Below are 56688 nucleotides of genomic sequence, written 5' to 3'. Positions count from 1 at the left end.
TAGGGGCCGATCTTCAGGCAGACGCTACTGTCAGGAATGCTCTCCAGCGCTTCGGTGATCAGGCCGTTGAGGGTCTTGGGGCCGTCGCTGGGCAGGTGCCAGCCGAGGGTCTTGTTCACTTCGCGAATGTAGGCGGCGCCGTCGATGACCAGAGTGCCATCTTCCTGCGGGTGGATATCCGGGCTGCGCAGGCTGTCCTGATTGCTGAAGTCGCCGACGATCTCTTCGAGGATGTCTTCCAGGGTGACGATGCCGATCACGTCGCCATATTCGTCGACGACGATGCCGATGCGCCGCTTCTGCTTCTGGAAGTTGATCAGCTGGGTCGCCAGGGGCGTGTTTTCAGGGATGAAGTAAGGCTCGTTGCAGGCGGCCAGCAACGTGTCCTTGGTCAGTTGGTTGTGGCTCAGCAGGCGGGCGATCTGGCGCATGTGCACCACGCCTTCGATCTGATTGATGTCGCCACGAAACACCGGCAGGCGCGTGTGCGAAGTGCTGCGCAACTGGCCGATGATGATTTCCAGGTCGTCGTCGAGATCGATGCCGGTCACTTCGTTGCGCGGAATCATGATGTCGTCGACCGTGACCCGTTCGAGGTCGAGGATGCTCAGCAGCATGCTCTGGCGATTCAGTGGCAGTTCCGAACCCGATTCGCGCACCACGCTGCGCAGCTCTTCGGTGGACAGGCTGTCGCTGGCGCGCTTCGCCGGGTCGACGCCGAGCAGGCGCAGCAGGCCATTGCTGATCGCGCTGGTCAGCCAGACCACGGGGTAGAGTACGCGCAGCAGCAGGCTCAGCACGCGGCTGGCGGGGAAGGCCACCAGTTCCGGGCGCAGCGCAGCCAGGGTCTTGGGTGTGATTTCGCCGAAGATCAGCACGATGATGGTCAGTCCTGCCGTGGCGATGGCGATGCCGGCTTCACCCCATATGTCCACCGCCAGCACCGTGGCGATGGAGGCGGCGAGAATGTTGACCACATTGTTGCCAACCAGGATGGTGCCGAGCAGGCGGTCCGGGCGGTCGAGCAGGCGGATGACGCGCTTGGCGCCGCTGTGCCCTTCCTTGGCCAGGTGCTTGAGCCGGTAGCGGTTGAGGCTGAGCATGCCGGTCTCGGAGCTGGAAAAGAACGCCGAGCAGAGAATCAGGAAAATCAGCAGGCCGAGTAGGTAGCTCGAATGAATGTCGTCCACGACGTCTGTCTCAGATGTGCAGGATGAATTCGCGTACCAGCTTGCTGCCGAAGTACGCCAGCATCAGCAGGCAGAACCCGGCGAGGGTCCAGCGAATGGCCTTGTGGCCGCGCCAGCCGAGTTGGTGGCGACCCCACAGCAGAACGGCGAAAACCACCCAGGCGAAGCAGGAAAGAATGGTCTTGTGTGCCAGGTGCTGGGCAAACAGATCATCGATGTAAAGCGCGCCGGACAGCAGCGACAGCGACAGCAGCAGCCAGCCGGCGAAGAGAAAGCCGAACAGCAGGCTTTCCATGGTCTGCAGCGGTGGAAAGTTACGGATCAGCCCCGACGGGTGCTTGTGCTTGAGCTGATGGTCCTGCAGCAGCAACAGGATCGACTGGAACACGGCGATGGTGAGCATGCCGTAGGCCATTATCGAGAACAGGATGTGGGCGAGGATGCCGGGGTGTTCGTTGATCGGGTTGATGGTACCGCTGGGCATGAATTCCGCAGCCAGGACCGTCAGCGTGCCGAGCGGGAACAGGAGCAGCAGCAGGTTTTCCACCGGGATGCGCAGGCAGGCCAGCAGAATCAGGCCGATGACCGCGCAGGCGATCAGGCTGGCGGCATTGAAGAAGTCCAGGTTGAGACCGTGCGCGTCATACAGCTGGTAGAACAGGCTGATGCCGTGCAGGCACAGGGCGAACACGCCAAGTGACGCCAGCAGACGTTTGTCGGGGATGCTGCGCTGGGTGAGGCGCAGACCTTGGTAAGCGGCAGCGCCGGCGTAGAGGAGGGCGGCGGCGAGGCTGGGCAACAGAGGGTGCATAAATCCGTGTAAGGCGGGCCCGAAAGGCGCTGAGTGTGGCACAGAAGGGCGTCAGCACGAAAGACTGCCGGCGGTGTCGGCAGCTCGGTGACTTCGCTATAATCCGCCGCCTGTCGCACACCCGGCGCGCCGGACGCACCTATCAAAGGAACGCGCATGTTCGAAAATCTTACCGATCGCCTATCCCAGACGCTGCGTAACGTCACGGGCAAGGCCAAGCTGACCGAAGACAATATCAAGGATACGCTGCGCGAAGTGCGCATGGCCTTGCTCGAGGCCGACGTGGCACTGCCGGTGGTCAAGGACTTCGTCGGCAAGGTCAAGGATCGCGCCGTTGGCACCGAGGTCTCCAAGAGCCTGACCCCTGGACAGGCTTTCGTGAAGATCGTCCGCGCCGAGCTGGAAGAGCTGATGGGCGCGGCCAACGAAGATCTGGCACTCAATGCAGCCCCGCCTGCCGTGGTGCTGATGGCGGGTCTGCAGGGCGCGGGCAAGACCACCACTGCCGGCAAGCTGGCCAAGTTCCTCAAGGAGCGCAAGAAGAAGTCGGTGTTGCTGGTGTCGGCCGACGTTTACCGTCCGGCGGCGATCAAGCAGCTGGAAACCCTGGCAAGTGACCTGGGTGTTACCTTCTTCCCCTCCGATGCCACTCAGAAGCCGGTGGATATCGCCAATGCGGCGATCCGCGAAGCCAAGCTGAAGTTCATCGATGTGGTCATCCTCGATACCGCCGGTCGCCTGGCCGTGGATGCCGAGATGATGGCCGAGATCCAGGCGCTGCATGCTGCGGTCAACCCGGTCGAAACGCTGTTCGTGGTCGATGCCATGACCGGTCAGGACGCCGCGAACACGGCCAAGGCGTTCGGCGAAGCGTTGCCGCTGACCGGCGTTGTGCTGACCAAGGTTGACGGTGATGCGCGTGGCGGTGCGGCCTTGTCCGTACGCCATATCACCGGCAAGCCGATCAAGTTCATTGGTATGGGCGAGAAGAGTGACGCGCTCGAGCCCTTCCACCCGGATCGTATCGCCTCGCGCATTCTCGGTATGGGCGATGTGCTCAGCCTGATCGAGCAGGCCGAGCAGACCCTTGATCGCGAAAAGGCCGAGAAGCTCACCAAGAAGCTGAAGAAGGGCAAGGGCTTCGACCTCGAAGACTTCCGTGATCAGCTGCAGCAGATGAAGAATATGGGCGGCCTTGGCGGCCTGATGGACAAGCTGCCGTCCATTGGTGGCGTCAACCTGTCGCAGATGGGTAGCGCTCAGGGCGCGGCCGAGAAGCAGTTCAAGCAGATGGAGGCGATCATCAACTCGATGACGCCGGCCGAGCGCCGCGACCCGGACATCATCAGTGGCTCGCGCAAGCGCCGCATCGCTCTGGGTTCCGGTACCCAGGTGCAGGACATTGGTCGGCTGATCAAGCAGCACAAGCAGATGCAGAAGATGATGAAGAAATTCACCGCCAAGGGCGGTATGGCCAAGATGATGCGCGGCATGGGCGGTATGCTGCCCGGCGGCGGTGGCATGCCGAAATTCTAGGCAAAGCAACCACAAGCCAGGAGCTTCAAGCCGCAAGAAAGAGCTGCAGTCTGGAAATCTGCTTTTACTTGTAGCTTGTGGCTTGAAGCTTGCCGCTTTTGCTCATAGAATATGCGGCCTTTCGGGCCCAGGCCCATTTTTAATGTGTGCCTCAAGTTAGCACCGACTATAGGAACGATGTTCACATGGTAACCATCCGTCTTGCTCGTGGCGGCTCCAAAAAGCGCCCCTTCTACCACCTGACCGTGACCAACAGCCGCAATGCGCGCGATGGTCGTTTCGTTGAGCGTATCGGTTTCTTCAACCCGATCGCTGCCGGTGGCGAAGTGCGTCTTTCCGTCGACCAAGAGCGTGCGACCTACTGGCTGGGCCAGGGCGCTCAGCCGTCTGAGCGTGTTGCTCAGCTGCTCAAGGAAGCTGCCAAGGCTGCTGCCTAAGCATCTCTATGAGTACGACGCCGGCCGTCGCCGAGGATTTGATCGTTCTCGGCAAGATTGTTTCGGTGCACGGCGTCAAGGGTGAAGTGAAGGTGTACTCCTTTACCGATCCCATCGATAACGTGCTCGATTACCGCAACTGGACGCTCAAGCGTGACGGTGAGGTAAAGAAAGTGGAACTGGCCAGCGGCCGCCTTCAGGGCAAGGTGCTGGTAGCCAAGTTGAAAGGTCTGGATGATCGAGAAATCGCGCGTACATACGCCGGCTTCGAGATCTGCGTGCCGCGTAGCGAGCTGCCGGATCTGGAAGATGGCGAGTTCTATTGGTACCAGTTACAGGGCTTGAAGGTCATTGATCAGGCGGGGCAGTTGCTCGGTGTGGTCGACCACTTGTTCGAAACCGGTGCCAACGATGTGATGGTGGTCAAGCCCTGCGCGGGCAGTCTGGATGATCGCGAGCGTCTGCTGCCCTATACGGATCAGTGCGTGCTTTCGATCGACCTGGCAGCCGGCGAGATGCGGGTCGACTGGGATGCGGATTTCTAAGGCCCATGCGCGTAGAAGTCATCACCCTGTTCCCGGAAATGTTTGCCGCCATCGGCGAGTACGGCATCACCAGTCGTGCGGTCAAGCAGGAGCTGCTCAAGCTCAATTGCTGGAATCCGCGAGACTACACGACTGATCGTCACCATACGGTGGACGACCGCCCTTTCGGCGGTGGTCCGGGGATGGTGATGAAGATCAAGCCTCTTGAGGATGCCTTGGCCAGTGCCAGGCAGGCCGCGGGAGAGGCGGCGAAGGTGATCTACCTGTCGCCGCAGGGGCGTAGTCTGAATCAGGCTGCGGTCCGCGAGCTGGCGCAGGAGGATGCACTGATCCTGATTGCCGGTCGTTATGAAGGCATCGACGAGCGTTTCATCGAAACGCATGTCGATGAGGAATGGTCGATTGGTGATTACGTCCTGTCCGGCGGTGAGCTGCCGGCCATGGTGCTGATCGATGCGGTGACGCGCCTTTTGCCTGGTGCATTGGGTCATGCCGATTCGGCCGAGGAGGACTCCTTCACGGATGGCCTGCTCGACTGCCCGCACTACACCCGCCCGGAGGTGTATGCGGATAAACGTGTTCCCGAAGTGTTGCTTAGTGGCAACCACGAACACATCCGGCGCTGGCGTTTACAGCAGTCCCTTGGTAGGACCTGGGAACGTCGCGCTGATCTTCTGGATAGCCGCTCGCTTTCTGGAGAAGAGAAAAAGCTGCTGGAGGAATACATCCGCCAGCGGGACGATAGTTAACGTATCGATGGCAGGCCGGGAGGCTTGTCTTAGGAGCGCAGCATGACCAACAAGATTATCCAGATGCTCGAAGCTGAGCAGATGAACAAAGAAATCCCGACTTTCGCCCCGGGCGACACCGTAGTCGTACAAGTGAAAGTGAAGGAAGGCGACCGTCAGCGTCTGCAGGCCTTCGAAGGCGTTGTTATCGCCAAGCGTAACCGCGGCCTGAACAGCGCATTCACCGTGCGCAAGATTTCCAGCGGTGTTGGCGTCGAGCGTACCTTCCAGACCTACTCGCCGCTGGTCGACAGCCTGAGCGTCAAGCGTCGCGGTGACGTGCGCAAAGCCAAGCTGTACTACCTGCGCGACCTGTCCGGCAAAGCCGCACGCATCAAGGAAAAGCTGTCCTAAGTTCGGACGCTTTTCTGACAAAAGCAGCCTTCGGGCTGCTTTTGTCGTTTCTGGCTTCCAGTAATCATGGGTGGGAGTGACATGACTTCAAGAGAGCAAGAGATTCAGCGGCGCATTGTGCTGTCGGAAACCCGCGTGACCAAGGCGGTGTTTCCGCCGACCACCAATCATCACAACACCCTCTTCGGCGGCACCGCGCTGGCCTGGATGGACGAAGTGTCGTTCATCGCCGCCACGCGTTTCTGCCGTTTGCCGTTGGTGACGGTGTCCAGTGATCGCATCGATTTCAAGCATGCGATACCGGCCGGCTCTATCGTCGAGTTGATCGGGCGGGTGATCAAGGTCGGCAACACCAGTCTCAAGGTCGAGGTCGAGGTGTTCGTCGAAGGGTTGTATCAGGAAGGACGCGAGCGCGCGATCAGCGGCAGCTTCAGCTTCGTTGCCGTCGACGATCAGCAAAAGCCCGTGCCGGTCTTGGCGGGCTTCGATCAGTAGTCAGCCTGCGTCTCGGGGGCGCAAGCTGACTGTCAGGCTGGGCGCTCGGGCACTCAGATAGCAGCGTGGGTTTCCTGCGCACTGGGCTCGCTGGCTGGTTCTTCTGATTCGATCAGTGCCATCAATGTCCAGCCGGTACCAGGCGTGAAACTCAGGGGTTGCGTGGCGATATGCAGCCAGCCATTCGGTGCGCGAGCCAGCAACAGTGTGGCTCGTCTGCCGTAGAGGGCGTTGTAGGCATTCCAGTCGAAGGCCTGGGTCAGAGTGGTGCTGCGTACTTCGTCGCCGCGCGCCAGGCGGCTGGCGAACTGTGGAAAGCTCAGTGGCTGTCCGCCCAGCGGCAACCCGCGCACCTCATCACTGCTGCGGTGCTTGTCGCTGCGCCTACCGTCGGCGCTGGTGGGTAGGGTAAAGCGCCGGTTACCGGGGAAGTCGTGACGAAAATGCATGCAGGCCAGAGCATTGAGTTCTGCCGAGGGCGTCAGTGCCAGCAGGTGGCCCAGGCCGACCAGATCCAGGTGCGCCTCGGCATGTTGCGAGGTCGGGTTGCCGAAGAAGGTGGGCAGGCCGGACATGCGTGCAGCGCGGATGTTTTCCCAGCTGGAATCGGTCAGCAGGACCTGGCTGCCCAGGCCCTGGATGGCTTTGCCCAGCGCTCGCGCGACCGGGTTCGCGCCAACGATCAGGAAACCGCTGGGTGAGGGTTCGGCGACTTTGAGCAGGCGCGCCAGAGGCCGTGCTGTCGCGCTCTGCAGGACCACGGTGCCGATGATGACCAGAAAGGTCAACGGCACCAGCAGGTGGGCCTGTTCATTGCCCTGTTGCTCCAGGCGCAGGGCGAAGATCGCCGAGACCGCGGCAGCGACGATGCCACGGGGTGCGATCCAGGCCAGGAGGGCACGTTCGCGCCAGTTGAGGCTGGAGCCCAGGGTACAGACGGCGATATTCAGTGGGCGAGCGATCAGCTGGATGACCGCGAGCAAGGCCAGCGTTGCCGGGCCCAGTGCCAGCAGCGCCTGCAGGTCGAGGCGCGCGGCGAGGATGATGAACAGGCCGGAGATCAGCAGCACGCTGAGGTTTTCCTTGAAGTGCAGGATCGGCCTGATGTCCACGCCGCGCATGTTGGCCAGCCACATGCCCATGACGGTGACGGCGAGCAAACCGGATTCATGCACCGTCAGGTTGGCGGCGATGAAGATGCCCAGCACCGCGGCCAGCGAGGCGAAGTTGTGCAGGTACTCCGGCAGCCAGCGCCGCCGCAGGACGATGCCGAAGCCCCAGCCCGCGCCGGCGCCGAGCAGGCTGCCGCAAGCGATCACTGCAGCGAAGGTGCTCAGGCTCTCACTCAAGGCGTTGCCTTCTGCGTAACTGACGATGAAGGCGAAGGTCACTACGGCCAGCAGGGCGCCGATGGGGTCGATGACGATGCCCTCCCAGCGCAGGATGTTGGCCACCGCCGAGGTGGGGCGGACCACGCGCAGCATTGGGGCGATCACGGTGGGGCCGGTAACCAGCGTGAGCGTACCGAACAGCAGTGCCAGGTCCCAGGAGAAACCCAGCAGGTAATGACTGGCGACGGTGATTACCGCCCAGGTGAGCAGTGCGCCGATGGTCACCAGGCGCTGCACCACCTTGCCGATCTCGCGCCATTCCGACAGGTGCAGCGTCAGGCTGCCTTCGAACAGGATCAGCGCTACGGCCAGGGAAATGAACGGAAACAGCAAGGGGCCGAACAGCTCCTGCGGGTCGAGCATACCCAGCAACGGGCCAGCGAGAATGCCACCGAACAGCAGGAACAGGATGGCCGGCAGGCGCAGACGCCAGGCCAGCCATTGACTGGCCAGCGCCAGCAGGCCGATGCCGCCCAGGCTCAGCAGGATGTAAGTCTCGCTCATTGGATCTCCCTATCGCGGTGGGGCTGTGGAAAACTAGCAATCCTATTTCGTCGTGGACCCTCGATGGCAACGTTAACTCATCCTCTGATCGAACGCTTCCTCGAAGCCTTGTGGTTGGAAAAGGGGCTCTCGGCCCACACTCAGGCCGCCTATCGCAGTGACCTGGAGCATTTCAATGCCTGGCTCGATGGGCGTGGCCTGGCGTTGCAGCATACCGGTCGTGACGCCATTCTCGATCACCTGGCCTGGCGCCTCGAGCAGGGCTATCAGGCGCGTTCCACCGCGCGCTTTCTCTCAGGGGTGCGTGGTTTCTACCGTTTTTTGCTGCGCGAAACACTGATCAGTGAAGATCCGACGCTGCAGATCGAGTTGCCGCAGATCGGTCGGCCACTGCCCAAGTCGTTGTCCGAAGCGGATGTCGAAGCGCTGCTGCAGGCGCCGGACCTGGATGACCCTATCGGCCTGCGTGATCGCGCCATGCTCGAGGTGCTTTATGCCTGCGGTTTGCGGGTCAGTGAGTTGGTTGGGCTGACATTGGAGCAGGTCAATCTGCGCCAGGGCGTGCTGAGGGTGTTTGGTAAAGGTAGCAAGGAGCGTCTGGTGCCATTGGGTGAAGAGGCTATTGCCTGGATCGAGCGATACACGCGTGAGGCGCGTCCGCTGTTACTGGGCGGTAAGCCCAGCGATGTGCTGTTTCCCAGCCTGCGTGGCGAGCAGATGACTCGGCAGACCTTCTGGCATCGCATCAAGCATCAGGCGCAGGTCGCAGGGGTCAGCAAGGCGTTGTCGCCGCATACGCTGCGTCACGCCTTTGCGACTCATCTGCTCAATCACGGCGCCGATTTACGGGTGGTGCAGATGTTGTTGGGCCACAGCGACCTGTCCACCACGCAGATCTACACCCACATCGCTCGCGCTCGCCTGCAGGAGTTGCATGCGCAGCACCATCCGCGCGGCTGACTGGCCATGAACGAAACCCCGCCACCGTTGCCGGTGGCGGGGTTCGCTCTTTTCAGTGGCTGCCCTTTGGCTTGCCGGGCGGACAGGTCTTGGTCATCAACTCTGGCTGGCGCAGGCGCTGGAGAGTTGTTCGTAGCTGAGAACTTCCACGTCACCCGCGCTGTTGCGGTAGGTCATCGTTGCCGTGACCACTTCGCACTGTGGGCTGTTGGGCACGTCGATGGAAATCACCTTGGCGATATCCAGGTTCTGGCCATAGCGGTAGGGCGTGGCCTCGGCACTGTGGGCGAGGCTGGTGAGCGACGCGCTGAGTGCGATGGCGGTCAGGACGGTGGCGAACAGGGTGCGGGCTTTCATGGGGGTTCTCCTTTTGGGGGGCCGCGCTCGGGTGATGGCCGCGAGCGCTGGCTGCTAGCTGTCAGACGATGGTCAAGGTGACGTCGATGTTGCCGCGGGTGGCGTTGGAGTACGGGCAGACGATGTGCGCGCGATCCACCAGGGTTTGTGCGGCTTCAGGGGCCAGGCCGGGCAGGCTGATGCGCAGTTCCACTTCGATGCCGAAGCCGGTGGGGATGGCGCCGATGCCGACGGTGCCTTCGATGAAGGTGTCAGCCGGGATGCTCAGCTTGTCACGGGCGGCGACGAATTTCAGGGCGCCGAGGAAGCAGGCGGAATAGCCGGCAGCGAACAGTTGCTCCGGGTTGGTGCCATTACCGCCGGCGCCGCCGAGTTCTTTCGGGGTGGACAGGGCGATGTCGAGGATGCCGTCGGAGGAGACAGCGCGGCCTTCACGGCCACCAAAGGCTTCAGCAGTTGCGCGGTACAGAACGTTTTCGATAGTCATGGCATTGATCCTTGTCGGTGGGGTAGGGATGGATTGGTTTGCTAATCTTTTGTGCGCCAACCGTTTCCATGGAGCGAACTATATTGCGCAAAACATTAGTGCGCAAGATAAATTGATGGAAGATTTGGTTATATGTTTTTCGTTTACTGGAATAAGTGTGAAGTGAGGGTGTGCACAAGGTTGGTGTGCCCGGGCGTAGATTGAGAGGTATGTCGTCCTGCTGATGCGCCGCCTGCTAGCTGGTCGGCTGTCTGGGGCGCCATCTGTGGTAGGCTGTAGCGATTTTCATCGGTCCGTCGTTCGACAGGAGTGTTCATGTCCCTGACCCGTATTTCCATTGCCCTGGCGCTCGCACTGGGCAGTAGTGTCACCCTGGCGGCTGATCCCGATCAGGTCATCCGTCAGGCGCTGAAGTCGCTCGATGGCAGCTTGCCGATCGAGGCCATTGCCGAGAGCCCGATGCCCGGTGTCTATCAGGTTCAACTGCAAGGCGGTCGTCAGCTTTACACCAGCGCCGATGGCCAGTTCCTGATCCAGGGCTATCTGTTCCAGGTCAAGGACGGCCAGGCCGTGAACCTGACCGAGATCGAAGAAAGCCGCGCCGTGGCCAAGCAGATCAACGCCATTCCGGCCCAGGAAATGGTGGTGTTCGCACCGAAGGCTCCTAAGACCCATATCACCGTGTTTACCGATACCGACTGTGGCTATTGCCAGAAACTGCACAGCGAAGTGCCGGAGCTCAATCGCCTGGGTGTCGAAGTGCGTTATGTCGCCTTCCCGCGTCAGGGCCTGAACAGCCCGGCGGCCAAGGAGCTGGTCAGCGTCTGGTGTGCCAAGGATCAGCAGGACGCGATGAATCGCGCCAAGACTCGCCAGAGCGTAGCCGACGCTTCCTGCGATAATCCGGTGGCCAAGCAGTACCAGCTCGGTCAGATGATCGGGGTCAATGGCACGCCGGCCATCGTTCTGGCCAACGGCAAGATGATTCCGGGTTACCAGCCGGCGCCGCAGTTGGCCAAGATTGCGCTGGAGTCCAACGACTGACGGTGGATTGACTAACAAACAGCCGCTTCGTAAGGTGCGGCTCTTTATTTGCGGCCGGGGCATGCTCCGGCCGTTTCGTGCAGTGCTGATGGGGAATTGAGTGTGAAGCCGGTCAAAGTGGGCATCTGTGGGTTGGGCACCGTTGGTGGCGGTACGTTGAATGTACTCAAGCGCAATGCCGAGGAGATTACTCGGCGCGCCGGTCGCGGCATCGAGATTGCCCAGATCGCCATTCGTTCGCCCAAGCCGCAGTACGACACCACCGGCATTGCCATGACCAGCGATGTGTTCGAACTGGTCAACAACCCCGAGATCGACATCGTCATCGAACTGATCGGCGGCTACACCCTGGCCAAGGAACTGGTGCTCAAGGCCATCGACAACGGCAAGCACGTGGTGACCGCCAACAAGGCGCTGATTGCCGTGCACGGTAACGAGATCTTCGCCAAGGCGCGCGAAAAGGGCGTGATCGTCGCTTTCGAGGCGGCTGTGGCTGGCGGCATCCCGGTGATCAAGGCGATCCGCGAAGGTCTGTCGGCCAACCGTATCAATTGGCTGGCCGGCATCATCAACGGCACCGGCAACTTCATTCTCACCGAGATGCGCGAGAAAGGCCGTGCCTTCGATGACGTGCTCAAGGAAGCCCAGGCGCTGGGTTATGCCGAGGCGGACCCGACCTTCGATGTCGAAGGCATCGATGCCGCGCACAAGCTGACCATCCTGGCGTCCATCGCCTTCGGCATCCCGCTGCAGTTCGACAAGGCCTACACCGAGGGCATCACCAAGCTGACCACGGCTGACGTGAACTACGCCGAGGCGTTGGGCTATCGCATCAAGCACCTGGGCGTGGCTCGTCGTACCGATGCTGGTATCGAGCTGCGCGTGCACCCGACATTGATCCCGGCCGATCGTCTGATCGCCAACGTCAATGGCGTGATGAACGCGGTGATGGTCAATGGCGATGCCGTGGGCAGCACGCTGTATTACGGCGCTGGCGCCGGCATGGAACCGACCGCTTCGGCGGTGGTGGCCGACCTGGTGGATGTGGTGCGTGCGCTGACCACTGATCCGACCAACCGGGTTCCGCACCTGGCCTTCCAGCCGGATTCGCTGTCCGATCACCCGATCCTGCCCATCGCCCAATGCGAAAGCGCCTATTACCTGCGCATCCAGGCCAAGGATCACCCGGGCGTGCTGGCACAAGTGGCGAGCATCCTCTCCGAGCGTGGCATCAATATCGAGTCGATCATGCAGAAGGAAGTCGAGGAGCAGGACGGCCTGGTGCCGATGATCCTCGTAACCCATCGTGTGGTCGAGGCGCGTATCATCGAGGCCATTGCCGCCATGGAGGCGCTGGATGGCGTGACCTCGCCGGTCGTGCGTCTGCGCGTCGAACAGCTCAACTAATCCCGTGTCCATCCGCAGGCCCCTGGTCTGCGGGTGCTGCAGAACGAAGGTTTATCCCATGCGCTATATCAGTACCCGCGGCCAGGCGCCGGCCCTGAATTTCGAAGATGTGCTGCTGGCTGGCCTGGCCAGCGATGGTGGCCTCTACGTACCGGAAAATCTGCCGCGTTTCACCGTCGAGGAAATCGCTTCCTGGGCGGGCCTGCCCTATCACGAGCTGGCTTTCCGGGTGATGCGCCCGTTCGTCGCCGGCTCCATTGCCGATGCCGACTTCAAGAAAATCCTCGAAGAAACCTACGGGGTGTTCGAGCACAATGCTGTCGCTCCGCTGCGCCAGTTGAACGGCAACGAGTGGGTGCTGGAGCTGTTCCACGGCCCAACCCTGGCGTTCAAGGATTTCGCCCTGCAGTTGCTCGGCCGCCTGCTCGATCACGTGCTGGCCAAGCGCGGCGAGCGCGTGGTGATCATGGGAGCTACCTCCGGCGACACCGGTTCGGCGGCCATCGAAGGCTGCAAGGCCTGCGACAACGTCGACATCTTCATCATGCACCCGCACAACCGCGTGTCCGAGGTGCAGCGCCGGCAGATGACCACCATTCTCGGCGACAACATCCACAACATCGCCATCGAAGGCAACTTCGATGACTGCCAGGAAATGGTCAAGGCCAGCTTCGCCGATCAGGGCTTCCTCAAGGGTACGCGCCTGGTGGCGGTCAACTCGATCAACTGGGCGCGGATCATGGCCCAGATCGTCTATTACTTCCATGCAGCGCTGCAGCTCGGCGCGCCGGCGCGTTCCATCGCCTTCTCGGTGCCGACCGGCAACTTCGGCGACATCTTCGCCGGCTACCTGGCGCGCAACATGGGCCTGCCGGTCAGCCAATTGATCGTCGCCACCAACCGTAACGACATCCTGCACCGCTTCATGAGCGGCAATCAGTACGTCAAGGAAACCCTGCACGCGACGCTGTCGCCGTCGATGGACATCATGGTCTCGTCCAACTTCGAGCGTCTGCTGTTCGACCTGCATGGTCGCAACGGTGCCGCCATTGCCAGTCTGATGGACAGCTTCAAGCAGGGCGGCGGTTTCAGTGTCGACGAGGATCGCTGGACCGAGGCGCGCAAGCTGTTCGACTCGTTGGCGGTGAACGACGAGCAGACGTGCGAGACCATCACCGAGGTGTACCAGGAGTGCGGCGAGCTGCTCGATCCGCATACCGCCATCGGTGTGCGTGCTGCGCGTGAATGCCGCCGTAGCCTGGCCACGCCAATGGTGGTGCTGGGTACCGCGCACCCGGTCAAGTTCCCCGAGGCGGTGGAGAAGGCCGGCATCGACGCCGTGCCGGCGTTGCCTGCGCACCTGACCGATCTGTTCCAGCGTGAAGAGCGCTGCACGGTGCTGGCCAACGACCTGAGGACCGTGCAGCAGTTCGTTGCGGCTCATGGTAATCGCGGCAAGTCGCTCTGAGGTATCCGCTCTGACAAAACCGGCGCCCCAGTGGCGCCGGTTTCGTTTGTGCGGGGCTCAAAGGGCGAAGATCAGAGCCAGAAGCGCCATCAGGATGATCAGGATCAGCCAGATCAGGGCGTTGAGGCGGCTGGCGCGAACGACGCCAGCGCCACGCAGGTGCACCGGGGGATCGTCTTCCAGGTACTGATCGATACGGCGTTCGGCTTCCTTCTGGTCGTTAGCCAGGTACTCGCTCAGCAGGTCGATGGCTGCCTGACGTTGATTGGCATGCACGAGCTGGCGTACTGCGGGTGGAAGTTCGTTCATGGCGCTGCCTGTCTCTCGGGTTGGCGGGGGCGGGGTCATAACTGCGACCCGGTTAGCGCTTTTTTTCGTGCGCAGTGTGAGCGTCTGCGGTTTAATTCGACACCTCGCGAATGGAAGCGTTTTGCTCGAGTCATGGATGAGCCCAAGTGCCTGCCTCTCTTCTTTACCTATTCTTGTCTGTTCTTCGGCTTTTTGCGCCGAGGATCGCGCCTGCGTGCTTATCTGACGAACGGCATCACATTTATCACATGTGATTACTTTACGGCTCACATGTAAGAGTCTAGGCTGCGTTCATGGACAACAAATCATCAGCCCATTACCAGCGTCTTTATCGTCAGCGTCTGCGTGAGCAGGGGTTGGTCAAGAAGGAGGTCTGGATCTTGCCCGAGCATGCGCCCTTGTTGGTCGCGTTCGAGCGCAAACTGCGCCAGCCACAGTCGCTGCTGGCTTCGATGGAGAAGGAGGAGGGTATGAGCATGCCTCAAGTTTGGACCGCCCAGGCGCTGCATGAAGCGTTGGCGGCAACGGAACTGTTCCAAAGCGGTCAGGCCGGCATCGAGCTGATTCAAGGCGCTGACGCCAGCCTGCACATCACCATGCGTGAGTACGGCGATCTACCGCTGTTCATCGCTGTGTTCGGCGAGCAGATCATCGTCGAGGCGCTGCTCTGGCCGGCAGCGGACGTCAAGGATGCGGCGACCTTCAACGAAGAAGTGCTGCGTACCCACAAGTTGTTCCCGCTGTCGTCCATCGGCCTGGAGAAAATGGTCGACGGGCGTGATTGCTACACCATGTTCGGCGCACTGAGCTCGTCCTCGACCCTGTCCGATGTGGTGTTCGAGATCGAATTGCTGGCGGACAACGTGATCAAGGCCACCGAAGCCTATGAAGGCTTCCTCAAGACCGGCGCCTGAGAGGAGATGAGACGATGAATGTCTGGAGCAAAATGCTGACGGCGCTGCGTGGTGGCGCCAATGAAGTGGGCGAGGCGGTGGTCGATGGTCAGGCCCTGCGTATCCTCGATCAGGAAATCCGCGACGCTGATGTCGAGCTGCGCAAGTCCAAGGAAGCGCTGGCCGAGATCATGGCCAAGCACAAGCTGGCCAGCGACAAGGTGACCAAGAGCGCGGCGAGCATTGCCGAGTACGAACAGTACGCGCTGAAGGCGCTGGACGCCGGTAACGAGACCCTGGCCAAGGAAGTCGCCGAGAAGATCGCCAACCTGGAAATCGAGCAGGCCGGCGAGCGCGAGCAGGCCGAAGGCTTCGCCGCCAGCGTGGCGCAGCTGCGCAAGGCCGTGACCCAGGCAGAGGGCAACATCAAGCGTCTCAAGCAGCAGGTGGATACGGTCAAGGCCACCGAAAGCGTGCAGAAGGCGCAAATGGCCGTGGCCCAGCGCTACGGCGGCTCGCAAGCCAAGCTGCAGACCGCAGTCGAGTCGCTCGAACGGATCAAGCAGAAGCAGGCCGAGCGCGCAGCGAAGATGGAGGCTTCAGCCGAGTTGGCTGCCACCAGCGCGCCGGACGATTCGCTGGAAGCCAAGCTGCGCGCGGCCGGCATCAAAGCCGACAACGCCAGCGCCGACAGCGTGCTGGCGCGTCTGAAGGACAAGGCCAAGTCCTGATCAGGGCGCATTGAGCGACAGGCGCGAGTGATCGCGCCTGTCGTATGGATTCGGGAAAAGGAAAGCTATGGAACTCTTCCTGCAGACAGCGCTGTCATTCCCCACCGCCATCTACAGCTTTCTGCTGTGCGTGGCGGTCATCTACTGGCTGGTGGTTGCCGCCGGCCTGCTCGAGGTCGACTTGCTCGACGTCGAAGCCGATTCGGTGATGGAAGGTAGCGGTCAGACCGAAGGCCTCGCCGGCCTGCTCTACAAACTCAAACTCGATGGCGTACCGGTCACCCTGGTGCTGACGCTGCTGTTCTTCTTTGCCTGGTTCGCCTGCTACTTCATCGAACTATGGCTGTTGCGTCACCTGCCGTTGGGCATTGTGCGTTACCCGCTGGGGCTGGTGGTCATCGCTGGCGCCTTCGTGCTGGCTGCACCGCTGTGCGCGGTGATCTGTCGGCCGCTGCGGCCGCTGTTTCACAAGGTCGAGGCGATCAGCAGCAAGTCGGTGCTGGGCCAGGTGGCCGTGGTGCGCAGTGGTCGTGTCACCGCCAGTCACGGTGAGGCGGTGCTGGAAGATGGCGGCGCTGGTTTGATCCTGCGGGTACGTGCCGATGAGGCGCTGGGCTTCAAGCGCGGCGACCGCGTCGTGTTGCTCGAATACCTGGCGGCCGAACATGCCTATCGCATCATCACCGAAGAAGAATTTCGAGGCGTCTAGCCTCTGCCGACCATTCGTACGTAACAGAGGGCAGGCAGGGTATGCCGAACCTGCCTGCACAACTAGCAAAGGAGTAAAGCTGTAATGGAAAACGTCATTCCCTTCATCGTTGGGGCTGGGCTGGTCGTCCTCTTCATCATTGCCCTGATTGCCCTGTTCAAGGCCTTCTACATCAAGGTTCCGCAAGGCACCGCGCTGATCGTCAATGACATGAGCTCGACGCCCAAGGTGCATTTCACCGGTTCCCTGGTGTACCCGGTGATCCACCTCAAGGAGTTCATGAAGATCTCCCTGATTACCCTGGAAGTCGACCGTCGCGCGAAGGATGGCCTGATCTGCCGCGACAACATGCGCGCCGATATCACCGTGGCCTTCTACCTGCGCGTCAACGAGACGCAGGAAGATGTACTCAAGGTGGCCAAGGCCATTGGCGTGGAGCGCGCTTCCGACCGTGGGGCAGTTAACGAACTGTTCAACGCCAAGTTCTCCGAAGCACTGAAGACCGTCGGCAAGCAGTTCGATTTCGTCCAGCTGTTCGAGAATCGCCAGGAGTTTCGTGATCGTATCGTCGAGGTGATCGGCAACGATCTCAACGGCTACGTGCTCGAAGATGTGGCCATCGACTACCTGGAGCAGACGGCCAAGCACTCGCTGGACCCGAGCAACATCCTCGACGCCGAAGGTATCCGCAAGATCACCGAGCTGACCGCCGCGCAGAACGTCATCACCAACGAACTGGAGCGCAACGAAGAGCTGGCGATCAAGAAAAAGAACGTCGAAACCCGCGAGGCGACCCTGTCGCTGGAACGCCAGCAGGCCGATGCCGAAGCGCGCCAGAAGCGCGAGATCGAAACCATCCAGGCTCGTGAGCAGGCCGAGACGCTCAAGGTCAAGGAAGAAGAGCGCCTCAAGGCCGAGCAGGCCCGTATCCAGACCCAGCAGGAGCTGGATATCCGCGCCGAGAACCACCAGCGCGAAGTGGAAGTGGCCCAGCAGAACCGCCAGCGTGCCGTGGTCATCGAGGTGGAAAAAGTCACCCGCGCCAAGGACCTGGAAGTGGTATCTCGCGAGCGCGAAGTCGAGCTGCAGCGCATCGAGAAGGAAAAGGCGCTGGAGGAAGAACGCAAGAATATCGCTGGCGTGATTCGCGAGCGCGTCGCGGTCGAGAAGACCGTGGCCCAGGAAGAAGAGCGCATCAAGGAAGTGCGTGAAGTGTCCGAAGCCGAGCGCATGAAGCAGGTCACCGTGCTCAATGCCCAGGCCGAAGCCGAGCAGGAGCTGGTGCGCCAGGTCAAGCAGGCCGAAGCCGATGAAACCCGCTCCAAGCACAAAGCGGTGGAAATCAACAACCTCGCTCAGGCCGAGCTGGAAGCAGCGGCCAAGAGCGCCGAAGCCAAGAAGAAACTGGCCGAAGGTATCGAGGCCGAGCGCGCCGCACCTGGCCTGGCCGATGCGCGTGTGCGTGAAGTCACCGCTGCCGCCAAGGAGAAGGAAGGCCTGGCCGAGGCTCGCGTGCAGGCCGAGCGTCTGATCGCCGAAGCCAAGGGCGAGCAGGAGAAAGGTCTGGCGCAGGCGCGTGTCATCGAAGCGCAAGCGGCTGCCAAGGAAAAAGACGGCCTGGCCGATGCCAAGGTGCTGGAAGAGAAACTCGGCGCCCAGGCGCGCGGCGAAGAACAGCTGGGCACCGCCAAGGCCAAGGCCACCCAGGATCTGGGCATGGCCGAGGCGCAGGTGCTGCTGGAGCGCCTGAACGCCGAAGCCGAAGGTCTGGGCAAGAAGTTCGGTGCCCTGGATTCGCTCAGCGACAACGCGCGTGCTCACGAAGAGTTCCGCATGCAGCTGGAGAAGAGCTTCGAGGAAGCCATGGCCGCCATTGCCGCCAACAAGGACATCGCCAAGGATCAGGCCGAGGTACTGGCCACCGCGCTGGCCAAGGCGAAGATCGAGATCGTCGGCGGCGAAGGCGACTTCTTCAACTCCTTTGCCAAGTCGCTGTCGGTGGGCAAGGCCATCGAAGGTGTGGTGGGCAAGAGCCCGGTGGTGCAGGACGTGCTGTCGCGCTTGCTGGCCGGCAAGGCGGCGCCCGCAGCGCCGGTGGCTGCACCGGGCGCCGGTTCTGAGCAGGCCTGAGATCTGTCCGTAGGGTGGACAACGCTCTTTCTGTCCACCATCGACGAGATCGGTGGACAAGCTTCGCGTTGTCCACCCTACCAACTCTCCCAGCGTGCAGCTTGTAGGGTGGGCTTCAGTCGGTAGGGTGGATAATGCTCTTTTTGTCCACCATTGATGGGCCTGGTGGACAAGCTTCGCGATGTCCACCCTACCCACTCTCCCACCCTGCGCGGATGCCGCCCGGCCTAACCTGCCAGCCCTTCTCCAGAGGGGCTTTTCAGACGCAGCAGATTCAGGATGACTACGATGTCGGATGCACAAACACAGGACGTATTGGACAAGGCCGTCGCCGAAGGCGGCGCCTACGAGGTGCTGCACAGGCGCCTGCAGGAGCAGGGCCAGCGCCTGCGTGGCTTGACCGAAGCGCTCAACGGCCAGCGCCTGGCCGAGTTCGGCAGCAGCGCGATGGAGGCCATCGGTCGGGTGCGTATTCGCACCGAGAATAACTGCATCGCCCGCGATATCGTCCAGGTCGGCGAGTGCCTGCTGTTCGGCTACAACGTGTTTCTGGGGCTGAAGAAGGAAACCGGCGTCGCCGATGTGTTCTCCCTCTACCGTCTGGTGGAAACCCCTGACGGCTTCGATGCCGAATCGGTGCCGCTGGACGGCAGCTTCCTGGCCCAGGCCAGCTTCGTCGCCGATTTCAACGAGCTGTACACCTACTACAAGAACACCCGCCTGCTGCAGTTGGCCATTCGTGACGGCAAGCTGCTGGCGAGTTTCCAGATCGGTGAGCGAATCACCGACATCCGCGTGTTCCGCTGGTCCATCTCCACCGACGGCAAGGATGTCCGCTACATCGATAACCGTGGCGAGCGCGATATCGCGCTGCCGGCGCCGTTCGATTTCGAATGGCAGAAGACCAACCGCGAGATGGTGGTCATGGGCCGCCATCCGCATGTGAACATCCTCGACACCCTGTTCGTCGAGACTGTCGGTGGCGACCTCACCATCAAAGTCGAGAACAACACCCAGGACGGCCAGGGGATCTACCGCGAGGCGGTGGTCGACAAGACCCAGTCGCTGGACGACGCGCAGATCGAATATGCGCGCCTGGGCAGCCTGATCCTGCTCAAGGTGCTGCCGTACCGCGAAGAGCAGTGGCGCTACCTGGTATTCAACAGCCTGACCCGCCAGGTCGAGCGTATCGATGCCATCGGCCTGGCCTGCGTGCAGCTGCCGGAAGACCACGGCATCATCTTCCCTGGCGGCTACTACCTGCAGAACGGCGAGTACAAGACCTTCGAACAGCCCATGGGCGGCATGCGCTTCAAGCGCTCTGTGCGTTCGCCCAACGGCGAGGACGTGCAGTACATCTTCTACCACCCGGAAGAAGGCCGTTCGGCGCTGTTCACCTACAACATGATCAATCGCCAGCTGCAAAACCCGATCTTCGGCCACGGTTACGCGCGCCTGGAAGATGGGCGCATGGTGATCTTCGCCGCCGAGGGCAGCGAACCGACCCGCATTCACCCGATGCAGATCTGGCAGACGCCGTTCGAGAGCGAGGACCATGCCGCACGCCAGCCGGCGCGCAGTGGTTTCTTCGGGCGCATCGGCAATGCCGAGCTGGTGCGTGGTGTGTCCGACCTGCTCAATCTGAGCCGCGAGATCGACAGCCGCGAAGTGTCGGTGGCGCGCTACACCCAGCTGTGCCAGAACACCCGTCGTCTGTTCGACGTTTACCACTGGCTGGGCGACGCCCAGTGCGCCGAGCTGGCGCCGCTGCTGCGCGAAGTGGCCGCCACGTCCGAGCTGGTCCTCGACGAGTTCGAGAAGGTCGAGAGCATTCGCCAGCAGTCCAGCCGGGCCATGGCCGAGGCCGAGTCGCGACACAAGAGCTTGCTCTCGGGCCTGCTGGTGGACAGCTGGGATGAGGTGCAGCACTTCGTCGAGGCGCTCAACGCCATCACCGCGCAGCGCGGCCAGTTGCTGACCATCCGCGACTACCGCTACATCGACGTGGCGCGTATCGACGCCATGGAAACCGAGCTGCTCGAAGCGCAGGAGCGCGTGGCCGGCGCCACCTCGGCCTTCCTCGCCAGTGATGCGGCGCTGCAGCCCTATGTGCAACGCCTGGGCGAGCTGGACGGTCTGGCGCAGAAGGCCGAGACCGTCACCCAGCTCAATGAACCGCTGGTCGAGATGCAGGAGATGGCCGGCAACCTCGACATGCTGTCGAGCCTGATGGCCTCGCTGAAGATCGATGACGCCACCCAGCGCACCCGCATCGTCGAGTCGATTTCCGAAGTTTACGCACGGCTCAACCAGGCCAAGGCGCGTGCCGAGCAACGGCGCAAGGGCCTGGGCTCGGCCGAGACCGTGGCGCAGTTCGGTGCCCAGTTCAAGCTGTTCAGCCAGGGCATCACCAACGCCCTGGCGCTGGCCCAGGACCCGGAGAAATGCGACGAACAGCTGTCGCGCCTGCTAGTGCAGCTGGAAGAACTGGAAAGCCAGTTCGGTGATCAGGAGCAGTTCCTCAGCGATATCCTCGGCAAGCGCGAAGAGCTGCTGGAAACCTTCGAGTCGCACAAGCAGAGCCTGCTCGACGAGCGTCAGCGCCGCGCCCAGGGCGTGCTCGACGCCGCCCAGCGCATCCTCGACAGCCTCGTCCGGCGCACCGCGCGCCTGACCCAGATGGAGGAGCTCAACGCCTTCTTCGCCGCCGACCCGCTGATTCTCAAGCTGCGCGAAATGGCCGAACGCCTGCGCGAGCTCAAGGACAGCGTCAAGGCCGACGACGTCGAGGCGCGCCTTAAGGCGGCCCGCGACCAGGCGGTGCGGGCACTGCGTGACAAGAGCGAGCTGTTCGAAGAGGGCGGCAACGTCATCAAGCTCGGCCCGCGCCACCGCTTCAGCGTCAACACCCAGGAACTCGATCTGACCCTGATGCCGCGCGGCGATGCACTGTACCTGCACCTGACCGGTACCGATTTTCTCGAGCCGCTGCGCGATGAAACCCTGGAGGGCCTGCGCGACTACTGGCAGGTGTCGCTGGAGTCCGAATCACCCTCGCTGTACCGCGCCGAATACCTGGCCGGGTTGGTGCTGGACGCCGCCCTGGGCGGGCGTGAAGGGCTGACCCTGGATCTGCTCAAGACCCATCTGGCGCAGCCGGATGACCTCACCCGACTGGTCCGCGACTTCGCCGCGCCGCGCTACAAGGATGCCTACGAGAAAGGTATTCACGACCACGATGCCGCGCTGATCCTCATCCAGCTCCTGCCGCTGCGCGAAAGCGCCGGGCTGCTGCGCTATGCGCCGGCTGCGCGAGGCTTTGCCGCACTGTTCTGGAACCGCTGGGGGCAGGATATCGAGGCCGAACTGTGGCCCGAGCGCGCGCGCAGCAGCCTGCACCTGCGGCAGATGTTCGGCAGTGAAGACGGCGTGCTGCGCCTGCAGGAAGAGATCGCTGCAGCCATGCAGCGCTTCCTCGCCCAGCACCCGCTGACGGTGACGGCAGCGCAGCGCCAGGCGGCTGCGGCCTATCTGGTCGAGGAGCTGGCGGCCAAGCCCGTCGAGTTCACCTTCAGCAAGTACGCCCGGCAACTGCTCGACACCCTGCAGCAGCGCATGCAGGCCAGCCATGTCTGGGACGACTACCGCGCCGCGCTGGACAACCTGCGCGGCCGGCCGGTGCAGCGCTGGTCGCTGGCACAGACCTGGCTCGATGGCCTCTGCGCGCAGGACGAAGCGCTGGCCGAGCTGGTCGACTACATTCCCGAAGCCGTGGCCATCAGCCTGCTGGACGACGAGTTCCCGCGTCGCTTCACCGAAGTCGACCTGCGTTTCACCGTCAGCGGCCTGCTCGGCGATCACCCGCGTGTGCAGGGTGGTGCCCTGGTATTGGCCATCGACGATTACTTCGCCCGTCTGCAGCAGCACCGCGGCGACTTCGTGCCGCAGTTGCAGCGCTACCAGGCGCTGCGCCAGGAGGTCATCAACCGCGAGCGCCAGGCTCTGCGTCTGTCCGAGTTCAAGCCAAGGCCGCTGTCGTCCTTCGTGCGTAACAAGCTGATCAACGATGTGTACCTGGGTTTCATCGGCGACAACCTGGCCAAGCAGATGGGCACCGCTGGCGAGAACAAACGCACCGACCTGATGGGCCTGCTGATGCTCATCTCGCCGCCCGGCTACGGCAAGACCACGCTGATGGAGTACGTGGCGCACCGCCTGGGCCTGATTTTCATGAAGATCAACGGCCCGGCCCTGGGCCACGAAGTGCGCTCCATCGATCCGGCGCAGGCGCCGGACGCCACTTCGCGCCAGGAGCTGGAAAAGCTCAACCTGGCGCTGGAGATGGGCAACAACGTGATGCTCTATGTCGACGACATCCAGCACACCCACCCGGAGTTTCTGCAGAAGTTCATCTCGCTCTGTGACGGCACGCGGCGCATCGAAGGCGTGTGGAAGGGCAAGACCAAGACCTACGACATGCGCGGCAAGAAATTCTGCGTGGTGATGAGCGGCAACCCGTACACCGAGTCTGGCGACGTGTTCAAGATCCCCGACATGCTCGCCAACCGGGCCGACATCTACAACCTGGGCGACACCCTGGGTGGCATGCAGGAAGCCTTCGCGCTGTCCTATATCGAGAACAGCCTGACGTCCAACCCGGTGCTGGCGCCGCTGGCCACCCGCGACATGGCCGACGTCTACCGCTTCGTCGCCAAGGCCGAGGGCAAGCCGTTCTCCGCCAACGAGCTGTCGCACACCTACAGCGCCGCCGAGATCAACGAGATCACCTCGACCCTGCAGCGCCTGATGCAGATTCGCGACGTGGTCGGCCGGGTCAACCAGCAATATATCGTCAGCGCCGCGCAGGCCGACAGCTACCGCACCGAGCCACCGTTCAAGCTGCAGGGCAGCTACCGCAACATGAACAAGATGGCCGAGAAGATCAGCGCGGTGATGAACGACGCCGAACTGCTGCAACTGATCGCCGACCACTACCAGGGCGAGTCTCAGCTGCTCACCACCGGCGCCGAGGAAAACCTGCTCAAGCTCGCCGAGCTGCGCGGCAACCAGACGCCCGAGCAGGTCGAACGCTGGGCGCAGATCAAGCGCGACTTCATGCGCAACAAGGCCATGGGCGGCAGCGATACGGACGTTGGTGGCCGTGTGGTGGCGCAGCTCAATGACCTGGTCGAGAGCGTGCGTGGCCTGAGCACGGGCAAGTCGGTCAGCGAGACGCCGGGCATACCCTGGGAGCAGCTGCTCGCCGGCCTGGACAACCTCGGCAAGCTGCGTCCGCAGGTTGAGGTGGTTGCGCCGCCACAGCAGGGCACGCAAAAATTGCTGGAAAGCCTGGCCGACAGCCTGGAAAACAGCTTCCTGCCGCTGGTCAAGGCGATGGACAAGAAAATCGACATCGATTTGCGCACCCACAACCGCATGCTGGAAATATCCACCCAACTGCGTGACCTTGGCACGCTGCTCGGGCACGAGCAGCGCAACGACGTCTCGGATGACGAGGCGCCGTGAGACGAGGCTGGCTGACCGAGCTGCGCCCGCTGCTGGTGATCAGCGGTGCGCTGCTGCTGGTGCAACTGGTCAATGGCGCCTTCGCGGGTGCCTTGAATGTCTGGGGGCTGGTGCCCCGGCATATCGAGGCGCTGCCAGGCATCCTTTTCGCGCCCTGGCTGCATGGCAGTTGGGCGCATCTGCTCAGCAACCTCAGCGGTCTGCTGGTGCTCGGCAGTCTGGTGCTGCTGCGCTCGCGTCGCGATTTCTATTTTTCCAGCGCCTTCATCATCCTCGGCAGCGGGGCGCTGGTCTGGCTGTTTGGCCGTACCGGCCTGCACGTCGGCGCCAGCGGCTGGCTGTTCGGCTTCTGGGGATTGCTGCTGGCGCGGGCCTGGTTCGAACGTAGCCTGCTCGACCTGCTGCTGGCCGTGCTGGTGTTCTTCCTTTACGGCGGCTGGTTCTTCGGCCTGCTGCCGCGTGCTGGCGTTTCCTTCGAATACCACCTGGCGGGTGCGTTTTGTGGGGTGCTTTACGCCGCCCTGAGCCGCCGCCGTCTCACTCGATGAAAAGGACTTTATATGGACTTCAACCGTCTCGATCAGCAACTGCGCGACAGCCTGGCCGACCTGCGCCTGAGCAATGAGGAGCGCGACGAGCTGCGCCAGCTGGGCACTGAACTGAGCAGCGATCAGGTGCGCTTCATGCGTAATCGCGCCTTCGCTCTGGCCCGAGAACTGATGCGTGAGCCGGAGAACGTCGAGCCGGCGCTGAAATGGCTCGAGCAGGTGATCAAGACCCTCGACAGCGCCGGCAGCGCGCCGCGCGTTGAGCATGCCAGCGCTCACTTCAGTCCGGGCGAGAGCTGCCGGCGCAAGATTCGTGAGCTGTGCCGCCAGGCGCGCAAGAGCGTGGATATCTGCGTCTACACCATCTCCGATGATCAGCTCAGCGAAGAGGTGTTCGCCTGTCACGAGCGCGGCATCGCCGTGCGGGTGATCACCGACAACGAAAAACAGTTCGATGTCGGCAGCGATATCCAGTGGCTGCGTGACAAGGGTGTGCCGCTGCGCATCGACGCCGGGCCCTATCACATGCACCACAAGTTCGCCCTGTTCGACGGCCGCTTGCTGCTCAACGGCAGCTTCAACTGGACGCGCAGCGCCACCACCAGCAACGAGGAAAACCTGCTGGTGATCGACCACCCGCAGCTGCTGGCAGCCTACAGTCGTGAATTCGAAGCGCTCTGGGCACGTTACGCGGGCAACTGATGAATCATCCTCACGTTCGCCAGCTTCTCGGCTTCTATCGCAGTTGCTACCTGGCCGACAGCCGCGACCTGGACCTGGACAACGTCGGCAAGCTGCCTGCCAACCGCTGGGCCTGGCTCGATGGGCGTGAGGAACTGGCCAGCGGCGGCATACCGCTGTTACCGCTGTCGGCCGAGCTGGGGCGTGCGTTGGCGGAGGCGCAGGCTTTGTACCAGCGTGAACTGCAACTGGTCTACGGCGTGCTGCCGATCTGTGGCCGCCTGCAATTGGAGGGCGGTGGTTCGCAGGCGATCTGCGGCCCGTTGTTCTATTACGAAGCGAGCCTGCAAGCGACGGCGGATGGGCAGAGCCACTTGCTCGCAATCGACCCGCAGCAGGTGCATGGCAACTGGCGTCTGCTGCGGCGTCTGTTCGATGAAAGCGGCAACGTCAGCCTCGATGCTTTGCCGTTGCCGAGTGGAATACTGGACGCTCCCTCGCTGGGTCAATTGCTCGCCTGGGTGGCGCGCAACACGCAGGTACGGGAAGTCAGTGAAGCTGCTGGCTTTCCGCAATTGCTGAACGGCGAGGCACTGGCCAAGGCCCTGCGGCGTCGCAGCTTGTCGCTGCAGGCAGGTGCCTTCGTCGCGCTGGTGCCGCGCGGCAGCGGTAGCCGTGGCATCGCCCATGAGTTGCAACTGCTGCAGGACGCCGAGCGACTGTCACCTGCCTTGTTGCAGCTGTTGGGTGAAACACCCCCTGTGCAGGCGGTGGGCTCGACCAGCAGGCCGCAGCGTCTGCCGGCGCAGCTCAGCACTGCCCAGTGCCAGGCGCTGGCCAATGCTGCGCGCCACCCGCTGAGCCAGATTTCCGGCCCGCCCGGTACCGGCAAGAGCTACAGCCTGGCGGCGCTGGCGCTGGATCGTTACCTGCAGGGTGAAAGTGTGCTGCTGGTCAGCCGCAGTGCGCAGGCGGTGCGCGTGATCGCGCACAAGTTACGCGAGGATTTCGGCCTGCGTGACGGTGTGCTCGAAGGCGACGGCCAGAGCCTGCGCCAGGCCTTGCGCGAGCGTCTGGAGCGGCTGCTGCAGGGCGAATTCGAATGGGTGTCGGAACAGGTCGAAGCGCGTCAGCGCAGCGAGCTGGAAGTGCTGACCGAGGCCGAGCGGCGCCTGTCGGCAGATTTTCGTAAGCGCTGCGAGCAGGCTGTGCGCTGGAGCCGCCTGTTGCTGCGCGCCGAACGTGGCAGCCTGGCTTTCTGGAGGCGCTGGTTGCAGGTGCCCTGGGTGCGCAGACGTATCGGCAGCAGTGTGCGCCCCTGGGCATTACTGGATGAGTTGCGTGATTGCCAGCAGCGCCGTCAGCTTCTGAGTCGTGAGCACCTCAATAGTCATCGCGCCCTGAACCTCAAGCGCCTGCTGGTCAGCGACCGCGCGCTGTTCGTGCGTTATAACCAGGCCATCCGTGCGCGCAGCTCACAGCGTCAACTGGCCTTGTTCGAGGATATCGACCCGGCGCGCCTGCTGGCTGCCTTTCCGATCTGGGTGGTGACCCTGGACGAGTTGCACCGCCTGCTGCCACTGCGTCCGGAATTGTTCGATGTGATGGTGATGGACGAGGCGACGCAGTGCGACATCGCCTCGGCGCTGCCGGCCTTCCAGCGCTGCAAGCGCGCGGTGGTCACCGGCGATGCGCGCCAGTTGCGGCACATCTCCTTTCTCTCCCGCGTGCGCGAAACGCAGCTGCTGCAGCGCGCCGGCCTGCAGGCGGAGGCGCGTGAGGCCTGGAGCTACCGCGACAACAGCGTGCTGGATCTGGTCGGCCTGCAACTGGCCAGCCAGGAGGCGGTGGTATTTCTCGATGAACATTTCCGCAGCCGCCCGGCGCTGATCCGCTTCAGCAACGAGCGGTTCTACGACCAGCGCCTGAGGGTGATGAAGGAGCGCCCCGGCGTTGATGCCTGCGACAGCCTGCAACTGCTGCGTATCGAGGGCCAGCGCGGGCGCAACGGTGCCAACGAGGCGGAGGTCGAGCGGGTGCTGGCGCTGATCACGGCGCATCTGGCCGAATACCAGAGCAGCCCGTTCAAACCCAGCATCGGCGTGCTGTCGCCGTTTCGCGATCAAGTCGAGCGCATCCGCACACGCATCGGCGAAACGCTGCCGTTGGAGCAGCTGCGCGAGTTTCGTCTGCTGGTGGATACGCCATACGGTTTTCAGGGCGAGGAGCGCGACCTGATGATCCTCAGTTTCGCCATCGACCGCGAATCGAGTCAGGCGGCCAGCTACCTGAACCGCGCCGATCTGTTCAACGTCGCCATCACGCGTGCCCGCGAGCGCCAGGTGCTGCTGTTCAGTGGTGACGAACGCCAGTTGCCGGCCACGCATCTGTTGCGCCGCTACCTGGAATTCCTGCACAAGCCTGGTGTCAGTTGGCAGGCGGGGGCTGTGGAAGTCGCCCGCCAGAACCTGTGTCAGGCGCTCGAAAGTCAGGGCGTCAGCGTGTGGAGTCACTATCCGCTGGCCGGACAGGTGCTGGACCTGTTCTGCCGCCGGGGCGACAGGTGTCTGGCCATCGACCTGATCGGTTTTCCAGGGGAGGGCGAAGGCTTTCTCGAGCTGGAGCGCTACCTGGTGCTGGCGCGCGCCGGCCTGGAGACCTTGCCGCTGAGCTACGGCCTATGGCGTGAGGCACCGGAGCAGGCGTTGCAGGCGGTACTGGCGCGACTCTGACACTGTCAGCCCTTGAGCCGACGTCGCGGGCTTTCTTGACGCGCGCGGCGATCATGCCTAGGCCTGTATCAGGCAGACCATCAATGTACCGGGGGGCTCATGGCGCTGCGCAACGCTGTTCAACTGATCACCTATCCCGACCGCCTGGGGCGTAACCTGGGGGAGCTTTACCAGCTGTTGGATCGGCACCTGGGGGACGCGCTTGGCGGGGTGCATATCCTGCCGCTGTATCCGTCCAATGCCGACGGTGGATTCTCACCGCTCACGCACATGGAGGTGGATCCACGGTACGGCGACTGGGCCGATGTCGAGCGCATCTCCGCGCGCTTCGACCTGTGCGTCGATCTGGTGATCAGTCACATCGCGGACGCGTCGCCGGAGTTTCTCGATTTCGTTGCACATGGCCAGGACTCGCCCTACGCGGATCTCTTCGTTCAGGTCGATCGCTTCGGCGAAATCAGCCATGACGACCTGGCCAAGATCCATATCCGCAAGGAAAAGGAGCCGTTTCGCGAGGTGCGACTGGCCAACGGTGAAACCTGTCGGGTCTGGTGCACGTTCACCGAACGGCAGATCGACCTCAATTACGACTCGCCGAAAACCTATCAGTTGATGGAACAGTACATGGCCTTCCTCGCGGCGCGCGGGGTCAGGCTGTTTCGCCTGGATGCCTTCGGCTACACCACCAAACGTATCGGCACCAGCTGCTTTCTGGTGGAGCCGAACGTGTACCGCATTCTTGAGTGGTTCCGCGAAACCGGGGCCAAGTACGAAGCCGAGATGCTGCCGGAGGTGCATGACCACATCAGCTACCAGTACGCCATCTCGCGGCGGCAGATGCGCCCGTACGGCTTCGCCCTGCCGCCGTTGGTGCTGCACGCATTGCTCAGTGGCAGCAGCCGCTATCTGAAGAACTGGTTGCGCATGTGCCCGCGCAACCAGATCACCGTTCTCGATACCCACGACGGCATCTGCATTCCGGATGTCGAAGGCATGTTGCCCGAGGCGCAGATCCAGTACCTGATCGATGAGGTCTCGACACGCAGTGCCGACCCGATCATGCGTCGCTCGGCGGTGAACGTGCACAGCGTCGGGGCCATCTACCAGCTGACCTGCACCTTCTACGAGGCGCTGATGCGCAATGACGAGGCTTATATCGCCGCACGCGCCATCCAGTTCTTCGTGCCGGGTATCCCTCAGGTTTACTACGTCGGCCTGTTGGCTGGCTGCAATGACTTCGACCTGCTCGAGCAGACCGGCGAGGCGCGCGACGTCAACCGCCATTACTACAGCCTCGAGGAGGCCGAGCAGGCCTTGCAGCAGCCGCTGGTGCAGCGCTTGCTGGCGCTGATGCGTTTGCGTTGTCAGCATCCGGCTTTCGAGGGGCGTTTCGAGCAGAACTATTCGGCTGACGATCAACTACTGCTGGCCTGGCGTCATGGCGAGCATTACTGCCGTTTGCACCTCGATCTGAGCAGCCTGCAGGCGATCATCGACTACACCGATGAACAACTGAGTATCTGCCGCATGACCTGTTGAAGGTCGGCGTGGGTCATGCTTTCGCGTTAGACTTGCGCTCTTTCGACCAGCCAAGAAGCCCGCCATGGCCCTGCCATCGACCACCTACAAGATCGAACTGAACCTCACCGACATGGATCGCAGCGTTTATGAAAACCTGCGTTTCACCGTCGCCCGGCATCCCTCCGAGACCGAAGAGCGCCTGGCCGCGCGGCTGATTGCCTATGCGCTGTTCTACCACGAGCAACTGGCGTTCGGTCGCGGCCTGTCGGATGTCGATGAGCCGGCACTGTGGGAAAAGAGCCTGGACGATCGTGTGCTGCACTGGATCGAAGTGGGCCAGCCCGACAGCGAGCGCATCACCTGGTGCTCGCGGCGCACCGAGAAGTTCAGCCTGGTGGCTTACGGCAACCTGCGTGTGTGGCAGGGCAAGTGCCTCGACCCTGTGCGCAGCCTGAAGAACATCAACGTGGTCGCGCTCGGCCAGGAGGCACTGGCCGACCTGGCGCTGGACATGCCGCGCTCGCTGAACTGGAGCGTGATGATCAGCGATGGCGAGCTGTTCGTCACCGACGAGCGTGGTCAGCACGAGATTCCCATTGAATGGCTCGCCGGCGAGCGTTGAAACCGTAGCCCGGATGCAATCCGGGAAAATGGTTTTGCACATTCCCCGGATTGCATCCGGGCTACGGTTCAGTTCCCTCTCCCCTCGGGGAGAGGGGAGACAAGCCACTCCCATGCGAACATAAAGAAGTCCCATGCGTATCGAAGCCCGTCCCTTACCCGCCCAACTGCCTGATCTGGGCAATCTGCCGCCTTTGCTGACCCGTCTCTACGCCGCCCGTGGCGTGCAGTCCGCCGAAGAGCTGGACAAGGGCCTGGCGCGGCTGATCCCGTACCAGCAGCTCAAAGGCATCGATGCCGCAGTCGAACTGCTGGTCGAGGCGCTGGCGCAGCGTCAGCGCATCCTGATTGTCGGCGACTTCGATGCAGACGGCGCCACTGCCAGTTCGGTCGGCGTGCTCGGCCTGCGCCTGCTCGGTGCGGCGCATGTGGATTACCTGGTGCCGAACCGCTTCGAGTACGGCTATGGCCTGACCCCGGAGATCGTCGCCGTGGCGCTGCAGCGCCAGCCCGACTTGCTGCTGACCGTGGACAACGGCATCTCCAGCGTCGACGGCGTGGCGGCGGCCAAGGCCGCCGGGCTGAGAGTGCTGGTCACCGATCACCACCTGCCGGGGCCGGAACTGCCGGCCGCCGATGCCATCGTCAACCCGAACCAGCCAGGCTGCGACTTCCCGAGCAAGGCCATGGCCGGTGTCGGCGTGATGTTCTACGTGCTGCTGGCGCTGCGCGCGCGGCTGCGTGAAAGCGGCTGGTTCGCCAGCCGCCAGGAGCCCAATCTGGGCGAGCTGCTCGACCTGGTGGCATTGGGTAGCGTCGCCGACGTGGTGCCGCTGGATGCCAACAACCGCATCCTGGTGCATCAGGGTCTGGCGCGCATTCGTGCCGGCCGGGCGCGGCCGGGTCTGCGCGCGATCCTTGAAGTCGCCGGGCGCGACCACCGCCGCATCACCTCCACCGATCTGGGATTCATCCTCGGCCCAAGGCTGAACGCGGCCGGGCGTCTGGATGACATGAGCCTGGGTATCGAATGCCTGCTTTGCGACGACGAGGCACTGGCCCGCGACATGGCGGTACAGCTCGACCAGCTCAACCAGGACCGCAAGACCATCGAGCAGGGCATGCAGCGCGAGGCGCTGGCCCAGCTCAAGGATCTGTCCCTGGACGACATGCCGTTCGGCCTGTGCCTGTTCGAGCCCGACTGGCACCAGGGCGTGATCGGCATCCTCGCCTCGCGCCTGAAGGAGCGTTATCACCGCCCGGCCATCGCCTTTGCCGATGCCGGCGAAGGCATGCTCAAGGGCTCGGCGCGTTCGGTGCCGGGGCTGCATATCCGTGATGCGCTGGACGCCGTGGCCGCTCGTCATCCCGGGCTGATCAGCAAGTTCGGCGGGCATGCCATGGCCGCCGGGATGTCGCTGCCGCAGGAAAATTTCGGCGCGTTCGCCGTCGCCTTCGACGCCGAGGTACGCCGCCAGCTGTGCGAGGACGACCTGACCGGCCGCCTGCTTTCGGATGGCCAGCTCGATGCTACCGAATTCCATCTGGAACTGGCTCGCGCCCTGCGCAACGCCGGGCCCTGGGGGCAGCACTTTCCCGAACCGCTGTTCCATGGCGTGTTCCAGATCGTCAGCCAGCGCATTGTCGGCGAGCGCCACTTGAAGCTGGTGCTCAAGACCGAATGCGGCAGCGTGCAACTCGATGGCATCGCCTTCAACATCGACCGCGAGGTCTGGCCCAACCCAACGTTGCGCTGGGCCGAAGTGGCGTACAAGCTCGACCTCAATGAATTTCGCGGTAACGAGACGGTGCAGTTGATGGTGGCGCATATCGCCCCGCGCTGATCGCGGTTGCGATGAAACTCCGCGTTACCAATATGACCGGCTGGTTTGGGCGAACTCTGCTAGAAACTCTCGTCAATTCAGCCGATGTCGGTTGAGGCGCATGCGGAATTTCCCCGCGCTATCCGGGGTCGGATGCACCGGAACCTACTTTTTCAGGAGCGTTCGCGATGAACACCAGTAATCTGCTCGACCAACTGCTCAAGGCCGGCCAGCAGGCCATGCAGAAACCTGCGGCGAAGGGCTCTCAGGGCCAGCAGGCCGGTGCTTTGGGTGGCCTGCTCTCGGGTGGAGGCCTGGGCAGCCTGCTCTCGGGCGCCGGGGGCGGCGCGCTGGCGGCCGGTGCGGTCGGTCTGCTGCTGGGCAGCAAGAAAGCGCGCAAGATGGGCGGCAAGGCGCTGACCTATGGCGGCCTGGCTGCTCTCGGTGTGATGGCGTACAAGGCCTACGGCAACTGGCAAGCGCAGCAAGCCCGGCAGGGTGGCGCGCAGCCGGTCGAGCCGCAAACCCTGGATCGTTTGCCGGCGCCGCAAGTCGAGCAGCACAGCCGCGCCATTCTCAAGGCGCTGGTGGCGGCGGCCAAGGCCGATGGCCATGTCGATGAGCGTGAGCGTCAGTTGATCGAAGAGGAGTTGGGCAAGCTGGCACAGGATGCCGAACTGCAGACCTGGCTGCACACCGAACTGAACAAGCCGCTGGACCCGGCCGATGTGGCGCGCGCCGCAGCGACCCCGGAAATGGCCGCCGAAATGTACCTGGCCAGCGTGCTGATGGTGGACGAAGAGCACTTCATGGAGCGCGCCTACCTCGAAGAGCTGGCGCGTCAACTGAAACTGCCGCTGGAGCTCAAGACTGAACTGGAAGCCCAGGTGCGCTCGCTGCCGGTCGGTGCCTGAGTCGTCTTTTCGTTTCAGTCCGCATGCCGGACCTGGCCCGGCATCGCGCCGTCACCATGATCGCTCAGGTAGGCTTCGACGGCCGCGCTGACCGTGGGTTGAAGATGCTCTACCTGATCGTCATGCAGCAGTCCGAAGCGCCGCAGCTTGTCCTTGAGCGGTCCCTTGACCTCCGCAAAGTGCAGTTCGATGCCGATATCCGCCAGCGTCCGTTCCAGGTCGCCGAGCATATCGGCAGAGGTCACGTCGATGCTGGTAATCGGCTCGGCTGCGATCACCACGCGACGCACCGGTGCGGGAGCGTGCTCCAGCGCCTGCAGCAGGCATTGCTGGAAGAGCTCGGCATTGGCGAAGAACAGCGGGGCGTCCCAGCGAAACAGCAGCAGGCCGGGTATCTGCCGTGCATCGGGGTGTCGCTTGATGTCATGGAAACCACGGATGCCCTCTACCTGGCCGAGAACGGTGTAGTAAGGGCGCCAGCCATCCCAGAGAAACTCGATCACCGCCAGCACCACGGCAATGCCGATGCCAGGGATGACACCGAAGGTCACCACGCCGGCAAAGCAGGCCATCGACAGCCAGAATTCCCATTGCTGCACGCGGAAGATGCGGCGCAGGTCGGTGACCACGAACAGGCCGATGACCGCGGCAATCACCACCGCAGCCAGCGCACTGGTGGGCAGGTGCTGCATCAGACCCGGAGCCAGCACCAGCAGCAGGGCGACACTCAGGGCGCCGACGATACCGGCGACCTGGGTCATGGCGCCTGCCGCTTCGGCGACGGGCGTGCGCGACGAGCTGCTGCTGATGGGAAAGCCCTGGAACAAACCGCCAGCCAGGTTGGCGGCGCCGAGACCGATGAGCTCCTGGTTGGGGTCGACGTGGCGTCCGGTGCGCGCGGCGTAGGTACGCGACAGCACGCTGGTGTCGGCGAACGCGACCAGGGCGACGGCGATCCCGCCCAGTGCCACACTGGCCAGATCGACACCACTCAGCCAGGGCAGGGTGAAGCTGGGCAGTCCCTGTGGCAGTTCGCCGAGCACCTGCACGCCCTGGGTATCGAGGTCGAACAGCGCGACCGCCGCCGTTGCCAGGGTCACGGCGATGAGGAGGCCGGGCAACTGCCTGAAGCGGCTCAGCAGCAGGATCAAGGCCAGTGTGCCGGCGCCGACGAGCAGGCTGTAGACGTGGGCCTGGCCCTCGATCAGTGCGCCGGCGATTGTCCGCAGGTCACTGAGCGGACCCTGGCTGTCGATGGAAAAACCGAACAACTTGGGTGTCTGGCTGATCAGCACGCTCAGCGCAATACCGTTCATGTAGCCATAGCGGATGGGCTTGGACAGCAATTCGGTGATGAACCCCAGGCGCAGCAGTCCGGCAATCAGGCAGGTGAGACCGGCCACCACGGCCATCATGCTGGCCAGGGTCACCGCACGCATCGGGTCGCCGCCTGAGAGCGGCAGCACCACGGCGAGAATCAGCGCCGCCAGGGCCGAGTCCGGGCCGAGCACGAGAATACGGCTGGGGCCGAACAGGGCGTAGGCCAGCAGCGGCACGATGGTCGCGTACAGACCATAGATGCCTGGCACGCCGGAGGCCTCGGCATAGGCGATGCCCACCGGCACCAGCATGGTGGTCAGCACCAGGCCGGCCGCAATGTCCTTCGGCAGCCAGGCCAGGTGATAGTCCCTGAGCGTTTGCAGGCCCGGAAGCCAGCGTAGCCAACTACGTCGTTGCGGCATGCCGACACGTGGTTTGCGGGTGTTGCTCGATGGGGCTGGCGGCATCGCGTAACGGCTCTGACAAGGTTGCCAGCAAGTAAAGCGCAGAGCACGGGTGCAGCACCACAGGTTATGGGCGCAGCCTGAACATTCATCCGCTGCATCAGACCAAAAGATCATTCATGCCCGCGCCCGGCTTGTTTTAGGCTGTTGGCCAACGACAAGAACGACACGCGAGGATGCTTATGTCGCAACTGCCACTGGATGCATACGACTACCTGATCGTCGGCGCCGGCCCAGCCGGTTGCCTGCTGGCCAATCGGCTTTCTGCAGACCCTGGCGTCAGCGTGCTGCTGATCGAGGCGGGCGGGCGTGACAACTATCCCTGGATTCATATCCCGGTCGGCTATCTCTACTGCATCGGCAACCCGCGTACCGACTGGTGCTACGACACCGAGGCCGATCCCGGCCTGCATGGGCGCTCGCTGAAATACCCGCGTGGCCGCGTGCTCGGTGGCAGCTCCTCGATCAACGGCATGATCTACATGCGTGGTCAGGCGGCGGACTACGATGATTGGGCAGCGGCGGGCAATCCCGGCTGGGCCTGGCGTGACGTGTTGCCGCTGTTCAAGCGTTCGGAGAATCATTTTGCCGGCACCAGCGAACTGCACGGCGGCGATGGCGAGTGGCGGGTCGAGCGCCAGCGTCTGTCCTGGGCGATTCTCGAGGCCTTCCGTGAGGCGGCTGCGCAGAGCGGTATCGCCAGCGTCGATGACTTCAACGGCGGTGACAACGAAGGCTGCAGCTACTTTCAGGTCAACCAGAAGCGCGGCGTGCGCTGGAATGCCTCCAAGGCCTTTCTGCGCGATATTCGCCAGCGCCCCAATCTGCAGGTGCTGACCGGCGCCGAAGCTGAACGGCTGGAGCTGGCTGACGGTCGCGCCCGTGCGCTGCATCTGCGTTGTCAGGGGCGGGCGCTGCGCATTGCGGCTCGCCGCGAGATCATTCTCTGTGCCGGCGCCATCGGCTCGCCGGCCTTGCTGCAGCGCTCCGGCATCGGCCCCAGGCCACTGCTCGAACGCCTGGGCATCGGCGTGCACCATGAGCTGCCAGGTGTCGGTGAGAACCTGCAGGATCACCTGCAACTGCGTTTGATCTATCGAGTCGAGGGCGTGAAAACGCTCAACCGCATCGTGGCTACTCCCTGGGGCAAGCTGGGCATGGGGCTGGAGTACCTGTTCAAGCGCAGCGGGCCACTGTCCATGGCGCCCAGCCAGCTAGGCGCCTTCGCCAAGTCCGACCCCGGCCAGGCGCGCGCCAACCTGCAGTATCACGTGCAGCCATTGTCGCTGGAACGTTTTGGCGAACCCTTGCATGACTTCCCGGCTTTTACCGCCTCGGTATGTAACCTGCGCCCGCATAGCCGTGGCAGCGTTCAGATCGCCTCGGCCGATGCCAGCGTCGCCCCGCATATCCGCCCCAATTACCTCAGTGACGAGCGGGATCTACAGGTGGCTGCCGACGCCATTCGCCTGACCCGGCGCATCGTCGCCGCGCCCGCCCTGGCCGGCTACCGGCCCGAGGAATACAAGCCTGGGCCTCAGTACCAGAGCGAGGAAGACCTGCAGCGCGCAGCGGGCGAGATCGGTACTACCATCTTCCACCCGGTCGGCACCTGCGCCATGGGACAGGGCCGTGAAGCGGTGGTCGATGCGCGTCTGCGCGTGCATGGTATCGCCGGTTTGCGCGTGGTCGACGCGTCGATCATGCCGAGCATCACCTCGGGCAATACCTGCTCGCCGGTGCTGATGATCGCGGAAAAGGCCGCGCAGATGATCGCCGCCGATGCGCGAGCGGCGATAGGCATGCTGCCGCAGCGCGAGCCTGGTTGCAGGGTGAGCGCGTGACCGGTCGATCCGAGCCTTGGCGGGCTAGGCTGACGGTGTGCTCTGGTAGCATTGGGCGTCGATGAATGGAGGCGAACATGGCTCTGCGTGTAGCGCTGATCGGGTTGGGCTTGCTTCAGGTCGCCATGAGCGTTGTAGCTGGCGACCTGGCGTTGGACCAGCGTGCCTTGCTCCTGGAGGACAGCCGGTTGCCGCGTGAGGCGGCCCTGGATCGTCTGCAGCAAGTGCGCTTCGCCTTTCGCGAGGCGGCGCCTGAGGCCGGCGAGTGGCCGCTGTGGTCGCGTACTTACGGCATCCAGGGGAGCTGGGACGACGCCGGCCTCGAGCGCCGCGGCGAGGGGCTGCTGATGGGGATGGATCGTGCGCTGGGCGGACAGTGGATCGGCGGTGTGCTGGGTGGCGTGACGCGTGCCCGGCTGGATCATGATCAGGGGCATGGCCGCACCGATAGTCGTTACCTTGGGGTATACGCCGCGACCCGGGTATACAACCAGTTGGGGTTTCGGCTCGGGTTGCTGCACGGCTGGCATGAGCTGGATCGGCGTGATAACGCGCGCAGTTGGCAGCTGTTTGGCGAAAGCAGTTACGCCATGGACTATCGCGATTTCACCCTGGAGCCATTTGCCGGCCTGGCGTTAGTGCATCTGGATGCCGACGCCCGACGTTTTGACGGACTGCGCCTGACGGCAGCGCACGAGCAGGGTGGTTACCTGACGCTTGGCTGGCGCCTGGCCGCGCCCTGGTACTGGCAACAGCGCAAGTGGGTAGGGCGTGCCAGTCTGGCGCTGCGGCAGAACCTGGGCAGCGACCGCTTGCGTGACGAGGCGGTCGACGGCCAGGGCGCACTCCAGCAGATGCACAGTCGTGAGTTCGCGCGCAGCAGCCTGCGTCTTGACCTGAGCCTGGATCATGAGCTCAGCCGCAGTCTCTACCTGGGCCTGACCTATGCGGGCCATTACGCCGAAGACGCGCGCGACAACGCCTTGGCAGCGCGTCTGAGCCTGAAGTTCTGAGCGCGCCCCGCCGGTCAGTCAGCGGGCTGCCAGGGGGCTTCGAGTCGGGTATACTCGCCGGCTTTTCAGAAACTTTGCGGTCACGGCTCTTGTCGTGCTCGGCCAGGGCAGCGCATTAGCCGCTTGGGCGAGCCGGATTGAGCCTTTTCGCGTCTTTTGCCCGAGAGCGCCGACTACCATGGAAATCAATCCGATCCTCAACGCCATCAAGGACCTGTCCGAGCGAACCCAGTCAATTCGGGGGTATCTTTGACTACGATCACAAGCATGATCGTCTTGTCGAAGTAAACCGCGAGCTGGAAGACGCCAGCGTCTGGAACAAACCCGAGTACGCGCAAGCCCTGGGCCGCGAGCGCGCCATGCTGGCTCAGATCGTCGAAACCATCGACGATCTCACCGGCAGTCTGGTCGATTCCAGGGATCTGCTGGAAATGGCCGCTGAAGAAAACGACGAAGCTGCGGTGAACGATATCGTCACCGAGGTCGAACGCCTGCGCGAAATCCTCGAGAAGCTTGAATTCCGCCGCATGTTCAGCGGCGAGATGGATCCGAACAACTGCTATCTGGACATCCAGGCCGGTTCCGGCGGCACCGAGGCTCAGGACTGGGCCAACATCCTGCTGCGCATGTACCTGCGCTGGGCCGACAAGCGTGGCTTCGACGCCACCATCATCGAGCTGTCCGAGGGTGAAGTCGCCGGTATCAAGGGCGCCACCGTGCACATCAAGGGCGAATATGCCTTCGGCTGGCTGCGCACCGAGATCGGCGTGCACCGCCTGGTGCGCAAGAGCCCGTTTGACTCCGGCGCGCGTCGCCACACCTCGTTCTCGGCAGTGTTCGTATCGCCCGAGATCGATGACAAGGTCGAGATCGACATCAACCCGTCCGATCTGCGCATCGACACCTACCGCTCCTCCGGTGCCGGTGGTCAGCACGTCAACACCACCGACTCGGCGGTGCGTATCACCCACGTGCCGACCAACACCGTGGTGGCTTGCCAGAACGAACGTTCCCAGCACGCCAACAAGGACACCGCCATGAAGATGCTGCGGGCCAAGTTGTACGAGCTGGAAATGCAAAAGCGCAACGCTGCTTCGCAGGCGCTGGAAGACAGCAAGTCCGATATCGGCTGGGGTCATCAGATCCGTTCCTACGTGCTCGATGACTCGCGCATCAAGGATCTGCGTACCGGCGTCGAGCGTAGTGACTGCCAGAAAGTCCTCGATGGCGACCTCGACGGCTACCTCGAGGCCAGCCTCAAGCAGGGCCTGTAAGCCCAGCAACCAATCCCGTGGGGGCCGGCTCGCCGGCACCTGCTCAACACTTTGTACGACACGCCAGGCAGATAAAGCGACCATGAGCGACCAACAACTCGACCAGAACGAACTGCAACAGGAAGAAAACAAGCTGATTGCCCAGCGCAAGGAAAAGCTTGCTGCCGTCCGTGAGCAGGGCATTGCCTTCCCCAACGATTTCCGCCGCGACCGCCTGTGCGCCGACCTGCAGAAACAGTACGAGGGTAAGAGCAAGGAAGAGCTGGAAGCCGCAGCCATCCCGGTCAAGGTGGCCGGGCGCATCATGCTCAACCGTGGCGCCTTCATGGTCATCCAGGACACGTCCGGGCGCCTGCAGGTCTACGTCAACCGCAAGACCCTGCCGGCCGAGCAACTGGAAGCGGTCAAGCACTTCGACCTGGGCGACATCATCGCTGCCGAGGGTACCCTGGCCCGCTCGGGCAAGGGCGACCTGTACGTCGACATGCAGAACGTGCGCCTGCTGACCAAGTCGCTGCGCCCGCTGCCGGACAAGCACCATGGCCTGACCGACACCGAGCAGCGCTACCGCCAGCGCTACGTCGACCTGATCGTCAATGAGGAAGTGCGCCACACCTTCCGTGTGCGCTCGCAGGTGATCGCGCACATCCGTCGCTTCCTCAACGAGCGCGGTTTCCTCGAAGTGGAAACCCCGATGCTGCAGACCATCCCCGGCGGCGCCGCGGCCAAGCCGTTCGAGACCCACCACAATGCGCTGGACATGGCCATGTTCCTGCGTATCGCCCCGGAGCTGTACCTCAAGCGTCTGGTGGTGGGTGGTTTTGAAAAGGTCTTCGAGATCAATCGCAACTTCCGTAACGAAGGCGTTTCGACCCGGCACAACCCCGAGTTCACCATGCTCGAGTTCTACCAGGCCTACGCCGATTACCGCGACAACATGGACCTCACCGAGGAGCTGTTCCGCGAGCTGGCCCTGGCTGTGCTGGGCAGCACCGACGTGCCGTATGGCGACAAGGTATTCCACTTCGGCGAGCCGTTCGTGCGCCTGTCGGTGTACGACTCCATCCTCAAGTACAACCCGGAGATCACCGAGGCTGACCTCAATGACGTCGAGAAGGCCCGCGCCATCGCCAAGAAGGCTGGCGCCAAGGTGCTTGGCCACGAAGGCCTGGGCAAGCTGCAGGTGATGATTTTCGAGGAGCTGGTGGAGAGCAAGCTGGAGCAGCCGCACTTCATCACCGAGTATCCGTTCGAAGTGTCGCCACTGGCGCGTCGCAACGACGACAATCCCAACGTCACCGACCGCTTCGAGCTGTTCATCGGTGGACGCGAGATCGCCAACGCCTATTCCGAGCTCAATGACGCCGAAGATCAGGCCGAGCGCTTCCTTGCCCAGGTGGCCGAGAAGGACGCCGGTGATGACGAAGCCATGCACTACGACGCCGACTTCGTCCGCGCCCTGGAGTACGGCATGCCGCCGACGGCCGGTGAAGGCATCGGCATCGACCGCCTGGTGATGCTGCTGACCAACTCACCGTCGATCCGCGACGTCATCCTGTTCCCGCACATGCGTCCGCAGGCTTGATGCCAGACAGAAAGCCGCCTTCGGGCGGCTTTTTGCTACTTGTCTTTGCACGTTTCACGGCGATTTCACCGGTCGCCCGGGCTGTAAGCGAAACGGAGCCTTTTGCTTGCCTGTCCAAGCCATTACTCTCCCTGTCATAACCAGAACCCAGAGGGTCGACCCACCTTGAGCCCCGTGCCCGCGTCCCCGAATGCCACCCAGGCAGCCAATGCCGTCGCCGAAAGCGTCCAGTATCAGGGCCGCAAGGCCAGTCGCCAGGGCAGTGAGCAGCGCCGCCAGGCGATTCTCGATGCCGCCATGCGCATCATCGTGCGCGATGGCGTGCGTGCTGTTCGCCATCGTGCGGTGGCGGCCGAGGCGCAGGTACCCTTGTCGGCCACGACCTACTATTTCAAGGACATCGATGACCTGATCACCGATACCTTCGCCCAGTTCGTCGAGCGCAGCGCTGCGCAGATGGCGGCCTTCTGGGCCAGCACTCAGGGTGCGTTGGAGGAGATGGTCGGGCGTCTGGATGGTAGCGAGCAGGCGCGTCGGCAACTGGCCGACGAGATCGCCGCTCTGGCGGTGCAGTACGTGCAGCGCCAGTTGCGTGAGCGTCGTGATCATCTGATCGCCGAGCAGGCGTTCCAGCAGGAGGCCTTGCTCAATCCACGCCTGCGCGAGCTGGTGCGCGCCCACCGGCAGATCCTGCAGCAGGGGGTCACCCACTTCTTCGAGGTACTGGGCTCGCGCCAGCCCGAACAGGATGCCGTGCTGTTGACGGCCGCCATCGTGCGGATGGAGTATCAGGGCCTGCTAGACGGTGTAGAGCACCTGGACAGCCAAGGAATGCTGGCCATCCTTAAACGCTACATGAACCTGGTTCTGGGGTTGTAAACCGTCGATCATCGGGTCGAACGGCCTTCACAAGGAGAGCGAAATGAAAGCCTGGCGCGCATGGGTCGCCCTGTCCTTCCTGCTGTTGAGTGGTTGCCTGGTCACCTTCAAGGACCCGATTCCGGCCAACGAGGCTGCGCCCATACCACTGCTGGGCGAATGGACCCGGCAGGACGAGTGGGGCGATCAGCTGTTTCTGGAGATCACCCGTGCCGGCTCCAACCTCTACCTGGCGCGTATCTATGAAGGCAGCGCGGACAACGAAAGCAGCTTCGAGGAGTTCGGTTTCACCGTCGCTCATCATGGCCGCCGCTGGTACCTCTCGGCGGGCCTGCCGAAGAGCCTGGGCGCCAACTTCGCCATTGCCGGTTTCGAATTGACCAGGGACAACGAACTGGTGCTGTACAACCTCGACACCGACCGCATTCTCCAGGATATGGAAAAGGGCCTGCTGGAAGGGCAGACCGTCTCCATGCCCGAAGCTGACGGTGCATTGATCACCAGCCCGCTGGACAAGGTGTTCGCCTACCTCGACGACCCGGCCAATGCCGACCTGTTCGTCGAGGTGGCGCGCTATCAGCGGGCCGCCGAGTAGGAACTGCAATGAACAGCCAGCAAAAACTGGACGACTACCAACTCTGTATTCGTGCCCTCAGTGACCGCATCGTCGATGCGCAAACGCCCATCCGCATACTCGACGCGGTGAAGTGGGACGACGGCATCCGTGACGGCTTTCTCAAGGCCAAGGGCAAGCAGCTGCCAGCCGTGGATCGCGACTACTACCTGAGTCGGCCGCTGGCCTTCGATGCCACCGCGAAGAAGCAGGAATTTCAGAATATCGAGCGCGATATCACCCGCCAGCTCGGCCAGTTCAACCCGGTCGGGCAGATCATGCGACGCATGTGCAAGGAATACCGCATGGTCATCCGCATGCTCGAGGCGCGTGGCACCGAGGACTTCGGCCTGATCAGCCAGGAACTGTATGGCGCTGCCTCGGACGCCTTTCATGCTGGCGATCCGACCTTGGCCGATCTGGGTCTGATGCTTTCGGACTACCTCAACAACATCGCCGCGCGTGGTGATCTGGAAGACGAGGCCAAGACCCTCGGGGCCAGTGATGCGGTGAATATTCTGCAGCAGCGCCTGGCCGGGGTGTTCGGCGACGACACCATTCGCGTGTTCGAGTCCGACGGTATCCTTGCCGATGCTGCCGCCGGCGCCGACTACATCAAGATCCGCAGCGATGCGCGCTTCAACGAGCGCGACGTCAAGGCGCTGGAGGTGCATGAAGGGCTGGTGCACGTTGGCACCACGCTCAACGGCCTCAACCAGCCGATCTGCACCTTCCTGGCCAAGGGCCCGCCTTCATCGACGGTGACCCAGGAGGGCCTGGCAATTCTCATGGAGGTGATCGCCTTCGCCTCCTACCCCACGCGTTTGCGCAAGCTGACCAACCGCACCCGCGCCATCCACATGGCCGAGGAGGGCGCAGATTTCCTCGAGGTGTTCGAGTTCTTCCGCGAGCAGGGTTATGGTCTGGAAGGCGGCTACAGCAATGCCAGCCGGGTGTTCCGCGGCTCGCTGCCGACGGGGCTGCCGTTCACCAAGGACCTGTCCTACCTGAAGGGCTTCATCCTCATCTACAACTACATTCAGCTGGCGGTGCGCAAAGGCAAGCTGGAGCAGATTCCACTGCTGTTCTGTGGCAAGACCACCCTGGAAGACATGCGCACGCTGCGCAAACTGGTGGACGAGGGCCTGGTGCTGCCGCCCAAGTATCTGCCGCCGCAGTTTCAGGACATGAACGCGCTATCGGCCTGGATGTGCTTCTCCAACTTCCTCAACCATTTGAGCCTGGATCGCATCGAAGCGGACTACGCCAACATCCTCTGAATCACACCGCACGTAGGGTGCGCCGCGCGCACCGCTGCCGCAACGTATCATCAGGTTTACAATGTCGTGGCCCACCCCGGAGACCCGCAAGTGCCCAGCCATCAACTCGAATACGAAATCCTCGGCGCTTCGGCGCAATCGGTGGAGATCATCCTCGACCCTGGCGAGACGGTAATTGCCGAGGCCGGTGCGATGAACTACATGACCGACGGCGTGCGCTTCGAAACACGCATGGGGGACGGTTCGTCCAGCGGTCTGCTGGGCAAGCTGTGGGGCGTCGGCAAGCGTATGCTCACCGGCGAGTCGCTGTTCATGACCCACTTCAGCAACGGCGGGAAAACCCAGGCGCGGGTCGCCTTCGCCGCGCCGTATCCGGGGACTGTGGTGCCCATCGACCTGGCGAAGGTCGGCGGCCGGCTGATCTGCCAGAAGGACGCTTTCCTCTGTGCCGCACTTGGCACCCGCATCGGTATCAGCTTCGCCAAGCGCCTGGGGGCCGGCTTCTTCGGTGGCGAGGGCTTCATCCTGCAGAAGCTCGAAGGCGATGGCCTGGCCTTCGTGCATGCCGGTGGCACGGTGATCCGCAAGGAGCTGAACAATGAAACCCTGCGCCTGGACACCGGCTGCCTGGTGGCTTTCAGTAGCGGTATCGACTACGACATCGCCCTGGCCGGAGGCCTCAAAAGCATGTTGTTCGGCGGCGAAGGCATCTTGCTGACCACGCTCAAAGGCACCGGTACGGTGTGGATCCAGAGTCTGCCGTTCTCGCGTCTGGCTGAACGTGTCTATGCCGCGACCGTTCAGGCGCGCGAAGAGGTGCGCGCGGGTGGCAAGTAGCCTGCGAGCACTGGCCTTGCTGCTGGCCAGCCTGTGGTTGGCCGGTTGCAGCGGCCTGTTGTTCTACCCGGAGCCTGGCCTGCCCATCACTCCGGCTCGCGCCGGCCTGGAATACCGCGATATCGAACTGCGCGCCGCCGATGGCACGCGCCTGCATGCCTGGTGGCTGCCGGCCAAGGCCGGAGTGAAGGTCAAGGGCACGGTGCTGCATCTGCATGGCAATGGCGGCAATCTGGCCTGGCACCTGGGCGGCGTTCATTGGCTGCCGGAACAGGGCTATCAGGTGCTGATGCTGGATTATCGCGGTTACGGTCTGTCCGAAGGCAAGCCGCGGCTGCCGGAGATCTATCAGGATATCGATGCGGCCTTCGCCTGGCTCGAACAGGCGCCGCAGGTGCAGGGCGCGCCGCTTTTCCTGCTCGGGCAGAGCCTCGGTGGCGCGTTGGCCGTGCACTATCTGGCTGAGCATCCCGAGCGTCGCTCAGGCGTGCAGGCCATGGCGCTCGATGGTGTGCCAGCCAGTTATCGCGACGTGGCCCGCCATGCCCTGAGCTCGTCCTGGCTGACCTGGCCGCTGCAGGTGCCGCTGTCCTGGTTGGTGCCGGATGGTGACAGCGCGATTCAACGCATCGATCGACTCGCAGGCTTGCCGCTGCTGATCTATCACAGTGTTGACGATACGATCGTGCCGCTTTCCAATGGCCAGCGTTTGTATCAAGCTGCGCGCCCGCCACGCGCCTTTCAGGCGACCCGTGGCCTGCACGTGCAAACCTTTGCCGAGCCCGCCTGGCGCCAGTCGCTGTTGGCGTTCTTCAGCGCGCCGCAGGCGTTTGTCGAACGCCAGGGGCCGGCTACCGAATCCGCAACAGAGAGTCCGCAATGACCGAACGTAATCCCATTCCCCTCATCTTCACGGGTGTCGCCAGCATCGTCGGCACCATCGGCGTGCTCTGGTACTACGGCTACGTGCATTTCGCCAAACCGGAAGATGCGCTGCTGCTGTCCGATTTCACCATGCTCAAGACCATACCCGGTGAGGACTACAAGGTCTCGCTGAAACCAGCCAACCAGGTGGCGCAGTGCATCGATGGCGTGCTGGTCTTGTTCGATCTTCAGCAGAAGGGGCTGACCGGCGTGCTGGTGGACAACAAGAAGCAGGCGGTGCGCTGCATGGGGCAGGAAACCCCGGCGCTGGAGCAGTAAGGTTCGGCGCTAAAAAGAAGGTTCTTCGCATAGTTTGGGGAAAGTGCGGATTGACACTGGACTGGCAATTAAGTGTTAGCTGTCGATGACTTGGCACTCTCCATTAACACGCCGCCTGGCCTGATGGGTTTCGCCCCTTACGGGCGACTCACTTTCTTTGCTTGTGCAAAGAAAGTAAGCAAAGAAACACACCCCTACATACGGCCCCGGCTGCGCCGGGGTTCCCTCGCTCCATCACCGTTACAGGGGCACGCCGTGAAGGGCCATCCCTGGCCCATCACGGCTCTCGCGACATCCATGTCGCTCAACCCCTTCCACGGCGATTCCACTCGGCCTCCTGAAGGGGACTTGGGAGTCGTCTGTAAGATCCGCGCTTCAAGAGCAAAAGCCAAACGCTACTGGCTTTGATCTTGCGGAGATGTCGCAAGCTCGCGGCCCGGTCCCCTTCAGGAGGCCGAGTGGAGGAGTTGCGCTGGGGGACGAGCCGCATGGATGCGGCGAGAGGCTTAATGGGCCAGGGATGGCCCATGTAAGCCGGCCCCCGGAGCGACACCGGAGCGAGGGAAGTTTCGCGTAGCGAAACCCGGATGTCGGGGTGCCCTTCTTTGGCACACCTTTCTTGGGCAAGCAAAGAAACGTAGCGAAGCGCAGTAACAGCCGCAGGCTGGCCCGCAGGGTGAGCGCAGCGAATCAAGGTGTGGCGCCCGTGAGGGGCGCAACCCAAACGTTCAGCGCATGCGGTAATGGACAGTGCTAAGTCAGCAAGCGATACGCACACAAACTTGCCAGTTCGGTGTCAAGCGTATGCTCCCCGCGAAAATGCGATGTACCAAAAAGAAACCCGCCATCAGGCGGGTTTCTTCGTTGCGGCGGCTATCTATCAGGCGCCGGTAGCCGAACGCGGAGCGACCGGCTGGTTGTCGTTGGAGATGGTTACCTCCACACGGCGGTTCTGTGCGCGGCCGGAGTCGCTGGAGTTGTCCGCGACCGGGTACTCCTTGCCATACCCCTGAGCGACGATGCGCGTCGGCGCCACGCCAGAGCGTACCAGGGCGCGGCGTACGGACTCGGCGCGGCGCTCGGACAGGCCCTGGTTGTAGCTGGCCGAGCCGACGCTGTCGGTATAGCCCTCGACGATCACCTGGCGCTCCGGATTCTCCTGAAGGAAACGCGCCAGTTCGGTGACATTGGGCAGCGCGCTGCTCTTGAGTTCGGCCTTGTTGAAGTCGAACAGGACGTCACCAAAGGTCACCAGCGTGCCGCGTTCGGTCTGCTTGGCGTTGAGGCTGTTCTGCAGCTTGCGGATCTGCGCATCGCGAGCGTCCAACAGTGCCTGGGCGCGTTGTGCCGATGCGTTTTTCAGCTCGTTTTCGGCATTACGCAAAACGATGGTCTGCTTCGCTACATCGACGCGCTGATTAGTGAGGTAGGCCAGTTGGTCGACTTTCTTCTCATCTGCATCGTTCATGTAGGCCTTGTCGGCCTTGTCCAGCCACTCCTTGGCTTCTTTGGTTTCCAGTGCTGCCAGCTTGGTGGCTTGCGGGTCGCTCTGCAGGGTGGAGAAGTTGCTGCGGGCCGACTCCAGGTTGGCGTTGGGCTGATGCGAGCAGGCAGCCAGGCCGACACTCAGAGCCAGTAGGGCGGGGATCATCACGTGTTTACGCATGGCGATTCATCCTTATATCTGTCAGCGAATTGGGGGGGAGGGCCGCTCACTGAGCGTTGCGCATACCTTCTTCACGCAGGTCCTGAACACCCTGACGGGCGTCCTGTAACGCGCGTTCGGCCTTGGCGGCCTCGGCCTTGCGCTCGGCGAGGCGGGCATCCCATTCGGCCTGTTCGGCGAGACGACGAGCTTTCTCGTATTCCTCCTCGTGCATGGCGAACTCCGCTTCTTTCAGCTTGTCCTGCGCGGCTTTCATTTCCACCGGAGCGAATTCGGTTCCGCCGGCGCTGATCGCCGAGTTCACGGCAGACTGCGTCACGGCATACTGTTCGCTGGGCGGGTTACCCGCACAGCCAGCGAGTACCAGACTGCTACCCAGCGCCAGGGCGGCCAGTTTGATCCCGTGCAGGCGGCTGCGCGGGGCTTTCTCGGTATGGGTCTTCATGGCGGCTAACTCCATTTGAAACACTCCTATGAACGACGATATCCGTGGCAATTGGCCCATCGTGCTGCCCGTCTACCAAGGGTTTTGGCGATATTGGCGTGCCACGATGGCCTGCACTTGGGACCCACACGTTTTTCGAATGGTTCAGAAAAAAAGACAGTTAGCTCATGATTTTTTGGATGACTGGTCAGTCAGGTAAAACTGCTCTGGCAGTCCTTGAAGCGGGCGGTGAGATTCGTCGATAAACCTCAAGTCCTTGTGGATACTGGGTTTTTAGTCCTTGTCAGGTTGCTGGGGGGGGCGCGACAAAGGCGCCTCTGAAGCGTCCAGGATCGCTGTCGCTGTTGCGTAAAACAACTCGGGCATTCGGCGTTCAGACTCTGAACAAGCGGCGTTGAACGATATATCGAACGAATGAGCGCCTTCCCAGCATCAGTGGCTCTTACCCTTGTCTGCTTCACTGAGCTCACGCAAGTATTTACGCGACAGCGCCAGAAAGCGCGGTGTGGGCCCTATGTCCTCGTACAGCGGGTCGCCTTGTTCGTCCAGTGCCACCACCTTGTTGCCGCGCACGTAGGGCAGGCTGGCCTCGAGTTCCTCGAGCGCTGCGCCGATCAGTTCGCCGAGCAGTTCCTCGCTGTGATGCTTGGGGTACATCTCGGTGAGCGCCGCCAGGCGAGCGGCCGACTCGACATCCAGATGAATGTGATAACGGGTCGGGGTCAGGTGCCCCTTGGCATTCTGTTCCCAGTGTTTTGCCAGTTCGCGAATTCTCATGTCGTCACTCCTCACGGGTGGCGCAGCTGATGCCGGCTAGCGCATCCACTACGCCTGTCAGTAAGCCTAGTCCCAGCACGCATGCCTGCCTGGGTACGCGTCGCACCCTTGTAAGAAGTTGGCGTGCTGTGCACTCTGTTGACACTGAACAGGATAAGGAGTGCGACATGGCGGAAATCGATGCGCGCCTGCGTGAAGAGGTGCACCTGCTCGGCGAGCTGCTCGGGCACACCATCAGCACTCAGCTAGGCGACGAGTTTCTCGACAAGATCGAACGCATACGCAAGTCGGCCAAAGCCGGTCGTCGTGGCTCTGCGGCGGGTGCCGAGCAGTTGACCAGCACCTTGGGCGATCTGGGTGACGACGAACTGCTGCCGGTGGCACGGGCCTTCAATCAGTTTCTCAACCTGGCCAACATCGCCGAGCAGCAGCATCGTGTGCGTCGCCGCCGTGCCGGTGAGCCCGAGCCGTTCGAGTTGCGCGTGTTCGACGAACTGCTCGAACGCCTGCTCGCCGCCGGACAGAGCGGCGATGAACTGGCGCGCCAGCTGGGGCGCCTGGACATCGAACTGGTGCTGACTGCGCACCCCACCGAAGTGGCGCGGCGTACGCTGATCCAGAAATACGATGCCATTGCGGCGCAACTGACCGCACTGGATCACTGCGACCTGTTGCCAGCCGAGCGTGAACGCATCGCCCAGCGCTTGCAGCGGCTGATCGCCGAGGCCTGGCACACCGAGGAAATCCGTCGTAGCCGGCCCAGCCCGGTGGACGAGGCCAAATGGGGCTTCGCGGTCATCGAACATTCGTTGTGGCAGGCGGTGCCGCAGTTCCTGCGCCGCGCCGATCAGAGCCTGCAGGCCGCTACCGGCCTGCGTCTGCCGCTGGAGGCTGCGCCGATTCGTTTCGCCTCGTGGATGGGCGGCGACCGTGACGGCAACCCCAATGTCACGGCGCGCGTGACCCGTGAGGTGTTGTTGCTGGCGCGCTGGATGGCCGTCGATCTCTACCTGCGTGACGTCGACAATCTGGCTGCGGAGCTGTCCATGCAGCAGGCCAGTGACGAACTGCGCGCGCAGGTAGGCGACAGTGCCGAACCCTACCGCGCATTGCTCAAGCAGCTTCGTGAGCGTCTGCGCGAAACGCGCAGTTGGGCGCAGCAGGCGCTCACTTCCGAGGTGGCGCCCAGTGCTGCAGTGTTACGTGACAATCATGATCTGCTGGCGCCGCTGCAGCTCTGCTACCAGTCGCTGCATGCCTGCGGTATGGGCGTCATCGCCGATGGTCCGCTGCTCGATTGCCTGCGTCGAGCAGCCACTTTCGGCCTGTTTCTGGTCCGCCTCGATGTTCGCCAGGATTCCGCCAGGCACGCTGCGGCGATGTCGGAAATCACCGATTACCTGGGCCTCGGTCGCTACGCCGAATGGGACGAGGAGACGCGCCTGAGCTTTCTCCAGCGCGAGCTGGAAAACCGCCGGCCACTGTTGCCAAGCGACTATCGCCCCTCGGCCGATACTGCCGAAGTGCTCGCCACCTGTCGTGAGGTAGCTGCTGCGCCTGCCGCATCGCTGGGCTCCTACGTGATCTCCATGGCCGGCGCCGCCTCCGACGTGCTGGCCGTGCAACTGCTGCTGAAAGAGGCCGGGTTGCGCCGACCGATGCGGGTGGTGCCACTTTTCGAAACCCTGGCCGATCTGGATCACGCCGGGCCGGTCATGGACCGCCTGCTGGGGTTGCCCGGCTATCGTGCGCGCCTGCATGGTCCGCAGGAAGTGATGATCGGTTATTCCGATTCGGCCAAGGACGCTGGTACAACCGCCGCTGCCTGGGCGCAGTACCGTGCCCAGGAGGAATTGGTGCGTCTGTGTCGCGAGCATCAGGTCGAACTGCTGCTGTTCCACGGTCGTGGTGGCACCGTCGGCCGTGGTGGTGGCCCTGCTCACGCGGCCATCCTGTCGCAACCGCCCGGCTCGGTGGCGGGGCGTTTCCGTACCACCGAGCAAGGGGAAATGATCCGCTTCAAGTTCGGCCTGCCGGATATCGCTGAGCAGAACCTCAACCTCTATCTCGCAGCAGTGCTGGAAGCCACGCTACTGCCACCACCAGCGCCGGAGCCGAGCTGGCGGACGATGATGGATCGCCTTGCCGATGTCGGCGTGAAGGCCTATCGCGGGGTGGTGCGCGAGCATCCACAGTTCGTCGAATATTTCCGCCAGGCCACGCCGGAGCAGGAACTCGGCCGCTTGCCGCTGGGCAGTCGCCCGGCCAAGCGGCGCGAAGGTGGTGTGGAGAGTCTGCGGGCGATCCCGTGGATCTTCGCCTGGACCCAGACGCGGCTGATGTTGCCGGCCTGGCTCGGCTGGGAGCAGGCCCTGGGACAAGCCCTGCAAGGCGGTGATGCTGAGCTGCTGAAAAGCATGCGCGAACAATGGCCGTTCTTCCGTACGCGCATCGACATGCTGGAAATGGTCCTGACCAAGGCAGACGCCAATATCGCTGCCCTGTATGACGAGCGCCTGGTCGAACCCTCGCTGCAGGCGCTGGGTGCGCAGTTACGCGACCTATTGTCGCAGGCGTGCGCTGCCGTGCTGGAACTGACCGGCCAGTCGCGTCTGCTTGCGCACAATCCGGAAACCTTGGAATCGATCAGCGTGCGCAACACTTACCTCGACCCGCTGCATCTGTTGCAGGCCGAGCTGCTGGCGCGCTGCCGGCAACGTGAACAGGCGCCGGAGAGCCCTCTCGAACAGGCCTTGCTGGTCAGCGTTGCCGGTATTGCAGCGGGCTTGCGCAACACGGGGTGAAGGGCAGCGGGCGCTGGTGGACAACTGCCTGACCTGCGCTGCGAAGCAGGTCCAGGCCGCCGGGAGGAGGGTTTTTATCCGACTTTTGGCGGCTTGTGCGCCTGGGGTGCGCTGTGTATCTTGAGCAGCCTTTTGGCCGCTACGGCTGCCGCACTACATTCAAGAGATTGGCCCCACGAGGCGAGTCCGACCGATTACTACATAACTCTTGAGGAGCACATCGATGCGCGTGATTCTGCTGGGGGCGCCCGGTGCCGGCAAAGGTACCCAGGCTCGCTACATCACCGAGAAATTCGGCATTCCGCAAATCTCCACTGGCGACATGCTGCGTGCTGCGGTCAAGGCTGGCACCGAGCTTGGTCTGAAGGCCAAGAGCGTGATGGACGCTGGTGGTCTGGTCTCCGACGACCTGATCATCAATCTGGTCAAGGAGCGCATCGCTCAGGCCGATTGTGCCAATGGCTTTTTGTTCGATGGTTTCCCGCGCACCATTCCGCAGGCCGAAGCGCTGCGTGATGCTGGCGTCGCTCTGGATCACGTGGTTGAAATCGCTGTGGAAGACGAGGAAATCGTCAAGCGTCTGTCCGGCCGCCGTGTTCACCCGGCTTCCGGCCGCGTCTACCACACCGAGTACAACCCGCCGAAGGTTGCCGGCAAGGACGACATCAGCGGTGAAGAGCTGGTTCAGCGCGAAGACGACAAGGAAGAAACCGTGCGTCATCGCCTGTCCGTCTACCACTCGCAGACCAAGCCGCTGGTGGACTTCTATCAGAAACTCTCCGCTGCATCCGGTACCCCGAAATACAGCCATATTCCGGGTGTCGGCAGCGTTGAAGAGATCACCGCGAAGACTCTGGCTGCTCTGGACTGAGTCCAGATCGCCAGCTGTCATCATGACAAGGCCCCGCAAGGGGCCTTGTTCGTTTATGGAACCTGATACGTTCAGGTCGCTCTCAAGCATGGCCGAGCAATGTGTGCCGGCTAGTATCGACGATGCAGCCTTCGGCCTGCGTCGGGGCGTGTCGATAACCTATAAGGAAGAGGGCATTCAATGACCGAGAAACGCATCTGGCTGGGCCTTGCGGTATCGCTGCTGGCGACTGAGCTGGCACTTGCCGACACCGCGACGGATTGCTCCGTCACCGAATTCACCATGGGCTTGCGCTTTCAGCAGCAGTCCGCGGAAATCCAGGCGTTGCAGTTGCAGGCTTACAATATTGCCACGGAGAAACTCGACAAGGCTGTGGCGGCGGCGAAGGATCCATCGAAGCTGGCCATTGTCACCGACCTCGATGAAACCGTGATCGACAACAGCGTGCTGCTAGCGCGCGATCTGGCCAACTGTCACCCGTACGACGCCTGGGACACCTGGCTGCCCTGGGAGCGTGACGGCACCCCCGAACTGATCCCCGGTGCGAAGAAATTTCTCGAGCATGCCGACAGGCTCGGCGTGACCATCCGCTACATCTCCGACCGCGCCGACGAGCAGAAGAAGTACACCTTGGCGACGCTGAGCAAGCTGGGTCTGCCGCAGGTGTCGGAGGAGAGCGTGCTGCTGCTCGGGCCGCCCAAGGTCGAGCGCCGCGCAATCGTCAGCGCCGATCATCAGATCATCCTGCTGCTGGGTGACACGCTGCATGATTTCGACGCACGTTTTCGCAAGACACCGCTCGACGCACAGCGCAGTACCGTTGCCGAAGAGTCGGACAAGTGGGGCGTCGAGTGGATCGTGTTCCCCAATGCCAGCTACGGCACCTGGTCCAAGGCGCCGCTCAAAGGCTGGGATGCCGAGCCGGTAGTCGAGCCCTGGTAAGGCGGCGCTGATCTCCGTCGGTCGCTCTGCGCAAGTCAGGCGCCGTCATGGCGCTGGAAAAAATGTTGTCGAGCCGGTCTAATGCCGGCTCTTTTTCTTCAGCTGGCCGAATGCAATGACCACTCTCCTGGCCCTCGATACCGCTACCGAAGCCTGCTCCGTCGCGCTGCTGCACGATGGTCGCGTGCTCAGCCACTACGAAGTCGCCCCGCGCATGCACGCGCAGCGCCTGTTGCCGATGATTCAGCAACTGCTGGGAGAGGCGGGTATCGCCGCATCGGCGCTGGATGCCATCGCCTTCGGCCGTGGCCCGGGTGCATTCACCGGTGTGCGCATCGCCATCGGCGTGGTGCAAGGGTTGGCCTTTGCCCTGGATCGACCGGTGCTGCCGGTCTCCAATCTGGCCGTGTTGGCTCAGCGTGCGCTGCGTGAGCAGGGCGCGACCCAGGTCGCAGCCGCCATCGATGCACGCATGGACGAAGTCTATTGGGGCTGCTACCGCGCCGAGGCTGGCGAGATGCGTCTGCTCGGTCAGGAGGCAGTGTTGCCGCCGGAGCAAGCCGAGGCGCCGCGTGGCAGCGAGGGCGAGTGGTTCGGCGCCGGCACCGGTTGGGGCACCTTCGCCGCGCGTATCGCCCTCACGCCAACGAGCATGGATGGCAGCATGCTGCCACATGCCGAAGACTTGCTGAGCCTGGCCCGCTTTGCCTGGGCGCGTGGTGAGGCGGTGCCCGCTGATCAGGCGCAGCCGGTGTACCTGCGTGACCAGGTCGCCACGCCGAAAGCGCCGCCGGCATGACAACTGGTCGGATGCCTGGCGTCAGAATCCCCTTGGCATTTGCCAAGGACGATGCCCGCCGCTACATTGCCAGCACTGTCCCTTGTTCAGCCGAGCCCACCGAGCAGTCCTAGATGCGGATCGACGGTTACCTACCTTCCTACTCGCCAGATCGCGGCCCCCGTTCGGGCACCGCGGTCACGCCCTATCGTGAGGCGCAGCGGGAGGTCGAGGCTCAGCGCGAACAGCCGGCTGCGCCGGCCAGCAGCCAGGGTCTGGAGCAGACGCCGCAGATTCGCCGTGTGCAGGCCAGCAGCAGTAACACCGATAGCCTGCCGATCCGTGCGCAGGACCTCGGTTATCAACAGCCTGCGCTGAGCAACCGTGCCGCTCAGGCGCTGGCCAGCTACAGCACCACCGCCGCTTACGCCAGCGAGTACGATGCGCAGGAAGTGCTCGGGCTCGATCTCTACGCGTAACCCCGTTTCACGCCCTCTCAGCCAGGTCCGCTAAACAGATCGATGAGCGCTGCGCTTCCCTATTACCTTGGTTGTCCGTCCTGGAGCGAAGCTGCCTGGCGAGCCACGCTGTATCCGCAGGATACCCGGCCAGCCGAGTTTCTCAGCCGCTACACCGAGGTGTTCAACGCGGTGGAAGGCAACACGACGTTCTACGCCAGGCCCAGCGAGCAAACGGTGGCGCGCTGGGTACAGGCGATGCCGACGCACTTTCGCTTCTGCGCCAAGTTGCCGCGAGACATCAGTCATAGCGAGGATCTCTGCCAGCAACTGGATGGGGTCATGCAGTTTCGCCAGTTGCTGGCGCCGCTCGGCGAACGGGTAGCGCCTTACTGGCTGCAGCTGCCGGCCAGCTTCGGACCGTCGCGGTTGGCGGAGCTGGCGGCGTTCATCGAGCATTGGGGTGACTGGTCTCTGGCGATAGAAGTGCGCCACCCGGAATTCTTCGCCAAGGGCGATGCCGAGCGCGTGCTCAATCGCCTGCTGCACGAGCGTGGTATCGAGCGTATCTGCCTGGATTCGCGTGCGCTGTTCAGCTGCGATTCGCAGGAGCCCGCCGTGCTGCATGCGCAGGGGAAGAAACCGCGCCTGCCGACTCGGCCCACTGCGTTCAGTCAGGGCCCGCAGTTGCGCTTCATCGGTCATCCCAGGTTACTGGCCAACGACCCCTTCATGTTGCCCTGGCTGGACAAGGTCGCCGGTTGGATCGAGCAGGGGCTGTCTCCCTACGTATTCGCGCACACCTCGGATAACCGCCTGGCGCCGGAGCTGGCGCGGCGGTTTCATGAACAACTGATGCTGCGGCTGCCAGGCTTGCCCGAACTGCCGGTATTGCACACGGAACCGGAACTGGAGCAGCTCGGCTTGCTCTGATGGAGGATGAATATGCTGATACGGATAATCGGCCGCTTGCTGTTGCTCTCCCTGCTGCTGGGCGCAGCGCTACTGGTGGCGTTGTGGCGTGGATGGCTGGATGTAGCGCCGCGTTTCAACCCCTGGGCGCCGCTGGATGTTCGAGAGACGCCGAATCTGCTGACCCCTTTCAAGCTCTGGCGTCTGGGTGACGATCGCGAGTTGTGCGACCTGGCGCTGGCGACGTCCGGGCTGCGTTTCATCCGTCTGGCCGACAGCACGCCACACCCAGGCTGCCCGGTGGAGAACGCCGTGCGCATCCAGGGTGCCAGCGTTGGCCTGAGCAGCAGCTTCATGGCCACCTGCCCGCTGGCGGTGAGTTTTGCCCTGTTCGAGCGACATGGGCTGCAGCCGGCTGCCCAAGCGGTGTTCGGTCAGCCGGTGACCCGCGTCGAGCATGTCGGCAGCTTCGCCTGTCGCAGCATTGCCGGTAGTCAGCGGCCCAGTCAGCATTCCTATGCCAACGCGCTGGATATGGTCGGCTTCCGTCTGCGCGACGGCCAGCACATCAGCGTGCTGCGTGACTGGCCGGGGCAGGGCGACAAGGCGCGCTTTCTGCGTCTGGTGCAGGAAGCGGCCTGCGACCATTTCAACCTGACGCTGGGGCCGGACTACAACACCGCCCACCGCGATCACTTTCATGTGGATATGGGTATGTGGCGGATGTGCCGCTAGCGCAGTACGCCACAGGTCAACTGGCGGTCGGGCGGCTGTGCGTAGGGTGTGCCGTGCGCACCGATCAGGCACTGCGGTATTTCCGGTACGCATGGCGCACCCCACCGGCATGCGGGCATGGCGCGACTAGCGTTTTGCCAACAGCAGATCGGCCGCCTGCCCGCTGCGTCCATCGGCGAATTCGAACTGTCCCAACTGTGCGATCCGGTCATAAGCGCCCAGGGCGATGCTGACGTCGCGGGCGCGCAGGTCAATGGCGCTGACGCCTGCTTCGCCGAGTGTCTGCAACTGCTGGCGGCCCTGGGCATCGAAACGCAGCAGGCGCAGCTGGTCGAACACTGCATCGGCCGCATCGATACGTCCGTCGCCGTTATCGTCGAAGCGCGCCAGTTCGGCGAAGCCATTGGCAGCGCCATGCTGATCGCCGAACAGCTCGCGACCGTCGTCGATACGTCCGTTGTCATTGCGATCCAGCGCCAGCAGCGCATCGTCATTGGTGGGTACGCTGATCGAGTCCATGCGTCCATCGGCGTCCAGATCGAAGCTCACCGGGCGGCTCAGACCGCTGGTGGAAAACCCGTTGCCGGCCAGATCCAGCACCAGCGGGTCGACCTGCTGGGGCGCTTGTCCGGCACTGACATTCAGCTCCATGCCGCGTTGGTCGCTCACTGCCTGACTGACGGCGGCTGCAGGGCTGGACACGGCAGGTGGCTCGGTTGCCTGCTGCAGCTCGCGGGCAATTTCTCCAGGTTTCTGTTCGTCGCCTATCCCAAGGGTGCGGCGCAGAATCTGATAGTTGATGGATTCGTGCGCCACACTTTCGAGTTCTTCATCGAGAGGGCGACGGCTGGCGGAGCTGCTGCTTGGGCGTGGTGCGGAGAGGGCGTCGAACATGTTCACTCTCGATGCGGCTGTTGGCGGCCGGGTCTGGCAGAATGCCGCTTCTTCGATATCGGCCGCGCGGTCGATGTTTTGAGTGATTTTTGAGCAGAACGAGCCAATGACCGACGAGCGGCATAACGCCAGCATCCGCATCCAAGCCTTGCATCCTCAGTACGCCGAAGCGGCTGCCCGAT

General features: G+C 63.0%; 51 protein-coding genes (2 of these 51 only partly in view). 40 read left to right on the top strand and 11 right to left on the bottom strand.

Annotated elements, in window-relative coordinates; translation table 11 throughout:
- Together H3221_RS17760 and H3221_RS17755 are read right to left on the bottom strand one after the other, a co-directional pair.
- Positions 1 to 1190, bottom strand: the 5' portion of a protein-coding gene (locus H3221_RS17760; RefSeq protein WP_196476756.1) for an HlyC/CorC family transporter. 97 nt of this gene lie to the left of the window's left edge; the window shows 1190 of its 1287 coding nt (coding positions 1–1190); the start codon lies at positions 1188 to 1190; its stop codon lies beyond the left edge, outside the window.
- A gap of 10 nt (positions 1191 to 1200) precedes the next feature.
- Positions 1201 to 2001 carry a cytochrome C assembly family protein gene (locus H3221_RS17755; RefSeq protein WP_196476755.1) on the bottom strand — a complete coding sequence of 267 codons (801 nt, stop codon included), beginning with the start codon at positions 1999 to 2001 and terminating at the stop codon, positions 1201 to 1203.
- A gap of 156 nt (positions 2002 to 2157) precedes the next feature.
- Here H3221_RS17755 and ffh point away from each other — a divergent pair, with 156 nt between their 5' ends.
- The 6 genes from ffh to H3221_RS17725 all read left to right on the top strand — a co-directional run bounded on the left by ffh (position 2158) and on the right by H3221_RS17725 (position 6156).
- On the top strand, positions 2158 to 3537 hold the full coding sequence (gene ffh, locus H3221_RS17750) for a signal recognition particle protein (RefSeq protein ID WP_196476754.1): 1380 nt from the start codon (positions 2158 to 2160) through the stop codon (positions 3535 to 3537).
- 185 nt (positions 3538 to 3722) lie between these two features.
- Positions 3723 to 3974, top strand: coding sequence for a 30S ribosomal protein S16 (gene rpsP, locus H3221_RS17745; protein ID WP_003246162.1), 252 nt, complete (start codon positions 3723 to 3725; stop codon positions 3972 to 3974).
- An 8-nt stretch (positions 3975 to 3982) separates the two neighbouring features.
- Complete coding sequence (gene rimM, locus H3221_RS17740) at positions 3983 to 4519, top strand: ribosome maturation factor RimM (protein WP_046492759.1); 537 nt, start codon at positions 3983 to 3985, stop codon at positions 4517 to 4519.
- Between the two features lie 5 nt (positions 4520 to 4524).
- The gene (gene trmD, locus H3221_RS17735; protein ID WP_196476753.1) at positions 4525 to 5268 is read left to right on the top strand and encodes a tRNA (guanosine(37)-N1)-methyltransferase TrmD; all 744 of its coding nucleotides are present in this window, start codon (positions 4525 to 4527) and stop codon (positions 5266 to 5268) included.
- A 42-nt stretch (positions 5269 to 5310) separates the two neighbouring features.
- A complete protein-coding gene (rplS, locus tag H3221_RS17730; protein WP_003246155.1) occupies positions 5311 to 5661 on the top strand; it encodes a 50S ribosomal protein L19 in 351 nt (116 codons plus the stop codon).
- An 81-nt stretch (positions 5662 to 5742) separates the two neighbouring features.
- Positions 5743 to 6156 (top strand): acyl-CoA thioesterase, encoded by a 414-nt coding sequence (locus H3221_RS17725; RefSeq protein WP_196476752.1) that lies wholly within the window; start codon positions 5743 to 5745, stop codon positions 6154 to 6156.
- A gap of 53 nt (positions 6157 to 6209) precedes the next feature.
- Here the strand turns inward: H3221_RS17725 and H3221_RS17720 are convergent, their stop codons facing one another.
- Positions 6210 to 8051, bottom strand: coding sequence for a cation:proton antiporter (locus tag H3221_RS17720; protein WP_196476751.1), 1842 nt, complete (start codon positions 8049 to 8051; stop codon positions 6210 to 6212).
- 63 nt (positions 8052 to 8114) lie between these two features.
- On the opposite strand from H3221_RS17720, the gene xerD reads away from it, so the two are divergent.
- Positions 8115 to 9011 (top strand): site-specific tyrosine recombinase XerD, encoded by an 897-nt coding sequence (gene xerD, locus H3221_RS17715; protein ID WP_196476750.1) that lies wholly within the window; start codon positions 8115 to 8117, stop codon positions 9009 to 9011.
- A gap of 96 nt (positions 9012 to 9107) precedes the next feature.
- On the opposite strand, the gene H3221_RS17710 is transcribed toward xerD, so the two are convergent.
- The gene (locus tag H3221_RS17710) at positions 9108 to 9368 is read right to left on the bottom strand and encodes a DUF2790 domain-containing protein (RefSeq protein WP_196476749.1); all 261 of its coding nucleotides are present in this window, start codon (positions 9366 to 9368) and stop codon (positions 9108 to 9110) included.
- A 61-nt stretch (positions 9369 to 9429) separates the two neighbouring features.
- Positions 9430 to 9855 carry an organic hydroperoxide resistance protein gene (locus H3221_RS17705; RefSeq protein WP_196476748.1) on the bottom strand — a complete coding sequence of 142 codons (426 nt, stop codon included), beginning with the start codon at positions 9853 to 9855 and terminating at the stop codon, positions 9430 to 9432.
- A 315-nt stretch (positions 9856 to 10170) separates the two neighbouring features.
- Here H3221_RS17705 and H3221_RS17700 point away from each other — a divergent pair, with 315 nt between their 5' ends.
- The 3 genes from H3221_RS17700 to thrC all read left to right on the top strand — a co-directional run bounded on the left by H3221_RS17700 (position 10171) and on the right by thrC (position 13774).
- The gene (locus tag H3221_RS17700; RefSeq protein ID WP_196476747.1) at positions 10171 to 10899 is read left to right on the top strand and encodes a thioredoxin fold domain-containing protein; all 729 of its coding nucleotides are present in this window, start codon (positions 10171 to 10173) and stop codon (positions 10897 to 10899) included.
- Positions 10900 to 11001: 102 nt separating this feature from the next.
- The gene (locus H3221_RS17695; RefSeq protein ID WP_196476746.1) at positions 11002 to 12306 is read left to right on the top strand and encodes a homoserine dehydrogenase; all 1305 of its coding nucleotides are present in this window, start codon (positions 11002 to 11004) and stop codon (positions 12304 to 12306) included.
- A gap of 58 nt (positions 12307 to 12364) precedes the next feature.
- Entirely contained in the window at positions 12365 to 13774 is a 1410-nt protein-coding gene (gene thrC, locus H3221_RS17690) for a threonine synthase (RefSeq protein ID WP_196476745.1), read from the top strand.
- Between the two features lie 57 nt (positions 13775 to 13831).
- Here the strand turns inward: thrC and H3221_RS17685 are convergent, their stop codons facing one another.
- The gene (locus H3221_RS17685; protein WP_046492792.1) at positions 13832 to 14083 is read right to left on the bottom strand and encodes a hypothetical protein; all 252 of its coding nucleotides are present in this window, start codon (positions 14081 to 14083) and stop codon (positions 13832 to 13834) included.
- A 293-nt stretch (positions 14084 to 14376) separates the two neighbouring features.
- Here H3221_RS17685 and bacA point away from each other — a divergent pair, with 293 nt between their 5' ends.
- The 12 genes from bacA (at position 14377) to H3221_RS17625 (ending at position 32912) form a co-directional block, all read left to right on the top strand.
- Positions 14377 to 14997, top strand: a complete 621-nt coding sequence (gene bacA, locus H3221_RS17680) for a biofilm formation regulator BacA (protein WP_196476744.1) — start codon at positions 14377 to 14379, stop codon at positions 14995 to 14997.
- Between the two features lie 14 nt (positions 14998 to 15011).
- A complete protein-coding gene (locus H3221_RS17675; RefSeq protein ID WP_196476743.1) occupies positions 15012 to 15707 on the top strand; it encodes a PspA/IM30 family protein in 696 nt (231 codons plus the stop codon).
- Positions 15708 to 15774: 67 nt separating this feature from the next.
- The gene (locus tag H3221_RS17670) at positions 15775 to 16416 is read left to right on the top strand and encodes an OB-fold-containig protein (protein ID WP_196476742.1); all 642 of its coding nucleotides are present in this window, start codon (positions 15775 to 15777) and stop codon (positions 16414 to 16416) included.
- A gap of 84 nt (positions 16417 to 16500) precedes the next feature.
- Entirely contained in the window at positions 16501 to 18546 is a 2046-nt protein-coding gene (locus tag H3221_RS17665; RefSeq protein ID WP_196476741.1) for a flotillin family protein, read from the top strand.
- A 288-nt stretch (positions 18547 to 18834) separates the two neighbouring features.
- A complete protein-coding gene (locus tag H3221_RS17660) occupies positions 18835 to 24072 on the top strand; it encodes a DNA repair ATPase (protein WP_196476740.1) in 5238 nt (1745 codons plus the stop codon).
- The gene (locus H3221_RS17655; RefSeq protein ID WP_196476739.1) at positions 24069 to 24620 is read left to right on the top strand and encodes a rhomboid family intramembrane serine protease; all 552 of its coding nucleotides are present in this window, start codon (positions 24069 to 24071) and stop codon (positions 24618 to 24620) included. Before H3221_RS17660 ends, H3221_RS17655 begins: the two co-directional genes overlap by 4 nt.
- Positions 24621 to 24632: 12 nt before the next feature.
- Complete coding sequence (locus tag H3221_RS17650) at positions 24633 to 25322, top strand: phospholipase D-like domain-containing protein (protein WP_196476738.1); 690 nt, start codon at positions 24633 to 24635, stop codon at positions 25320 to 25322.
- Entirely contained in the window at positions 25322 to 28033 is a 2712-nt protein-coding gene (locus tag H3221_RS17645; RefSeq protein WP_224490665.1) for a DEAD/DEAH box helicase, read from the top strand. Before H3221_RS17650 ends, H3221_RS17645 begins: the two co-directional genes overlap by 1 nt.
- A gap of 99 nt (positions 28034 to 28132) precedes the next feature.
- On the top strand, positions 28133 to 29572 hold the full coding sequence (gene gtfA / locus H3221_RS17640; protein ID WP_196476737.1) for a sucrose phosphorylase: 1440 nt from the start codon (positions 28133 to 28135) through the stop codon (positions 29570 to 29572).
- Positions 29573 to 29636: 64 nt separating this feature from the next.
- Entirely contained in the window at positions 29637 to 30176 is a 540-nt protein-coding gene (locus H3221_RS17635) for a YaeQ family protein (RefSeq protein WP_072425875.1), read from the top strand.
- A gap of 133 nt (positions 30177 to 30309) precedes the next feature.
- On the top strand, positions 30310 to 32019 hold the full coding sequence (gene recJ / locus H3221_RS17630) for a single-stranded-DNA-specific exonuclease RecJ (RefSeq protein ID WP_196476736.1): 1710 nt from the start codon (positions 30310 to 30312) through the stop codon (positions 32017 to 32019).
- 167 nt (positions 32020 to 32186) lie between these two features.
- Positions 32187 to 32912 carry a tellurite resistance TerB family protein gene (locus tag H3221_RS17625; protein ID WP_196476735.1) on the top strand — a complete coding sequence of 242 codons (726 nt, stop codon included), beginning with the start codon at positions 32187 to 32189 and terminating at the stop codon, positions 32910 to 32912.
- Positions 32913 to 32926: 14 nt separating this feature from the next.
- On the opposite strand, the gene H3221_RS17620 is transcribed toward H3221_RS17625, so the two are convergent.
- Positions 32927 to 34654 (bottom strand): SulP family inorganic anion transporter, encoded by a 1728-nt coding sequence (locus H3221_RS17620; RefSeq protein ID WP_196476734.1) that lies wholly within the window; start codon positions 34652 to 34654, stop codon positions 32927 to 32929.
- Between the two features lie 224 nt (positions 34655 to 34878).
- Between H3221_RS17620 and H3221_RS17615 the strand changes: the two genes are divergently transcribed.
- From H3221_RS17615 to H3221_RS17570, 10 genes are all read left to right on the top strand, one after another.
- Positions 34879 to 36540 (top strand): GMC family oxidoreductase, encoded by a 1662-nt coding sequence (locus H3221_RS17615; RefSeq protein WP_397428082.1) that lies wholly within the window; start codon positions 34879 to 34881, stop codon positions 36538 to 36540.
- A gap of 77 nt (positions 36541 to 36617) precedes the next feature.
- On the top strand, positions 36618 to 37553 hold the full coding sequence (locus H3221_RS17610; RefSeq protein WP_196476733.1) for an autotransporter outer membrane beta-barrel domain-containing protein: 936 nt from the start codon (positions 36618 to 36620) through the stop codon (positions 37551 to 37553).
- Positions 37554 to 37731: 178 nt separating this feature from the next.
- Positions 37732 to 38827 (top strand): peptide chain release factor 2 gene (gene prfB, locus H3221_RS17605; protein ID WP_196476732.1). Its coding sequence is split into 2 segments (ribosomal slippage): positions 37732 to 37803 and positions 37805 to 38827, totalling 1095 coding nucleotides; the frame shifts between segments, so codons are not numbered across the junction.
- Positions 38828 to 38909: 82 nt separating this feature from the next.
- Entirely contained in the window at positions 38910 to 40412 is a 1503-nt protein-coding gene (gene lysS, locus H3221_RS17600) for a lysine--tRNA ligase (protein ID WP_196476731.1), read from the top strand.
- A 165-nt stretch (positions 40413 to 40577) separates the two neighbouring features.
- Positions 40578 to 41291 (top strand): TetR/AcrR family transcriptional regulator, encoded by a 714-nt coding sequence (locus tag H3221_RS17595; protein WP_192985804.1) that lies wholly within the window; start codon positions 40578 to 40580, stop codon positions 41289 to 41291.
- Between the two features lie 43 nt (positions 41292 to 41334).
- Positions 41335 to 41886 (top strand): hypothetical protein, encoded by a 552-nt coding sequence (locus H3221_RS17590; protein ID WP_196476730.1) that lies wholly within the window; start codon positions 41335 to 41337, stop codon positions 41884 to 41886.
- Positions 41887 to 41894: 8 nt separating this feature from the next.
- On the top strand, positions 41895 to 43184 hold the full coding sequence (locus tag H3221_RS17585) for a flavohemoglobin expression-modulating QEGLA motif protein (RefSeq protein ID WP_196476729.1): 1290 nt from the start codon (positions 41895 to 41897) through the stop codon (positions 43182 to 43184).
- Between the two features lie 90 nt (positions 43185 to 43274).
- Positions 43275 to 44021, top strand: coding sequence for a TIGR00266 family protein (locus H3221_RS17580; RefSeq protein ID WP_196476728.1), 747 nt, complete (start codon positions 43275 to 43277; stop codon positions 44019 to 44021).
- Positions 44011 to 44904 (top strand): alpha/beta hydrolase, encoded by an 894-nt coding sequence (locus H3221_RS17575; RefSeq protein ID WP_196476727.1) that lies wholly within the window; start codon positions 44011 to 44013, stop codon positions 44902 to 44904. Before H3221_RS17580 ends, H3221_RS17575 begins: the two co-directional genes overlap by 11 nt.
- Positions 44901 to 45224 carry a hypothetical protein gene (locus H3221_RS17570; protein ID WP_196476726.1) on the top strand — a complete coding sequence of 108 codons (324 nt, stop codon included), beginning with the start codon at positions 44901 to 44903 and terminating at the stop codon, positions 45222 to 45224. The genes H3221_RS17575 and H3221_RS17570 overlap by 4 nt, the downstream gene beginning before the upstream one ends.
- A gap of 880 nt (positions 45225 to 46104) precedes the next feature.
- Here H3221_RS17570 and H3221_RS17565 read toward each other — a convergent pair.
- From H3221_RS17565 to H3221_RS17555, 3 genes are all read right to left on the bottom strand, one after another.
- A complete protein-coding gene (locus H3221_RS17565; RefSeq protein WP_196475882.1) occupies positions 46105 to 46890 on the bottom strand; it encodes an OmpA family protein in 786 nt (261 codons plus the stop codon).
- A gap of 46 nt (positions 46891 to 46936) precedes the next feature.
- Positions 46937 to 47350, bottom strand: coding sequence for a DUF4398 domain-containing protein (locus tag H3221_RS17560; RefSeq protein WP_397428080.1), 414 nt, complete (start codon positions 47348 to 47350; stop codon positions 46937 to 46939).
- Between the two features lie 417 nt (positions 47351 to 47767).
- Positions 47768 to 48112: a pilin assembly protein gene (locus H3221_RS17555; protein ID WP_196475880.1), complete on the bottom strand. Its 345-nt coding sequence runs from the start codon at positions 48110 to 48112 to the stop codon at positions 47768 to 47770.
- Between the two features lie 167 nt (positions 48113 to 48279).
- Here H3221_RS17555 and ppc point away from each other — a divergent pair, with 167 nt between their 5' ends.
- From ppc to H3221_RS17520, 7 genes are all read left to right on the top strand, one after another.
- Positions 48280 to 50916: a phosphoenolpyruvate carboxylase gene (gene ppc, locus H3221_RS17550; RefSeq protein ID WP_196475879.1), complete on the top strand. Its 2637-nt coding sequence runs from the start codon at positions 48280 to 48282 to the stop codon at positions 50914 to 50916.
- 223 nt (positions 50917 to 51139) lie between these two features.
- Entirely contained in the window at positions 51140 to 51787 is a 648-nt protein-coding gene (adk, locus tag H3221_RS17545) for an adenylate kinase (RefSeq protein ID WP_017675094.1), read from the top strand.
- A 180-nt stretch (positions 51788 to 51967) separates the two neighbouring features.
- Positions 51968 to 52729 carry a 5'-nucleotidase, lipoprotein e(P4) family gene (locus tag H3221_RS17540; protein ID WP_196475878.1) on the top strand — a complete coding sequence of 254 codons (762 nt, stop codon included), beginning with the start codon at positions 51968 to 51970 and terminating at the stop codon, positions 52727 to 52729.
- Between the two features lie 115 nt (positions 52730 to 52844).
- Positions 52845 to 53528 (top strand): tRNA (adenosine(37)-N6)-threonylcarbamoyltransferase complex dimerization subunit type 1 TsaB, encoded by a 684-nt coding sequence (gene tsaB / locus H3221_RS17535; protein ID WP_160019795.1) that lies wholly within the window; start codon positions 52845 to 52847, stop codon positions 53526 to 53528.
- Between the two features lie 113 nt (positions 53529 to 53641).
- Positions 53642 to 53986 (top strand): hypothetical protein, encoded by a 345-nt coding sequence (locus H3221_RS17530; protein ID WP_192982982.1) that lies wholly within the window; start codon positions 53642 to 53644, stop codon positions 53984 to 53986.
- A gap of 42 nt (positions 53987 to 54028) precedes the next feature.
- Positions 54029 to 54898 (top strand): DUF72 domain-containing protein, encoded by an 870-nt coding sequence (locus tag H3221_RS17525; RefSeq protein WP_196475877.1) that lies wholly within the window; start codon positions 54029 to 54031, stop codon positions 54896 to 54898.
- A 12-nt stretch (positions 54899 to 54910) separates the two neighbouring features.
- Positions 54911 to 55612, top strand: a complete 702-nt coding sequence (locus H3221_RS17520) for an extensin-like domain-containing protein (protein WP_196475876.1) — start codon at positions 54911 to 54913, stop codon at positions 55610 to 55612.
- Positions 55613 to 55738: 126 nt separating this feature from the next.
- On the opposite strand, the gene H3221_RS17515 is transcribed toward H3221_RS17520, so the two are convergent.
- On the bottom strand, positions 55739 to 56506 hold the full coding sequence (locus tag H3221_RS17515; protein WP_224490664.1) for a hypothetical protein: 768 nt from the start codon (positions 56504 to 56506) through the stop codon (positions 55739 to 55741).
- Positions 56507 to 56612: 106 nt separating this feature from the next.
- On the opposite strand from H3221_RS17515, the gene H3221_RS17510 reads away from it, so the two are divergent.
- Positions 56613 to 56688, top strand: the 5' portion of a protein-coding gene (locus H3221_RS17510) for a class I SAM-dependent methyltransferase (RefSeq protein ID WP_196475874.1). Its footprint extends 710 nt past the window's final position; only the first 76 of its 786 coding nucleotides appear in the window; the start codon lies at positions 56613 to 56615; the stop codon falls past the right edge of the window.

Source organism: Pseudomonas chaetocerotis, assembly GCF_015712105.2.
In the GTDB taxonomy this organism is placed as follows: Bacteria; Pseudomonadota; Gammaproteobacteria; order Pseudomonadales; family Pseudomonadaceae; genus Aquipseudomonas; species Aquipseudomonas chaetocerotis.
This window is presented reverse-complemented; position numbering and strand designations above follow the sequence as displayed.

Bases quoted from the DNA above. Each gene is read 5' to 3' on its own strand.
- H3221_RS17755 (WP_196476755.1), bottom strand. From the start codon at position 2,001: ATGCACCCTCTGTTGCCCAGCCTCGCCGCCGCCCTCCTCTACGCCGGC.
- ffh (WP_196476754.1), top strand. From the start codon at position 2,158: ATGTTCGAAAATCTTACCGATCGCCTATCCCAGACGCTGCGTAACGTC.
- rpsP (WP_003246162.1), top strand. From the start codon at position 3,723: ATGGTAACCATCCGTCTTGCTCGTGGCGGCTCCAAAAAGCGCCCCTTC.
- rimM (WP_046492759.1), top strand. From the start codon at position 3,983: ATGAGTACGACGCCGGCCGTCGCCGAGGATTTGATCGTTCTCGGCAAG.
- trmD (WP_196476753.1), top strand. From the start codon at position 4,525: ATGCGCGTAGAAGTCATCACCCTGTTCCCGGAAATGTTTGCCGCCATC.
- rplS (WP_003246155.1), top strand. From the start codon at position 5,311: ATGACCAACAAGATTATCCAGATGCTCGAAGCTGAGCAGATGAACAAA.
- H3221_RS17725 (WP_196476752.1), top strand. From the start codon at position 5,743: ATGACTTCAAGAGAGCAAGAGATTCAGCGGCGCATTGTGCTGTCGGAA.
- H3221_RS17720 (WP_196476751.1), bottom strand. From the start codon at position 8,051: ATGAGCGAGACTTACATCCTGCTGAGCCTGGGCGGCATCGGCCTGCTG.
- xerD (WP_196476750.1), top strand. From the start codon at position 8,115: ATGGCAACGTTAACTCATCCTCTGATCGAACGCTTCCTCGAAGCCTTG.
- H3221_RS17710 (WP_196476749.1), bottom strand. From the start codon at position 9,368: ATGAAAGCCCGCACCCTGTTCGCCACCGTCCTGACCGCCATCGCACTC.
- H3221_RS17705 (WP_196476748.1), bottom strand. From the start codon at position 9,855: ATGACTATCGAAAACGTTCTGTACCGCGCAACTGCTGAAGCCTTTGGT.
- H3221_RS17700 (WP_196476747.1), top strand. From the start codon at position 10,171: ATGTCCCTGACCCGTATTTCCATTGCCCTGGCGCTCGCACTGGGCAGT.
- thrC (WP_196476745.1), top strand. From the start codon at position 12,365: ATGCGCTATATCAGTACCCGCGGCCAGGCGCCGGCCCTGAATTTCGAA.
- H3221_RS17685 (WP_046492792.1), bottom strand. From the start codon at position 14,083: ATGAACGAACTTCCACCCGCAGTACGCCAGCTCGTGCATGCCAATCAA.
- bacA (WP_196476744.1), top strand. From the start codon at position 14,377: ATGGACAACAAATCATCAGCCCATTACCAGCGTCTTTATCGTCAGCGT.
- H3221_RS17675 (WP_196476743.1), top strand. From the start codon at position 15,012: ATGAATGTCTGGAGCAAAATGCTGACGGCGCTGCGTGGTGGCGCCAAT.
- H3221_RS17670 (WP_196476742.1), top strand. From the start codon at position 15,775: ATGGAACTCTTCCTGCAGACAGCGCTGTCATTCCCCACCGCCATCTAC.
- H3221_RS17665 (WP_196476741.1), top strand. From the start codon at position 16,501: ATGGAAAACGTCATTCCCTTCATCGTTGGGGCTGGGCTGGTCGTCCTC.
- H3221_RS17660 (WP_196476740.1), top strand. From the start codon at position 18,835: ATGTCGGATGCACAAACACAGGACGTATTGGACAAGGCCGTCGCCGAA.
- H3221_RS17650 (WP_196476738.1), top strand. From the start codon at position 24,633: ATGGACTTCAACCGTCTCGATCAGCAACTGCGCGACAGCCTGGCCGAC.
- H3221_RS17645 (WP_224490665.1), top strand. From the start codon at position 25,322: ATGAATCATCCTCACGTTCGCCAGCTTCTCGGCTTCTATCGCAGTTGC.
- gtfA (WP_196476737.1), top strand. From the start codon at position 28,133: ATGGCGCTGCGCAACGCTGTTCAACTGATCACCTATCCCGACCGCCTG.
- H3221_RS17635 (WP_072425875.1), top strand. From the start codon at position 29,637: ATGGCCCTGCCATCGACCACCTACAAGATCGAACTGAACCTCACCGAC.
- recJ (WP_196476736.1), top strand. From the start codon at position 30,310: ATGCGTATCGAAGCCCGTCCCTTACCCGCCCAACTGCCTGATCTGGGC.
- H3221_RS17625 (WP_196476735.1), top strand. From the start codon at position 32,187: ATGAACACCAGTAATCTGCTCGACCAACTGCTCAAGGCCGGCCAGCAG.
- H3221_RS17620 (WP_196476734.1), bottom strand. From the start codon at position 34,654: ATGCCGCAACGACGTAGTTGGCTACGCTGGCTTCCGGGCCTGCAAACG.
- H3221_RS17615 (WP_397428082.1), top strand. From the start codon at position 34,879: ATGTCGCAACTGCCACTGGATGCATACGACTACCTGATCGTCGGCGCC.
- H3221_RS17610 (WP_196476733.1), top strand. From the start codon at position 36,618: ATGGCTCTGCGTGTAGCGCTGATCGGGTTGGGCTTGCTTCAGGTCGCC.
- lysS (WP_196476731.1), top strand. From the start codon at position 38,910: ATGAGCGACCAACAACTCGACCAGAACGAACTGCAACAGGAAGAAAAC.
- H3221_RS17590 (WP_196476730.1), top strand. From the start codon at position 41,335: ATGAAAGCCTGGCGCGCATGGGTCGCCCTGTCCTTCCTGCTGTTGAGT.
- H3221_RS17585 (WP_196476729.1), top strand. From the start codon at position 41,895: ATGAACAGCCAGCAAAAACTGGACGACTACCAACTCTGTATTCGTGCC.
- H3221_RS17570 (WP_196476726.1), top strand. From the start codon at position 44,901: ATGACCGAACGTAATCCCATTCCCCTCATCTTCACGGGTGTCGCCAGC.
- H3221_RS17565 (WP_196475882.1), bottom strand. From the start codon at position 46,890: ATGCGTAAACACGTGATGATCCCCGCCCTACTGGCTCTGAGTGTCGGC.
- H3221_RS17560 (WP_397428080.1), bottom strand. From the start codon at position 47,350: ATGGAGTTAGCCGCCATGAAGACCCATACCGAGAAAGCCCCGCGCAGC.
- H3221_RS17555 (WP_196475880.1), bottom strand. From the start codon at position 48,112: ATGAGAATTCGCGAACTGGCAAAACACTGGGAACAGAATGCCAAGGGG.
- ppc (WP_196475879.1), top strand. From the start codon at position 48,280: ATGGCGGAAATCGATGCGCGCCTGCGTGAAGAGGTGCACCTGCTCGGC.
- adk (WP_017675094.1), top strand. From the start codon at position 51,140: ATGCGCGTGATTCTGCTGGGGGCGCCCGGTGCCGGCAAAGGTACCCAG.
- H3221_RS17540 (WP_196475878.1), top strand. From the start codon at position 51,968: ATGACCGAGAAACGCATCTGGCTGGGCCTTGCGGTATCGCTGCTGGCG.
- tsaB (WP_160019795.1), top strand. From the start codon at position 52,845: ATGACCACTCTCCTGGCCCTCGATACCGCTACCGAAGCCTGCTCCGTC.
- H3221_RS17530 (WP_192982982.1), top strand. From the start codon at position 53,642: ATGCGGATCGACGGTTACCTACCTTCCTACTCGCCAGATCGCGGCCCC.
- H3221_RS17525 (WP_196475877.1), top strand. From the start codon at position 54,029: ATGAGCGCTGCGCTTCCCTATTACCTTGGTTGTCCGTCCTGGAGCGAA.
- H3221_RS17520 (WP_196475876.1), top strand. From the start codon at position 54,911: ATGCTGATACGGATAATCGGCCGCTTGCTGTTGCTCTCCCTGCTGCTG.
- H3221_RS17515 (WP_224490664.1), bottom strand. From the start codon at position 56,506: ATGTTCGACGCCCTCTCCGCACCACGCCCAAGCAGCAGCTCCGCCAGC.